This is a genomic window from Streptomyces sp. NPDC051940 (assembly GCF_040680895.1).
In the GTDB taxonomy this organism is placed as follows: domain Bacteria; phylum Actinomycetota; class Actinomycetes; order Streptomycetales; family Streptomycetaceae; genus Streptomyces.
This window is the reverse complement of the sequence record NZ_JBFAXR010000058.1, coordinates 1-51,134: the sequence shown is the minus strand read 5'-3', so window position 1 is coordinate 51,134 and position 51,134 is coordinate 1. Positions and strand designations below refer to the sequence as shown.

Genomic DNA, 51,134 nt, shown 5'->3' with positions numbered 1-51,134 from the left:
TCGAAGTCGGCGGCGTCGTGCAGGAACCCGCCCTCGCGGCCGTAGGTCCGGCCCGGGGTGCCCGGCTCCGGGTGGTACACGTCCGGGTCCCAGCCTCGGCGGTGAATTACGCAACAATGGCGTTGTGAAAACTCTGCGTGAGGGTCCCCAGGGCCACCGGGAGCAGGAGGACGCGGCCGTGGCGGCCGCTCATTCCGTGCTGCCCGCAGAGCAGCGTGCCGCCGCCCTGAGCGGCGAGCACGGCACCCGGGACAAGGTCGCGCGCTCCATCCTCGACCACGGCCCCTCCACCGCCGCCGCACTCGCCGAGCGGCTCGGCCTCACCCAGGCCGCCGTCCGCCGCCATCTCGACACCCTCGTCGCCGAGGGCGTCGTCGAGCCGCGGCAGCAGCGCGTCTACGGGGCCCGCGGCCGGGGCCGCCCCGCGAAGGTATTCGTGCTCACCGACTGCGGGCGCGACGCCTTCGACCAGGCCTACGACCAGCTCGCCGCGGACGCGATCTCCTGGATCGCGCGCGCCGCGGGCGGCGGGGAGCGGGGCGAGGCGGCCGTCGGCGACTTCGCCCGCGCCCGCGTGGCCGCGCAGGCCGAGCGGTACGCCGACGCCCTGAAGGACCTGCCGCCCCAGGACCGGGCCAAGGCCCTGGCCAGGGCGCTGACCGAGGACGGGTACGCTGCTACCGCGCGCAGTGCCCCCGGTGCCCCCGGCGAACAGCTCTGCCAGCACCACTGCCCGGTGGCCCACACCGCCGAGCGGTTCCCGCAGCTGTGCGAGGCCGAGACGGAAGTCTTCTCGCAACTGCTCGGCACCCATGTACAGCGCCTCGCAACCATCGCCCATGGTGACGGCGTCTGTACGACTTTCATCCCGCACGCGGACCGCGCCGCGGCAGGCACCGGAAACACGCCACCAACCACCAGCAAGGCCGGGAGGAACCCCGCATGACTGCGCCCACTGAGACCACCCACCCGGAGCTCGAGGGGCTTGGCAAGTACGAGTACGGCTGGGCCGACTCCGACGTGGCCGGCGCCTCGGCCAAGCGCGGCCTGTCCGAGGACGTCGTCCGGGACATCTCCGGCAAGAAGTCCGAGCCCGAGTGGATGCTCAAGCTCCGCCTGAAGGGCCTGCGCCTGTTCGGCAAGAAGCCCATGCCGAACTGGGGCTCCGACCTGTCGGGCATCGACTTCGACAACATCAAGTACTTCGTGCGGTCGACCGAGAAGCAGGCCCAGTCCTGGGAGGACCTGCCCGAGGACATCAAGAACACGTACGACAAGCTCGGCATCCCCGAGGCGGAGAAGCAGCGCCTCGTCGCCGGTGTCGCGGCCCAGTACGAGTCCGAGGTCGTCTACCACCAGATCCGCGAGGACCTGGAGGAGCAGGGCGTCATCTTCCTGGACACCGACACCGCGCTGAAGGAGCACCCGGAGCTCTTCAAGGAGTACTTCGGCACCGTCATCCCCGCCGGTGACAACAAGTTCGCCTCGCTGAACACCGCCGTGTGGTCCGGCGGCTCCTTCATCTACGTGCCGAAGGGCGTGCACGTCGAGATCCCGCTGCAGGCCTACTTCCGGATCAACACCGAGAACATGGGCCAGTTCGAGCGGACGCTGATCATCGTCGACGAGGACGCCTACGTCCACTACGTCGAGGGCTGCACCGCCCCGATCTACCAGTCGGACTCGCTGCACTCCGCGGTGGTCGAGATCATCGTGAAGAAGGGCGCCCGCTGCCGCTACACGACCATCCAGAACTGGTCGAACAACGTCTACAACCTGGTGACCAAGCGCGCCGTCGCGTACGAGGGCGCCACCATGGAGTGGATCGACGGCAACATCGGCTCCAAGGTCACGATGAAGTACCCGGCCGTCTACCTGATGGGCGAGCACGCCAAGGGCGAGACCCTCTCGATCGCCTTCGCGGGTGAGGGCCAGCACCAGGACGCCGGCTCGAAGATGGTCCACATGGCGCCGAACACCTCCTCCAACATCGTGTCGAAGTCGGTGGCCCGTGGCGGCGGCCGCACCTCGTACCGCGGTCTGGTCGAGATCGGCGAGGGTGCCGCCGGATCGAAGTCGAACGTGCTGTGCGACGCGCTGCTCGTGGACACGATCTCGCGCTCCGACACCTACCCGTACGTCGACGTCCGCGAGGACGACGTGACGATGGGCCACGAGGCGACCGTCTCCAAGGTCTCCGACGACCAGCTGTTCTACCTGATGCAGCGCGGCATGACCGAGTTCGAGGCCATGGCGATGATCGTCCGCGGCTTCGTGGAGCCGATCGCCAAGGAGCTGCCGATGGAGTACGCGCTGGAGCTCAACCGGCTGATCGAGCTGCAGATGGAGGGCGCGGTCGGTTGATCCGCCGCCCGAGCCCACCGTCGTACAGAGAAGAAAGCGAGCAACACGACAGCCATGGCTGACGTCCAGAACATCCCGGCGGGTGCCACCACCACCGGATCGATCGCAGTGGCCGCCGAGTCCACTGTCGCCACGCGGATGAGCGCACCGCCGTCCTTCGACGTGGCGGACTTCCCCGTGCCCCACGGCCGCGAGGAGGAGTGGCGCTTCACTCCGCTCGAGCGGCTGAAGGGCCTGCACGACGGCTCGGCGACCGCCGACGGCACGATGAAGGCGGAGGTGGACGCCCCCGACGGCGTCACCGTGGAGTCCGTGGGCCGCGACGACGCGCGGATCGGCAAGGCCGGCACGCCGGTGGACCGGATCGCCGCGCAGGCGTTCTCCTCCTTCGAGAAGGCCACGGTCGTCACCGTGCCGAAGGATGCCGTGCTCGCCGAGCCCGTCCGCGTCCGGCTGCACGGCGAGGGCGGCACCACCTTCGGCCACACGGTCTTCGACATCGGCGCCTTCGCCGAGGTCGCGATCGTCATCGACCACACCGGTGACGGCGTGCGCGCCGCCAACGTCGACTTCCTGCTCGGCGACGGCGCCAAGGTCACCTTCGTGTCCGTGCAGGACTGGGACGACACCGCCGTCCACACCTCCCAGCACAACGCGCTGATCGGCCGGGACGCCACGTTCAAGTCCGTCGTGGTCACCTTCGGCGGCGACGCGGTCCGGATCCACCCGCGGGTGAACTACGCGGGCCCCGGCGGCGAGGCCGAGCTGTACGGCCTGTACTTCACCGACGCCGGCCAGCACCAGGAGCACCGCCTCTTCGTCGACCACGCCGTGCCGAACTGCCGCTCGCACGTCACGTACAAGGGCGCGCTGCAGGGCGAGGGCGCGCACGCCGTGTGGATCGGCGACGTGCTGATCCAGAAGGCCGCCGAGGGCACCGACACCTACGAGCTCAACCGCAACCTGGTCCTCACGGACGGCGCCCGCGTCGACTCCGTGCCGAACCTGGAGATCGAGACCGGCGAGATCGTCGGCGCCGGCCACGCCTCGGCGACCGGCCGCTTCGACGACGAGCAGCTGTTCTACCTGATGGCCCGCGGCATCCCGGCCGACGAGGCCCGCCGGCTGGTCGTGCGCGGCTTCTTCGCCGAGCTGGTCCAGCAGATCGGCATCGACGACATCGAGGAGCGCCTCATCGCCAAGATCGAATCGGAGCTGGAGGCTTCGGTCGGATGAGCAGCGACTTCGTGAAGGTCTGCGCGCTGAGCGAGCTCGAGGACGACACCCCGAGGCGCGTCGAGCTGGACAGCACGCCGATCTCCATCGTCCGCACCGAGGGGGAGGTGTTCGCGATCTACGACATCTGCTCGCACGCGAACGTCTCGCTCTCGGAGGGCGAGGTCGAGGACTGCCAGATCGAGTGCTGGCTGCACGGCTCCAGCTTCGACCTGCGTACAGGAAAGCCGTCCGGGCTGCCGGCGACGCGGCCCGTCCCCGTATACCCCGTCAAGATCGAAGGGGACGATGTGCTCGTCTCCCTCACCCAGGAGTCCTGAAGCACATGGCAACGCTTGAAATCCGCGACCTGCACGTTTCCGTCGAGGCCGAGAACGGTCCCCGCGAGATCCTCAAGGGCGTCGACCTGACGGTGAAGCAGGGCGAGACCCACGCCATCATGGGCCCGAACGGCTCCGGCAAGTCCACCCTCGCGTACTCCGTCGCGGGTCACCCGAAGTACACGATCACCGGCGGCTCCGTCACCCTCGACGGTGAGGACGTGCTGGAGATGACCGTCGACGAGCGCGCCCGCGCCGGCCTCTTCCTCGCCATGCAGTACCCGGTCGAGGTCCCCGGCGTGACGGTCTCCAACTTCCTGCGCACCTCCGCCACCGCCGTCCGCGGCGAGGCCCCGAAGCTGCGCACCTGGGTGAAGGAGGTCAAGGAGGCCATGGAGCGCCTGCACATGGACCCCGCCTTCGCCGAGCGCAACGTCAACGAGGGCTTCTCCGGCGGCGAGAAGAAGCGCCACGAGATCCTGCAGCTCGAGCTCCTGAAGCCGAAGGTCGCGATCCTCGACGAGACCGACTCCGGCCTCGACGTCGACGCGCTGCGCATCGTCTCCGAGGGCGTCAACCGCGTCCGCGAGACCGGCGAGGTCGGCACCCTGCTGATCACCCACTACACCCGCATCCTGCGCTACATCAAGCCCGACTACGTGCACGTCTTCGCCGACGGCCGGATCGCCGAGTCCGGCGGTGCGGAGCTGGCGGACAAGCTGGAGGAAGAGGGCTACGCGGCCTATGTGAAGGGTGGCGCTTCCGAGTGACACTGCTGCTGCCGGGCCTCCTCGACACGGAGACCATCCGCAAGGACTTCCCCATCCTGGACCGCGCGGTCCACGACGGGAAGAAGGTCGTGTACCTGGACAACGCGGCGACCTCGCAGAAGCCGCGCCAGGTGCTCGACGCGCTGAACGCGTACTACGAGCGGCACAACGCCAATGTGCACCGCGGCGTTCACGTCCTCGCCGAGGAGGCCACGGCGCTGTACGAGGGCGCGCGCGACAAGGTCGCCACCTTCATCAACGCGCCCTCCCGCGACGAGGTGATCTTCACCAAGAACGCCTCGGAGTCGCTCAACCTGGTCGCCAACATGCTGGGCTGGGCCGACGAGCCCTACCGCGTGGACCGGGACACCGAGATCGTCATCACGGAGATGGAGCACCACTCCAACATCGTCCCGTGGCAGCTGCTGGCGCAGCGCACGGGCGCGAAGCTGAAGTGGTTCGGCCTCACCGACGACGGCCGGCTCGACCTGTCGAACATCGACGAGATCATCACGGAGAAGACCAAGGTCGTCTCCTTCGTGCTGGTCTCCAACATCCTCGGCACCGTCAACCCCGTCGAGGCGATCGTCCGCCGCGCCCAGGAGGTCGGCGCCCTCGTGGTCGTCGACGCCTCGCAGGCCGCCCCGCACATGCCGCTGGACGTCCAGGCGCTGGAGGCCGACTTCGTGGCCTTCACCGGCCACAAGATGTGCGCCCCGACCGGCATCGGCGTGCTCTGGGGCCGCCAGGAGCTGCTGGAGGACCTCCCGCCGTTCCTCGGCGGCGGCGAGATGATCGAGACCGTGTCGATGCACTCCTCGACGTACGCCCCCGCCCCGCACAAGTTCGAGGCGGGCACCCCGCCGATCGCCCAGGCGGTCGGGCTCGGGGCGGCCGTGGACTATCTGTCCGCGATCGGCATGGACAGGATCCTGGCGCACGAGCACGCGCTCACGGAGTACGCCGTACGGCGTCTGCAGGAGGTCCCCGACCTGCGCATCATCGGCCCGACGACGGCCGAGGACCGCGGCGCGGCGATCTCCTTCACGCTCGGCGACATCCACCCGCACGACGTGGGCCAGGTGCTGGACGAGCAGGGCATCGCGGTACGTGTCGGGCATCACTGCGCCCGGCCCGTCTGCCTGCGGTACGGAATTCCTGCGACCACGCGGGCGTCGTTCTATCTGTACTCCACCCCGGGCGAGGTCGACCGCCTCGTCGAGGGGCTGGAGTACGTGCGGAACTTCTTCGGCTGATAGGGACGTGGAACGATCGTGAAGCTCGATTCGATGTACCAGGACGTCATCCTGGACCACTACAAGCACCCGCACGGGCGGGGCTTGCGGGACGGCGACGCCGAGGTGCACCACGTCAACCCGACCTGCGGCGACGAGATCACCCTGCGGGTGAGGCTGTCCGGCGACGTGATCGAGGATGTCTCGTACGAGGGCCAGGGCTGCTCCATCAGCCAGGCCAGCGCCTCGGTGCTGAACGAACTGCTGGTCGGCAAGGACATCGCCGAGGCGCAGAAGATCCAGGGCGTGTTCCTGGAGCTGATGCAGTCGAAGGGCAGGATCCAGCCGGACGACGCCATGGAGGAGGTGCTGGAGGACGCGGTCGCGTTCGCCGGTGTCTCGAAGTACCCGGCGCGTGTGAAGTGCGCGCTGCTCAGCTGGATGGCATGGAAGGACGCCACCGCTCAGGCACTGGGTGAGGGCGGCGCTGTGAAGGAGAAGACCGCATGACCGAGACGGCGACGATCAAGCCGGCGAGCGAGGAAGAGGTCCGCGAGGCCCTCTACGACGTGGTCGACCCCGAACTGGGCATCGACGTCGTCAACCTCGGCCTGATCTACGGCATCCACATCGACGACAGCAATGTCGCCACCCTCGACATGACGCTGACGTCGGCGGCCTGTCCGCTGACGGACGTCATCGAGGACCAGGCGAAGGCCGCCACGGAGGGCATCGTCAGCGACCTGAAGATCAACTGGGTCTGGATGCCGCCGTGGGGTCCCGACAAGATCACGGACGAGGGCCGCGAGCAGCTGCGGGCGCTGGGCTTCAACGTCTGACCTGCCGCCTTGTGCGGTGTACGGGCCGGGTGCGCGGTATTCCGCGCGCCCGGCCCGTCGCGTCTACTCGTACCAGAGGGTCGGCAGCGGACCCCGGTGCGTGCTGAGGGACGTCCCGGGCGGCAGCGCGGCCGCCTCGAGGTCGCCGCGGATGTGCAGGGCCACGTCCGGCGCCGGGAGACCCGTCGTCTGGATCCAGCCCCGGCCGTGCACGTGTCCGGCCGCGGTCAGCGCGTCCGCCTGACCCGGCGGGGCGACGCGGTGCGCGTAGCTCTGGACGAGGGTCTCGTCCCGGTCGGCGAAGGCGTAGCGCGCCGCGTAGGCGTAGCCGTCGTGCAGCCAGACGTACAGCAGCACGGGCCTGCGGGCCACCGACTCCAGCCAGTCCGCCGACAGCCGGGCCAGCTCCGGCACCGGGCCGGTGGCGTCCAGGGCCCAGGCGGACGGCCGCTCGGGCAGGAAGTGGAGCTGGCTGTGCAGGCGGTCGCCGCGTACGCGGTCGCCGTAGAAGTGGACGCCGATGTCCGCCAGGCTCCGCTGATCCGCGGGATCGCTCAGCGGGAGCCAGGCCATCAGGGCGTCCTCGGCCTCGGGCCGGCTCACCTCGCCGTACAGATCGTCCGCCGCCCAGGGCGCGCAGCGCTCGCGCAGCTCGGCGACGAAGGCGCGCTCCGTCTCGCTGAAGTCCCAGAAGCCGTCCGGATCGTCGAACTCGCCCGGCTCCTCGATCTCGAACCACGGATGCTCAGCCATGGGCGGGACTCTACGGTTCCGGGGCCAGGCCGTACGAGCGGGTTTCCCGCGGGCGCCCGCGCATCTTCCGGGCGGTCTTGGCCGGTTGGCGCCGATGCGTCACGATGAACTGACCGTTGTCCGTCGCCGCGGAGGTTCGACCATGAAGCTGGGCAAGGCAGTGGCCACCGGATACGCCGAGGAGCGGGCGGAGGCCCGCGAGCAGGATGTCGAGGAGACCGTCGAGGTACGGGACGAGGCCCCCGTAGCCGTGGCCCCCGTCGCCGTGGAGCCCGAGCCCGCGACCGCCGGGTGAGGGGGCGTCTCCCCGAGGAGCACCCCGCCGAGCCGCCCGTCGGCTACAAGATCGCGCACCCGGTGCTGTCCCAGGACGGCACCGGCGCCGCGTTCCTCGGCGTCTCCCTCGGCGGGACACGGCCGTACGGCGTGCTGGCCGACGCACACTGCGCGTACGGCCGGCGGCACGCGCCGCCCGCCCGCCGCTGCGACTGCGGCTTCCACTGCCTGCACGACCGGGCGGAGGCCGAGGCGCTGCTGTGTACGGCGGCCTGCCGCGGGGCGCTGCTGCTGGAGGTCGCGGTGCTCGGCCGCTACATCCGCTTCGAGCGCGGCATCCGCTACGCCCGCCAGCGCGTCCGCGCCGTCGCGGCGGGCCCGTGCCACTGCGGCAACCCCGCCACGGTGCTGGCGGACGCGGGCTGGGGCCGCCCCGGCTGGCTGGCGGCCGAGACGGTGTGCACCGGCTGCACGGGGGCCCGCCGCCCCGTCCCGCTCCGGGAGTTCGCCCGCCGCGCGGGCGAAGGAGTGCGGGTCGAGAACCCGGCCCCCACCCCCGACGGCGCGGAGGAGCGCACGGTGGTCGAACTGGCCGCGGAGGCAGCCCTGATGCAGGCCCGCCTGGACGACTTCCAACGCCGCCTGACGGACCTCACGGGGCCGCCTCCGCAGACGCCTGGCTGACGCCGCGGACCGTCAGACGTGCCGGCCCGGGTAGCCGCCGTCGTTCGGGTACGGGTACGGGTTCGGCCCCGGTGCCCCGGCGGTCAGACCCGACGCCTCCAGCAGTACCGGGGCGAGGTGCTCCGTGCGGATGCGGCGGTCGACGTACAGCAGGCCCGTGATCATCTGGATGAAGGCGGAGATGAACACGCTCACCGCCAGCGACACCAGCATCACGATCGCCAGCAGGGCGAAGGCGCCCACGACCGCGCCCGCGCCGTCCGATTCGGCGAAGCCGATCGGCAGGGCCATCAGCGGCACGACCATGAACGACAGCACGAACTGGATGACCTGGCTGGCCGCCTGGGCGATGAACCACCCCAGCAGCGAGATACCGAGGATCCGCCACCACGATCCGCGGACCAGCTGGGCCGACCGCCGCAGCGCCTGCACCGGACCCGCGCCCTCCAGCACCACGGCGGCCGGGGCGAGCGAGAGCCGGGTCCACATCCACACCGCGTACACCAGAGCGCCGAGGCCCAGCAGGATGCCGAGGAGTACGCCCAGGCCGACGCTGCCCTCGCCGACCGCCACGCCGAGGCCGATCGCCAGCGCCACCCCCGCGACGAACGGCACGACCGCGATCAGGCCCGTCAGGAACGACGTGCCGACGACGGCCCACGCCCGTGACCGCGACCGCCGCCACGCCTCGGTGACCGTCAGCCGCTGGCCGACCACCGCCGGTTCCAGCACGACGAAGGAGAGCGCGGAGAGCACGCCGTAGATGAAGAACGAGGCCGCCAGCAGCACGAGCGCCGCCACGATCCCGAGCGCGATGACCACGCCCGCGTCGGAAGCGCCGAAGGGGTCGAGGGTGTCCTGCTCCGCCATCGCGTCGACGGTGTCCTGGAAGGCCAGATAGCCCGCCACGCCCACCACGAGCACGACCAGCACCAGTGCCCCGTACAGCGCGCTGCCTATCGCCAGCAGCGGCGCGATGCTCCGGCCGAGCGTGCCGAACGCGCCGCCGATGATCTCGCCCAGACCCAGCGGCGGACCCAGCGGGATCACGCCCGGCTTGGGCGGCAGCGGGGGCATCCAGCCCCAGCCGCCGTAGGGGGGCGGGGCGCCCGGGCCGTAGGGCGGGGCGCCGGGTCCGTACGGCGGGGGAGGGGCCTGGTCGTACGGACCGCCGTACGGCGGGGGTGTGCCGGGCCCCGGCGGCGGCTCCTGCCGCCCGCGGGCGTCCTCGGGCCCTTGCGGGTCCTGCGGTCGCTGGCTCTCCCGCCCCGTCTCGTCGTCCGCCACCATTGCTCCGTTCCCCGAGGTCATACGACGCGCGCCACCCTAGCCGGGCCGCTCCCCGGTGGCCATGGCCCGGGTACCCGGCTCCGGTCGTTCAGTCGTCGAGTACGGCGGCGACCGCCTCCAGCTCCACCAGCTGGTCGTGGTAGCCGAGGACCGTGACGCCCATCAGCGTGCTCGGCACGTCGTGCTCGCCGAAGGCGTCCCGTACCACCTCCCACGCCGTCACCAGGTCCTTCTGGCTGTGCGAGGCGACGAGCACCCGGGTGCTGATCACGTCGTCGAGGGTGGCGCCGGCGTCCTTCAGGGCGGTGCGCAGGTTCGCCACGCACTGCGCGGCCTGCCCGGCGTAGTCGCCGACCGCGACGGTCGCACCGGCCTCGTCCAGCGGGCACGCACCCGCCGCGAAGATCAGCCGCGCCGCGGCCGGTGCGGTGGAGGCGTAGGCGTACTCGGCGATGTCGGAGAGGGAGGAGGAACGGATGAGGGTGACGGCACGGGGCACGTTCGGGTTCCTTTTCGTCGTACGGCGAAGGGGCCTACGACACTGCCAGACAACAGCCCCGGCTTCGAGGCAATTTCACGGCCGCCCGCACCCCCCGTGAACCCCCCTGGCGTCATCGGGGAAGAGCGGGTGGAATGCAGCAACCGCCCGAGCCGACCCGGGGGACCCGTGACAGACGCACCGCCCGACGCCCAGCCGTACACGAGCCGAGGCGATCCCGACCGGGACGCCCTCACCATCAGGGCGTCCCTCGAACACCCCGAGGTCTTCGCCCGCCTCTACGACCGGCACGCCGCCGTCATCCACCGCTACGCGGCCCGGCGGCTCGGGGCGGAGGCGGCCGACGACGTCACCGCCGAGACCTTCCTCATCGCCTTCCGCACCCGGTCCCGCTTCGACGCGGCCCGCGGCACCGCCCGCCCCTGGCTCTTCGGCATCGCCGGGAACCTCATCGGCAAGCAACGCCGCAGCGAGGTACGGGCCCTGCGCGCCCTCGCCCGGACGGGCCGGGACCCCGTCGCCGAGTCCTGGTCGGACCGCGCCGACGAGCGGCTGTCCGCACAGGCCGTGCAGAAGGAGCTGGCCGGCGCGCTGGCCCGGCTGTCGGCGGGCGACCGCGAGGTGCTGCTCCTCATCGCCTGGGCCGAGCTCAGCTACCAGGAGACCGCCGAGGCGCTCGGCATCCCCGTCGGCACGGTCCGCTCCCGGCTCAACCGGGCCCGCCGCAAGACGCGCGCGGTGCTCGGCGCCGACCCCACCCTTGTGATCGATACCGCGGAGGCGGTGTGACATGGACGAGATGACCCTGGTGCGCGAACTGCGCGCCGACGCACCCACGCCCGGTCCGGCCAGGCTCGCCCTCGGCCGGGACCGGTTGCTGGCGGAGACCGGCGAGGCCCGCCCCGCCCGCCGCCGCGTGAACCGGCGCGCGCTGGTCGTGGCGGCCGCCGCCCTCGCCGTGACCGGCTCGCTGCTCGGCCCGAAGCTGCTCCCGGACGACGACACCGTCAGCCGCGCCGCACCCGCGTCGGCGCCTCCGCAGGCGGTCGAGGGCACGGCGAAGGAGGTCCTGGAGCGGATCGCGGCGGAGCTGGAGCAGGCGCCGCCGCAGCTCACGGTGCCGCGGGCGGAGGAGTGGCTGTACAGCCGGGTGTACGAGGAGAACATGACGAGCGACGAGCAGCCCGCCGCCTGGCGCGAGAGCTGGCACCTCTTCGGCGATCCGGCGCTGGAGGACCCGGGCAACCCGGACGACGCCAGGTCGGAGCGGGAGCGGTTCGAGTTCATCGCGGCGCTGCCGGCCGATCCGCAGGCGCTGATCGACAAGGCCGTGGCGTACTTCGAGCGGTCCGCGGAGGAGACGCGCGAGGACGCGGCCTTCCGCTCGCTCGACCTGATGATCCACACGTATCCGGCCCAGCCGGACGGCCTGGCGAAGATCTACCGCGCGATGGCCACCCTCCCCGGCATCCGCGTCGAACCCCGCACGGTGCCGGACGCGGTCGGCCGCCAGGCCATCGCGATCAGCCGGACCGTGCCCGGGGGCATGGTGAGCCGGGACGAGGTGCTGATCGATCCGGTCACCTACACCTATCTCGGGAGCCGGCTCGTGGCGCTGGTGGACGACGCGGATCCGGATCTGCCGGCCCGGAAGGGCGATGTGATCATCAACCTCGCGGTGGTCCAGCAGGGGCTGGTCGACGGGGAGGGCGAGCGTCCCTGAGGCGGGGCGGTGGCGCGGTCCGGGGCTCGGGCCGCGGCGCCGCGGTCCGGGGGTCGGCGGGAGGCGGTGGCGCGGTGGCGCGGTGGCGTGGGACGGGGGCGGGCCGCGGCGCGGCGGGGGCGGGGGCCGACCGCGGCGGGTACGGGGGCCCGGGGGTCGGGCATGACGGTGCCGCCGGTGGGTGCGGGCGTTGACCTCCGGGCCCCTGGCCTTGCCCTGTGTGCTCAGCCCCGCCCCCAGCTGCGGCGTACGCCCCCGGCTGCGACGTACGCCCCCAGCCCACGCGTACGCCCCCAGCCGCGGCCTGCGGCTCGCCCGGTGAGACCGGTTCGCCCCGCCGCCCACCGGCCGGATAGCTTTTCCGTATGACCGACGCACCAGCCACCCTCACCCCCACCACGACCGGCGCCGTCGCCGCCGGCCTCGCCACGATCGCGGAGGACGGAACCGTCCTCGACACCTGGTTCCCCGCCCCGGAGCTCGTAGCCGAGCCGGGTCCCGCGGGGACCGAGCGGCTCACCCCGGAGCAGGCCGCGGAGCTGCTCGGCGAGCAGGCGCCCAAGGCCCTCGGCGCGGACGCGCGGCGCGGCGTGGAGGTCGTCGCGGTCCGCACGGTGATCGCGAACCTGCAGGAGAAGCCCCTCGACGCGCACGACGCGTATCTGCGCCTGCACCTGCTCTCCCACCGCCTGGTCAGGCCGCACGGCCAGTCCCTGGACGGCATCTTCGGCCTGCTGGCCAACGTCGCCTGGACGAGCCTCGGCCCGGTTCCGGCCGACCGGCTGGAGCAGGTCCGCCTGAACGCCCGCGCCGAGGGCCTGCACCTCCAGGTCACCTCGGTCGACAAGTTCCCGCGCATGACGGACTACGTCGCCCCCGCGGGCGTCCGCATCGGCGACGCGGACCGCGTCCGCCTCGGCGCGCACCTCGCCGCGGGCACGACCGTGATGCACGAGGGCTTCGTCAACTTCAACGCCGGCACGCTCGGCACGTCCATGGTCGAGGGCCGCATCTCCGCGGGCGTCGTGGTCGGCGACGGCTCCGACATCGGCGGCGGCGCGTCGATCATGGGCACGCTCTCGGGCGGCGGCAAGCAGACGGTCTCGATCGGCGAACGCTGCCTCCTCGGCGCGGAGGCCGGCATCGGCATCTCCCTCGGCGACGACTGCGTCGTCGAAGCGGGCCTGTACGTCACGGCGGGCACCCGCGTCACACTCCCCGACGGCCAGATCGTCAAGGCCCTGGAGCTGAACGGCGCCCAGAACCTCCTCTTCCGCCGCAACTCCACCTCGGGCCGCGTCGAGGTCCTACCCCGCACGGGGTCGTGGGGCGGACTGAACGAGGCGCTGCACAGCCACAATTGACCCACGGACTTCGCCACCCGCGGCTCGGTAGAGGATCCAGCGCCTGATCCTCTGCCGAGCCGCGGGCGCTTGTCGTTGTCGGTCACCATGGGCCGTCGGTCCACGGCCCAGGAGCGGTCATCGTTGCTGCATGGCCCCTGCGCAGCTATTGCGCTTGATTGATTGCCGCGACCCCAAGGTTTCGCTTGGATCACTCCATGGACCGAAACGGGATCGACCTGATCCGCTTGGCGGGGACCGAGGGCAACAGCGTCGTCGTCCGCGTGCTGGGTCGGGACACGCCGGGTGTCTTGACAGGACATGACACGCTCCGCGCAGAGATTGTGTTGGGGTCCGACTTCGTGACCGGCAGCCTGGCAACTTGGCTCTTGCCAGAAGACGTCACGGAGTGGGAGGCGGCCCTTCAGGCGCTGTCAGCGGGGCGAGACGTCAGTTGGCCGGAAGGCGGACGGGGTCCGGAACTGCGTATCGACCTCGAAGATGAGTTCAGCCGTGCGAGCGTTACGGTGGCTGATCGTTCGATGTCGTTGACCTCCGTCACGGTCACGATCGGGCTGACCGACGGATGGCTGGAGGAGCATTACGCCAAACTTCAGCTGGTTCGCGCGGCGTGGCCCCGCGAGGTGATCGAATCGGCCCCCGGGGTTTACGAATGGGAGCCGACCGCAGAGCGCCATCCGCCGCGGGCGTCGGATGATTAGACGCTGTCTTGATCGGCGATGTCCCCAGTACTCCAGCTGCCGTAGATCGTGATCTTGTTGCTGGATTGTGGTGGAGAGGGGCCGCCGTCGGCGTCGATGAGATCGACCGGGCAGCAGCGGCGTCCGCTACTCGAGTTCTCCGAGACGGCGGGCATCTTTGAACTCCTGGAGCCTGGCAGCCGTCAACGGGGTCCACTCCCTCCTCTGTCCGGCGGCACGGAGCGCTTCTCCGACCTCGCTGAGCTTCGCGGCGGACAACACGCCCACTCGCTCGATCAGGTCGTCCCGGGTCAGGGTGGTCAGCCATGTGCAAGGAGTAAGGCCTGGACGCAGGAACGCGAACCGCAGCACCCCTTCGAAGGGCAGTCCTTCCCGGGCGCCTACGGCCACTTCAATGCCCAGGCCGCTGATGTCGACGCCCGCGGGAGCAACGATCTGCATCGCCTGGAACCCGGATGACTCGTCGTCCGACAGCAGCACGACCGGGCGTCGCTCGTCGAAGTCGACCCACCAGACTTCGCCGCGTTGCATGTGTCCTCCTGGCGCGAGACGGCGGGCGAACGCTGCGTGCCCTGAGCGGGACACGGGATGCGGCCCGTCTCCGTACGTCGTGACCGGGTGTGTGAAGACTAACGATCTTGGGGTGGTCGCAGGTCACAGCGTAGACCCTGCCCGCCGGCAGGAGGCGTTCGAGGTCCTGATGGGCCGAACGGCAGGCCGGTTCGCCCGAGTGGAGCCGAGGCGCCGGGTGCGGGACTTGGTGCTGGGACTGTTGTCGGACCTGCCGCGCAAGAACTGCTGGAGCATCGCCGAGTGGGCCGGGGCTGCCAGTCCGGACGGCACGCAGCACGTGGTGACGTGCGCAAGTACGTGATGGAGCATCTGCACGACGCCGGGCACCGCGTGAGCTGGGTTGCAGGGGATGAGGTCTACGGCGGCAAACCGAAACTGCGGGCCACGCTGGAAGATCGCCAGCTTGGTTACGTGCTCGCCGCCGCCTGCTCTCACGATGTCACCACCGGCGCGGGGAAGCTCCGCGCGGATGCGCTGGCCGCGATGGTGCCGAAGCGGGGTTGGTAGCAGCTGTCGGCCCCCGGCCCGGCAGCCACCAGCTGCTGATCCGCCGCAACCGCACCACCGGTGAACGCGCCTACTGCCGCTGCTTCTCGCCCGTCCCGGCGGCCCTGGCCGCGCTGGTCCGCGTTGCCGGGTCGAGATGGCGGGTGGAGGAGACCGTCCAGTCCGGAAAGGGTCTGGCCGGACTGGACCAACACCAACTCCGCTGCTACACCTCGTGGTCTCGCCGGGTCACCCTGGCCATGCTCGCCCGCGCCTTCCTCGCCCTCGTCCGCGGCGACGAACGCGCCCGCCATCCCGCCGCGGACGGGCGATCCCGCTCACCTGCAACGAGATTCAGCGACTGTGCACAACACTCGTCGTCCGACCCGTGCACCATGCGGTCCACCGGCTCCGCCGGTCCGCCTGGCGACGCCGCCATCAGGCCCGAGCCCAGACCGGCCACTACCGCCGACAAGCCGCGAATCAGACATGAAGATCACAATCTACAGCTGGAGTTCTAGGCTGTGTCCATGGAGAGCAGGCTTGAGACCGTGTGTCGGATCTGCGGGCTGGATGCCGGCGAGGTGCGGTTCGATGAGTACGGCTCACCGCTGTATGTCATCTGCGAGTGCTGCGGGTGCGAGTCTGGGGTCGAGGACGGCAACGCGGCTGCGGTCCGCCGGCAACGCGGATCCTGGATCGGCGATGGGGCTCCGTGGTGCAAGCCGAAGGCCAGGCCGGCCGACTGGGATCTGTCGCGGCAGTTGTCCAGTATTCCGCCCGGATGGCGTTGAGCTCTGTCGGGAGATGGGTGGCTACATACCGATCCGGCGGTAGCAGTTGAGGGCTGCAGCAATGCCGGCGAAGGCGAGAAAGTGCTCGGCCTTGCGTTCGTAGCGGCGGTGCAGGCGGCGGCATCCGTTCAGCCAGTGTCCATGCCACAACAACGAGCGGCACGGTACGCCAGGCTGCTGTACAACTGCGCCATGGATGCCGCGGCGCTTGAGCGCATACTGGACGAGATATTCGATCACGCGTTGGTCTACCACGGATACACCGACTACATGCGCGACTACGAAGTGATCGTGTACCTGACGGCAGACCCCCGAACAGGCATCCTGCCGGCGTATCGGCGCTACCTCTTCCGCCACTGCGTAGAAGCCACCTGCCGCTCGGCCGTGCCCCCCACAACGTGGAAGACGTCCTTGGACGAACGGCTGATCACGTACGAGACAGGGGTTGATCTCGATGGCTTCGTCTGGGGCGTGAAGTGGCAGCTGCTTTATCCGGGCGCATCGATCGTTACCGATTCAGCTGTTGCGGCGATGTGGACGGAGGCCATTGGTCTCGACTTCCATGAGGTGCGCATCGAGACCAACGCCCACGATCTCAGGCTCGTCTTCTCTGACGTCGCGGTGAGCGAGCTGACCACGGGGTATGCGCCATTCACGGTGATCGACGATTGAGGCACCCCAAGGTGCGGATAGGTCGGCGAAGCGATTCTGGACCAGGGCCCCGCCCCATGGTGGCTGTCAGGAATTCGTGGAGCCGGCCGGAGCAAGTCCGAGCCCTTCTAATCTGTTTGGCGGCTGTCATCGTGCGCGCGCGGCGAAGGCAGGAGCGCGGGTGCCGCCGAGAAGCCGGATGCGGTCTTCGGCAAGGCGAGGTCTTCGGGCTGGCGATGGAAGACATCGGCTTCCTTGGCGGAGTCCTGTGGGTAGTACGACAGGTCAACTGATTAGGGGGAGTCCCGCCATCTTCGGTCCGCCGAAGGGCGGCAAGCAGCGTGACGTCCCGCGTGAGTGGTGTCAGCCTGCCCCCTCGTCCGCCTGGCCGACGAGACCGGTTCCGCCGTGCGGGGGAGGCGGATGCTTCCCGTGGTGGACGTGTACGCGCGCTGTGCTGGTCGAGTCTGGGGTTCCCGTTGAGAGAGGGAGCATCCGGTGGAGCGCTGGGACCGAGTCGGTCGGTGTGCGGGGTACGGGGCGGCGGTGGCCCTGGGGCCCTATTTGTTGATCAAGGTGTCGTGGGTGGTCGGTTCGCTGCTCGGCGTGGTGCCGATCGGTGAGGGCTTCAGCCTGGTCGGCTGGCTGGTCCTCAACACGGTGACCATCGGCATGGCGGCGATCGGGATCGCCGTGGCGCTTGCGTTCGTGCGGCCCTGGGGGATGCGGATACCGGGGCGGCTGGTGGTGTTCTGCGCCTGGGTGGGGTCGGGGTTCCTCGTGTCGGTCCTTCCTTACGCCGTGTTCAGCGCGCTGCAGGGCTCCGCGGCCGGTGACGCCGCGGACAGCGGTGACGACCCCGCGATGCCGGGGTGGGAGGGCGCCCTGATCCAGTTCGGCTTCCTGGCGATGGGGCTGGGACTCGCCCTCGCTCTGCCCGTGTACCTGCGGCGTCGCTGGCCCGAGGCGTTCACCAGGAGAGCCGGGGATCATCCCCGTGCCGGTGCACTGGGGGCGTCCGGCGTCGCCGCCCTTGTCGGACTCGTCTGGCTGTACTGGGCCACGGGCGGCACCTGGGGAGTCGCGCACACGGCCGAACGGAACCTCGACGGATACCTGTTGACCGGCCTGGGCGCCTTCTGGGCGCTCGCGGGCTCCGCCGCCGTCTGGGCGCTCACCCGCCCGCGTCCCGCCCGAGTGCCCCACCGGCTCCTGCTCGGGCTCGGCTGGCTCGGGTCCGGCTCACTGTTCGCGTGGAGCGGCTGGAAACTCCCTTTCACGCTGTTCGTCGCACTGGCCCACCCGGACGACGTCACCCTGCCGGAGAACCTCGCCGTCGCCGCGGTCCTGCACCTCGCCGCGGTCGCGGCGGGGATCGGCATGCTGAGAACCCTCGTCAGACCGACCGCGGATGCCGGTCCGCACCGGACCTCGCCGCGGGTGCTGGGCGCCGGCCCTCGTTGACCACCGCTGTGACCTGCGGAGAACCCGTGGCATAGTGACGGGCCGCCGTGGGCGTCTCCAGGGGCAGGACGTGCCGGTGGGGTTGATGAGGGGGAGGTGACGGGCCGTGGATCCGGGCAGTGAGGAGCGGTTCCGGGAGTTCGTGGAGAGCCGGTCGCATGTGCTGCTCAAGGCGGCGCTGCTGCTCAGCGGAGGGGACCTGGCCGCGGCCGAGGACCTGTTGCAGAGCGCGCTGATCAAGGCGGCCGACCGGTGGCAGCGGATCGAGGAGCCCGAGGCGTACGTGCGGCAGGTGCTGTACCGGCAGCAGATCGGGCGCTGGCGCCTGAAGTGGCCCGGCCACGAACGCACCGTCGCCGAGCCGCCGGACAGCCACGCCCCGGAGGCCGGCGACGAGTCGCACGCGGTGGAGACGCGCCTCGTGCTGGGGCGCGCGCTGCGGCGGCTCACCCCGCGCCAGCGCACCATGCTCGTGCTGCGCTACTACGAGGACCTGCCGGAGGCCCAGGTCGCCGGACTCCTCGGTTGTTCGGTCGGCACGGTGCGCAGCACCACCCGCCGGGCGCTCGACAAGCTCCGGGACATGTCCCCGGAGCTCGCCGACATCGCGCCGGGCAGGCACCGCCGCCCGCAGAGCCTGACGGAGGTCCCCCGATGAAGGTCGAAGACCTGCTCCGCGACTCGCTGCACGACCTCGCGGACAAGGGCGCGGCCCCGCGCCCCGGCTTCGCGGACCGCGTGCTCGCCGCCCGCCGCCGGCGGCGGACGCGCCGCCACGCCACGGTGATCGCCGCGGTGGCGGCGGTCGTCGCCGTCGCTGTCACCGGACCGCTCCTCGGGCGCGGCGACGGCCCCGAACCGGCCGACAAGGACAAGAAGGCCGTCGACGTCATCGCCCGGACCGACCAGTCCCCGCCGCGCGAGCTGATCGCCGCGGCGGACGTGGCCGTGTCCGCGTACACAGTGCCGCGGACCGTCATGCTGAAGAACAAGGACAAGCTCCGCACCCGCGTCTGGTACCTCTACGACCCCCGCACCGGCCGCTACCAGAAGACCGGCTGGGGCTGGGTCGCCGTGGCCCCCGGCATGCGGCGGGCCGCGGTGCTGGAGGGTGAGCTGCCCGCCGGCCGGATCGGGCTCCTCGACCTGGCCACGGGGAAGGTCGACCGCTGGATCCGCATGGCCCGCCCCGTCGGTGGCCTGGCGTTCTCCCCGGACGGCACCCGGCTCGTCGCCACGTCGTACAGCTGCGACCCCGATCTGCTGCGGCTGCACGAGGACTTCTACCACGGCTACGGCGACGACCCGGACCAGGACGCCTGGCTGCCGCAGCGCTGCCGGACCGGCTTCACCGTGCTGGACGCCCGCAGCGGCCAGGGTGAGTTCGCCGCCGTGCCCGAGTCCGATCGGGACGGCGATCCGGAGGCAGGGGGACGGAACGACTTCGCCTTCAGCGCGGACGGGCGGCTGCTCTCGGAGCATCTGCCCACAGCCAAGCCGTACCGCCGTTACTACGACGCGCAGGGGACGGCGCAGCCGGTCCCGGACACGGCACGGCACCTGGACGTGCTGACCGCGGGCGTGTCCCCCGACGGCCGGCGGATCGCCCAGGCGAAAGAGGTGCTGGACGCGCGGACCGGCCGTAAGCTGCACGGCTTCCGCCAGCCGGTCCTGGAGTTCCTCGCCTGGGCCGACGACGACCACCTCATCGCCTGGGGCTGCGAGCCGGACCACTGCGGCGGCAAGGGCGAGTTCACCTCCCGGCTGGTGCTGGTCTCCCCGGACGACGACGAGATCGTCCCGCTCTCCGGCTATCGCGGGGAGACCCGGGAGGACGGCGACGCCTGGACCCCCGTGTTCACCCGCCGGCGTTGAGCGACTTCAGCGCGCCGACGAGCTGATCCACCAGCTCCCCGTCCGCCCCCAGCAGCGGCGCCCGCACCGGTCCCGACGGCAGGCCCTGCTCCCGCAGCAGGGCCTTCGCCGTGACCGCACCCGGCACGCCCGAGCCCATCACCGCGGCGATCAGCGGGGTGAGCGCCTGCTGGCGGGCGGTGGCCGAGGCGGTGGAGCCCGCCGCGTACGCGTCGAGGACCGCGCGCACTTCGCGCGGGGCCACGTTGGCGACCGTGCTGATGAAGCCGACCCCGCCGATGGCGCGCAGGGAGAGGTTCTGCTCGTCGCAGCCCGCGTAGTAGGCGAGGTCCGTGGCGGCCAGGACGCGGGCGGTCTTCATCGGGTCGTACGAGCAGTCCTTCACGCCCGTGATCCGCGGGTGTCCGGCCAGCTCCGCCAGGACGTCGTACGGCATCTCGCTGCCCGTACGGCCGGGGATGTCGTACAGCAGCACCGGCAGGCCGGTGGCGTCCGCGACCGTGCGGAAGTGGTGCACCAGGGCCTGCGGGCCCGGGCGTGAGTAGTACGGGGCGACCACGAGGAGGGCGTCCGCGCCCGCCGACTCCGCCTCCCGGGCCAGGGAGACCGTGTGCCGGGTGTCGTTGGTGCCGACGCCGGCGATGACCGAGGCCCGGTCGCCGACCGCCTCGGCCACCGCCCGGACGAGCGCCGACTTCTCCGCGTCCGTGGTGGTGGGGGACTCGCCGGTGGTGCCGCTGAGCACCAGCGCGTCGAGCCCGCCCTCGTCGATCAGGTGGACCGCGAGTCGCTGCGCCCCGTCCAGGTCGAGCGAGCCGTCAGGGGTGAAGGGGGTGACCATGGCGGCGGCGTGACGGCCGGGGGCTGCGTCGATCATGACGTACAGTGTGGAACCCCCGGCCATACAGGTCTACTTAGACCTTCTACCGCCTTCCGTTAAGTTCTTCTACGGTGAACCCCCGGCCGCTCACGGCCGGAACCGCGTCACCGACGGGTCGTGGTCGCTGATCTGGTCCGAGTACTCGGCGTTGATGTGCACCACGTCGTACGCCGCGTACCCCAGCGCGTCGCTGACCAGGATGTGGTCCAGCACCTGCGAGTTGCCGTTGAAGACGTAGCCGTAACGCTCGTTCCGGGGCAGCTTGTTGACCAGGTCCGTCAGCGCGTCGCACGCGGTGAGCGCCTCCAGCGCGGGGGAGAACGGGAAGTCGTTGATGTCGCCCGCGACCACCACCCGCGCCTCGGGGTCCACCGCGAGGACGTCCTTCACGAAGCCGTTGACCAGCGTCGCCTGCTGCACCCGCTGCACCTCCGAGGTGCGCGCCGGCGGCTGGAAGCGGCTGTCCAGACCCTGGTCGCCGCCCTTGGAGTTGAAGTGGTTCGCCACCACGAACACCCGCTTGCCGCGGAAGGTGAACTGCCCGGCCAGCGGCTTGCGGCTGTCCGTCCAGGCGGCGTCGCCCGGCGCGATCCGGCCCGGGGAGGCCGTCAGCGCCGGCTGCCCGGAGCCGTCGGCCACCACGCCGACGGGGGTCGTCGAGTCGCCGCCCGCGATGTCGTCGAAGCCGACCCGCTCCGGGTTGTAGAGGAACGCCACCCGGATGTTGCCGCCGGGCTGGCCGCCGTCCTGGTCGTCGACCGGGTCGATCTGCCGCCAGGCGTACGACGGGCCGCCCGCCGCCCGGACGGCGTCGGTGAGCTTCTGGAGCGTGGCGTTCGCGGTGACCAGCGAGTCGTTGGTGGCGCCGTTGTCGTCCTGGACCTCCTCCAGGGCGACGATGTCGGGGGCGGCGAGGTTGTGCACCAGCGCCGCGGCCAGGGCGTCGAACTTCGACTGGGCGTTGCGGACGGTGAGGTTCTCCACGTTGTACGTCGCGACCGACAGCTCGTCGTCCGCCTGGGCCTGCGTGCTCTCCCGCGCGGGCCCGTTGTCGACCAGCTCGCCCATCTGCGTGGCCTGCAGCTCGTACCCGCCGAACTGGTCGTAGTCCAGCGGGCCGGCCGTGGTGCCGCGCAGCTCGTCGCCGACGTCGGCCTGCGGGAAGGGGTTCGTGGCGAAGGGCAGCAGCGAGGCGACCTTCACCCGGCCGCCGTTGGGGTCGCGGTACGAGCCGTAGAGCACGCCGCCGCGCGCGGTGCGGTTGTGAGCGGGCTCGGCGGTGAGCCACAGCTCGTTGAAGGAGGTGCTCGGGCCCACGACCGGCGCGTCGTCGAGGGCGACCCGCATGCCCTCCAGGGACTCGTAGCGGTCCAGGGCGTACGTCGTGGGCTTCAGCGGCAGCGACTCCATGCTGCCGCCGCCGGCGTCGGGAGCGAAACGGTCCGGCACGGTGGCGTCGTCGAGGGTGAAGGAGGCGGGCACCGCGTTGCCGGAGGACGCCACCGTCCAGGTGGCGCCGGTGAGTTCGGTGACCGACTGCAGGCCGAGGGCCGCGCCGCCCGGGTAGAACTCCGTGACCCGTCCGGCCACCGTGACCGCGTCGCCGACGGCGACGGCCGGGGTGGTCGAGCCGGTGAAGACGAACAGGCCCTCGCTGGTCGCGGCGTTCCCGTCGCCCTGCGGGTCCTGGAACCAGAAGCCGCGCGCGGAGCCGAACGCCCGCACCGCGGTGACGACACCGGAGACGCCCGACACGCTCTGCCCGGCGAACGGGGACAGCCGGGTGTCGCCCTGGACGTCGCTGATACGCAGGTCCGCCGCGGAGGCCGCGGACGGGACGCTGAGCAGCCCGGCGCCGAGCGCGGTGGCTATCGCGGAAGTGAGCAGCAGGTGGCGGCGACGGCCGGTCATGGGTCCTCCGGGTGAGGGCGTGGTGGCGGAGAGGGGTCTACGCGCGTCAATCTCGCGGCGGAGCGCCGCACTTGTCAACCAACTTGGTGTGAACACACAATCCGGATCCCCGGGGAGGCATAGCCGCGGCCCGCCGCCCGCGTCTAGGGGGTGTCGAGGAGAGGGGATCCATGGACGCCAAGGAACAGGAGGAGTTCCGCGAGTTCGTCTCGATGCGCTCCACCGCGCTGCTGAGACTCGCGGTCCTGCTCACCGGCGGGGACCGGCACGCGGCGGAGGACCTGCTGCAGACCGCGCTGATGAAGTCGTACGGCCGCTGGCGCCGGATCGAGCAGCCGGAGGCCTACGTCCGCCAGGTGATGTACCGCCACCAGGTCAGCCGCTGGCGGCTGCGGCTGCCGCACGCCGAGACGGTCGTGGCGGCCCCGCCGGAGCCGGACGGCGGCCACCGCCCGGACACGGCACGGGAGGCCGACGAGCGGCTTCTCGTACGGCAGGCACTCACGAAGCTCACGCCGCGGCAGCGGGCGGTGCTGGTGCTGCGCTACTGCGAGGACATGCCCGAGCGGGATGTCGCCGGGGTGCTCGGCTGCTCGGTCGGCACGGTGCGCAGTACCGCGTTCAAGGCGCTGGAGAAGCTGCGCCGCCTCGCGCCCGAACTCTCGCCGTTCGCAGGCTCCGAGAGCCTCCGCCGGTCCGTGACCGGCCACTCACCCGAGGGGGCACGCCCGTGAACGCCCATCAGCTCGAGCGCGAGGTCGGCGAGACGCTGCGCACCTGGCCGCTGGACGACGTCCGCGCACCGGCCGATCTCGCGGACCGGGTGGCCGCCCGCCACCGGCGCCGCAACCGCGTCCTGGCGGGCGGCGTGAGCGCCGCCACGGTCGTCGCGCTGGCCGTCGGAACGCTGCTGGCGGTGGCGCCGGGCGACGGCGGGAGGTTCGACCGCCCGGCGGGCGAGACACCCGCGGGGTGGAGGGCCTGGAGCACCGAGGTGCGCGTCGAGGGCGGCGTCGCCGGCTGCCTGTTGGACGGGGGCGCGCTGTACTGCGAAGGGCGCCTCAGCGGTCCGTTCAAGCTGGACGCCGACACCGGCAAGCTGCTGTGGAAGCTGCCGGTGAACAAGGACGGGAACGGTGCCTCCGTCTTCCGCCCGATCGGGGTGTCGGACGGCGCTCTGCTGACCGTCCGGGATGCGCCGGAGGAGAACACCGACCGGTCCCAGTGGACACCGACGGAACTGGTGGCGGTGGACACGGATACGGGCGAGACCCTGTGGACCCGGCGGCCCACCGGGGGGCAGATCCTCCGGGACGACGCGACGCTGGTCGCCGGCAGGTTCGTAGTGATCGACGGCAGGTACGCCGAGACAGGTCCCGACGGGGAGAAGCCCCAGGTGACGATCTCCGCACTGGATCCCCGCACCGGTGACGCCGTGTGGCAGCGCCCGTGGAACCCGGGAGACCTGTGCGACGCGGGTGAGGCGCTGAACGATGCCCTCTACTTCACGTGCAGGGCCTATGAGGCGCCGCGTGACACGACCATCGCCCGCCTCGACCCGGAGACCGGTGCGGTGGCGACCGTCGCCACCCTGCGGGGCCCGTACCTGTACAACGGCACGACGGGCGATGCGCTCGTGCTGGAGCGGGAGGTGGACGACTCGACCACGGAACGCCAGGAATCCGGGCTGGCCGTCGTCGGCTTCTCCGGGGAAGTCCGCACGGTGGAGCTGGCGGATCGGATCACCCCCGAAGCAGGCGACATAGCGGGTGAAACGCTCTTCACGGTGGGGGCCAGGAGCCGGGCGACCGGGGTCTCGGTCACGACCGGTGAGACCGAGTGGACGGCGGACCTGGGCCTGAAGAAGTCGCAGGCGCCGGATTTCCTGCCCTTCAGCGGGGACCCCACGACGGAGTTCGACACGGAGCGGCGCATCGCGTACGTCATGGGCCCCGAGGGGGACCTGGTCGCCGTCGACACCCACGACGGCCGAGAGCTGTGGCGCGGCGAGGTCGATCCGCCGGAGTACAAGGAGAGGTTCGGATATGAGCCGGTGCTGGTGCGGTACGGCAACGTACTGATCACCTGCGTGGAAGGCCGGTTCGAATCCTTCCTCCCCGAGATCGGCCGCTGACCGGAACCCACCCCTCAGGGGGGACCGCCCTCGTCGCGGTCCCCCTTCCGGCGTGCATGGCCTAGGCTTGGGCACCGCCCGATTCGCCCAGCCTTGCCGGAGTCGACGATGACCGCCACTGACCGTCCCATGATGCCGCCGGTGCGGCTGCCCGACGAGGCGGAGCTCGCCCGGGCCGCGCTGGCCGCGCCGCTCTTCGCGCGCGCCGCGTCGCTCGCGCGCTGGGTGGAGCCGGGCACGCCGGTCGGCGCGGGCGGTGAGCTGTTCGGCGAGACCCTCGCCGGTGCCGTCGAACGGCTGGGGCTGACCGGGGACGAGGGCGCCGGGGACGCCGGCGAGGCGTGGGGGATCGCGCTGGACGCCGGGCTGGCCGAGGTCGAGGAGACCGCTGCCGGCGCGGACGACGACGGGGACGAGCTCCCCGGGGTCGTCACCGCCGGCGGCGAGGTGGCGCTGCTCACCCAGGGCTCGCCCGCCGACGTACTCGAACTGTGGTCCGCCGCCTGCGAGTCCGTGCTGGCCGACGCCGCGCTGCCCGACATGAGCGAGCTGGTCGACCAGGTCGCCGAGGGCGGCGAGCTGGACCTCGACGAGTTCGACTGGGACCTGGAGGGCGAGGCCGACTTCCTCGACGGCGCCCTCGCCAACCTCTACCTCCTCACCGCCCTGGAGAGCGGCGGCGACCCGGTGCCGCTGCCCGCGCTGGCCGCCTCGCTCGTCGTACCGGAGGACATGGACGAGCCGACCGACGACGTGCTCGCCGAGGTGTCCGAGGCGATGATGCGGCTCGACGAGCAGTTCCGGCTGCTGGAGCCGATCGGGCTGGTCGAGTACCAGCCGGTGGACGAGTCCCTGACCGACGAGGAGGACGGGGACGTCGAGCCGGGGGAGGAGGACATCTCCCGGTACGGGCTGGTCCGGCTCACCCCGCTCGGCGTGTACGCCCTGCGCGAGCGGATGCTGGACGACGGCGTCGAGGCGCCGCTGGTGGGCGAGCTCGCCGGCAAGGGCGCCGACGTACTCCTGGACACCCTCCCGCACTACACGGACGCCGCCGCGCAGGCGGAGGCCCAGGCGTGGCTGACGCGGCACGAACCGGTCGTCGCGGCCGCGGAGTTGCTGGCCGCCTCGCGCGGCGACGACCCCGAGGCGCCGGTGCGCCGGCTCACCTGCCAGCAGATCCTGTCGCTGGCCGGCCCGGAGGCGGAGCCCGCGCTGCGGGCCGTGCTGGACGACCGGGAGCTCGGCGGGCTGGCGCGGGTGTGGCTGACGGAGCACGGCGTACCGGACGTGCCGGCGCCCGACGAGGCGATGGTGCTGTGGCTGACGGTGGACACGCTCGCCGCGCAGCTCGGCCGCGAGGAGCAGGCGGAGCTGGCCGATCTGGTGGAGGGACTGGTCGCGCAGCACGCGGAGTTCTTCGACCGGGTGTGGCGGGTCGACCACCCGGCCGCGGGCGACGTGCTGGAGACGATGGGCCGTCTGCACCCGGACCGCGCACTGGCCAAGCAGGCCCGCAAGGCGGCGTTCAAGGCGCGCTCGCGGGTGTGAGCCCCGGCGTACGGGCGCGAGCCTCAGCGCACGCCCGTGAGCCCCGGCGCGCCGCAGGCCGTACGGGGCGCGCACGGCCCAGCCGCCCCCGAGGGCACTCAGGGGCGGCCGGGCCTGTCCGCCGGACTCACCGCCCCCGGTGGACCCTGGGGGCGGCCGGTCCGGTCAGCACTCGTAGCGCGTGGTGTGCTTGAACGACGACGTGGCACCGTCGAAGCCGTAGGTGCCGCGGTACGCCGGCGGGTTCTGGTACTCGCCGACGATCGTGATCGTCGACGCGCACGAGCCCGTGCCCGCGCGCTGGGCGTCCAGCCGGAGCTGTTCGCCGATGAAGCCGCCGGTGACGTTCCACGGGGCACCGCAGATGCCCGAGGTGATCTGGCCGCCGGTGACGACGTGCGGGTAGGTGTTCGGGTTGTACTTCAGCTCGATGCCGAAGGTGACCGACCCGTTGTGCAGCTCCAGCTTGCAGCTGGTGGCCAGCGCCTCCGGGGAGGCGCCCGCCTGCTGTGCGGCGAAGGCCTCGTCGCGGGTCTTGACCTCGGCACCCTGCGGGTTGAAGAACCGGTGCTCGGCCCCGCGGGCCTGGCCCTTCTTGCGCTGTGCGGCCTGCGTCATGGTGGTCCCCCTTACGGTCAGGCCAGCTGCTCGGCGATTTCGACGCGCAGCAGGGCGCGCACGTTCTCGATGTGGTTGACCACGGTGACCGTGGAGGACCCGGCGAAGAGCAGACCCACCGCGACGTTGTCGTAGGAGGTGACGAGGGAGCCCGAGTCACCGCCCGCGGAGATGTTCGTGGTGAGGATCTGGTCCCGGAACCGGGCGGTTCCGGCGGTGCCGTAGTTGACGTCGATCACCGCGTCGACCGAGACGATCCGGCCGAAGCTGATGTTCGTCGTCCGGCCGGACTTCTTCACCAGGTCGCCGACGGCCACGTTGGCCTTGCGCCGCCAGGCTCGCGGTGCGCCGCTGAAGTACTGCTCGCGGGTGGCGTCCTGGAAGGAGATCTGCCCCAGCGCCGCGTCGACGACGTTGTTGTGCCGGTCGAGCGGGATCTGCGGGGCGAACTGGATGGAGACGAACCGGTCCAGCGTCGCGATCCGGTCCTGCGGGTCCACACCGCCGTCGAACACGCCGGGCTGGACGATGGGGCTGCCCAGCTGGGCCCGGTTGGAGTCGGCCAGCACGTGGTTGTTGCTGAGGGCGTAGAACTTCGCCGGCGTGCCGAGGCCCGGCCCCGGCGGGTCGGTCGTGGCGCCGGGCAGGAAGTCGTACACCACGCTGCCCAGCGTGCCCGCGGTGACGCGGGTGTTGCCGATCGAGTAGCCGGACGGGCAGGGACGCAGCCGGCGCGTCAGCAGCTGCGGCTCCAGCATCCCCCTGATCTCCAGCTCCTCCAGGAGCGGCGGGGCGAGCTGTTCGGCGATGCCGCCGTCGGCGCGGATGCGCTGCGCCGCCTCCTCGGCCCGCTGGCCGGGGATGCGCGTCTGGCGTCCGGTGGCGCGCTGCGCGGCGACATGGCCGACCGCGAGTACGTCGGTGGGGGTGCCGTCGTCCATCTGGCGCGGGACGACGTCGCGCTCGGGAAGCATCGACTCCGGGACCTTCTGGGTCACGAAGACGAGCACGGCTTCCTCACCCGTGGGCTCGCCGTTCGTCCACTTCACGCCGTGGCCGAAGCCGACGACGTTGGACAGCGGGCGCTGCGGGTTCAGGAAGTCGGAGAGAGCCTGCTGGCGGGAGGAGTCGCTCACCTGCCCGCCGGTGGGTCCGCGCATCATCTCGGGCTGGCTCACGCCAGACCACCTCGTTCCTTGATCGTCGGCCCCACGGCGCGGGGTCTGGGCACGACGGCATGCCGCAGGACCACGTTCGCGATTCGCTCGATGAGCTTGGGCCGGCATCGTCCCGACGGACGCCGGCGCGGGGGAGCGGGCGGCCCGGGCCGCCGGCTCCCGCATGCGTGATGCGGGTACAGGGACCGGTCTATTGCGGGGTCACGGTTCGGTCAACCCGTTCTGCGGGAAATCCTGGGATCGCATATGCCGTGGGGCACTTGACCGTTTTTGTACACGATTCGATGTGGTGTCACCGGCCCCGGCCGTCTACACCGTTCGGCGGGGAACGGGTCCACCGATGTCGGGCGCAGTTCAACTGGCGTTTGCCGTAGCGCGGAAGTCTGGGCCCGGCTCATCCGGAGCCGGGCACCACCCCGCAGACCGTCCCCCGAGAAGACGCAGCACTCCAGGAGAGAAGATGCCGCTCACTCGCAGAGACTTCGTCCAGCGCTCCGCCACCGCGGGCGCGGGGCTGGCCATCGCCGGCAGTGCCGGCGTGCTGGCGACCGCGCCGGGCGCCCTGGCCGTCGAAGGGGGGCACGCCGCGGGCGCGGCCTTCGGCTACGGTCCGCTGCTGCCGGACCCGGACGGGATCGTCGCGCTGCCCGCCGGGTTCGCCTACCGGGTGCTCACCCACGCGGGTGTGACCCGGCTGGAGTCGGGCGAGTTCACGCCCGCCGACCACGACGGCACGGCGGCCTTCGAGGGGCCGCGCGGTTCGGTGCTGCTGGTGAACAACCACGAGATCGGCGACCCGGTCTCCGACGTCGAGCACCCGGTCCCGCACGCCGAGGGCCTGGTCTACGACCCGGCGGCGGCCGGCGGCTGCACGGTCGTCCAGGTCTCCAAGCACGGCGACCACGTCGCGGAGTGGGTCGGCATCGCGGGTACGGCGGACAACTGCGCCGGCGGCAGCACCCCCTGGGGCACCTGGCTGACCTGCGAGGAGACCGAGGTCCGGGCCGGCGAGGACGGGATGACCAAGGACCACGGCTACGTCTTCGAGGTCGACCCGTACGACGTACGCGCAGGCCGCGACCCGCGGCCGGTCAAGGCGCTCGGCCGGTTCGAGCACGAGGCGGTGGTGGTGGATCCCCGGCGCGGCCACCTGTATCTGACGGAGGACGCCGACGAGCCCAACGGGATGTTCTACCGCTGGACCCCGCCGCGCGGCTTCGAGCACGGCCGCGGCAGGCTGCGCACCCTCGCCGACGACGCCGGGAAGCTGCAGGCGCCGCGCTGCTTCGACTCCGGCGGCCGGTTCGTCGACGACCTCTCCCGGGCCACCCGGATCGGCACGGTGTACGGCGTGGACTGGGCCGACGTACCGGACCGGGACGCCCGCGAGGTGTCCGTGCGCAGGCAGTTCGCGGACGGCGAGGTCACCCGGGCACGCAAGCTGGAGGGCATGTGGTGGGGCGACGGCGGGGCGTACCTCGTCTCGTCGTACGCGCGCGACGAGAGCCCGGGCGCCCCGCACGACGGCTCGGTCTGGTTCTACGACCCGTCCCGCCGCACGCTGACCCTGAAGGTGCTGCTCGGCGTGAACCCCGACCCCCTGTCCGACGGCCCCCTGGACGGTCCGGACAACATCACCGTCTCGCCGTACGGCGGCCTGATCCTGGCCGAGGACGGCGAGGGCGTGCAGCACCTGTTCGGCGCCGCGCTCGACGGGCGGACGTACGCCCTCGCGCGCAACGAGGTCAACATCGGGAGCGCGGAGGAGCCGGAGTACAGCGAGTTCACCGGCGTGTGCTTCTCGCCGGACGGCAGCACCCTGTACGCCAACATCCAGGAGCCGGGGATCATGCTGGCGATCACCGGGCCGTGGCGGCGGCAGGGACGGTGACCGCCCCCGCCGGCTGACCGGCGTCCTCGGGCGGGAGGGGCAGCGCCCCTCCCGCCCGGGTTTCTCTCACAACCGCGCCGCGATGATCCCCGCGTACGCCTCCTCGCCCCGGCGGTTGGGGTGCAGCGGTGAGGCGGCGTTCACCGGCACATAGCCCTCGACCCACTTGGCGGTCGCGGACTGGCAGGAGTCGTGGCCCGCGCTCGGCGTGCGCACGTCCACGTACTCCGCGCCGTGGGCTGCGGCCGTCTCGGCGATCTTCGCGTTCATCCGGTCGACGCTGCCCTGCAGGAAGTTGGCGTCCGTGGGCAGCACCGGCTGCAGCGGGAAGCAGCCGTTCTGCTTGATGTACAGGCCGTAGCCCGTGACCAGCACCCGGGCCTGCGGGGCGCGGGCGTGGATGCCGTCCAGCACCGCCGCCAGCTTGGGCCCGAGCGCCTCGGTCTTCGCGGCCACGACCGGCTCGAACTCGTACTTGCAGGGCGTCTCGAAGGGGTTGAGGGTCATACAGTCCTCGGCCACCCCGACCAGGCCGACGTCGTTGCCGCCGATGGTCAGCGTCACCAGCGTGGTGTCCGCGCTCAGCGCGTCGAACTGCGGCGGGGCGTACCCCGCGTCCTGGCCCAGCAGCGACAGCTTCTGCGGGTTGGTCATGTCGGTGGTGTCGGCGCCGCTGCACGTGACGTCGCGGAACGCCGTGAAGCCGTACCGCGCCTGCAGCGTGTGCGCGTAGTTGTGGGTGGAACGGCCGCAGGCCAGCGGGCCGGTGGGGTCGGGGATCAGCGGGCCGGAGGCCATCGAGTCGCCGAGGGCGACGTAGACCCCGGGGGTCGCGGCCTGCGCGGGCGCCCCGCCCAGGCACAGGGCCGCGGTGACGGCGGCGGCGGTCAGCAGGGCTCCGGTCAGGCGGCGTACGGGGCGTGCGGCTCTCAACGCGGCTCTCATCGTGCCTCCCGAACATGGGATCAGCATTGTCGGGGACATGATGCAAAGGCGCCGGGACTTGGTTAACTGGTCGGTAACGCAGACTTCCCCGGGAGCCGTTGTGACGCATGACAAGGAGCCGCTGCGCGTGGCCGGCCGGACCGTGGCCCCGCATCTGCGCGCACGGGTGCCCGCGCTCAGCCGCCGCGTCGTGGAGCGGCTGCGCCGCGACCTGCCGGCGTACGCGATGCTGCCCGGCGAGGAGATCGAGGGCGACATCGCCGATATCGTCCAGCACTCGCTGCGCCTCTTCGCCGACGTGATCGAACGCCGCGCCACCGCGCCCGACGAGGCGTTCGCCCGGCAGCGCGAGTCGGCGGCCAGGCGAGCCGAGGAGGGCGTGCCGCTGGACGCCATCCTCACGGCGTACCACGTGGGCACGGCGATGTGCTGGGAGGAGATCGCCGCGGGCGCGGGGCCGGACGACCTCGGCCATCTGCGGGAGATGTTCTCCCTCACCCTGGGCCTGCAGCGGCAGCTGACCTCCTCGGTCAGCGGCGCCTACCTCGCCGCCAAGCGGATCCTGGACAGCGAGGAGAACAGCGGCCGGCACGCGCTGATGACCGCCCTGCTGGCGGGCGCCCCGCCGCAGGGCGCGCGGACGGCGCCGCTGTACGCGGTGGCGGCGCTGATGCTGGCCGAGCATCCCGACGAGGCAGGCCCGGCGACCCGCGCGGCGGTCGCGGCACGGCGCAAGATCCGGCGGGTCCGGGCGGTGCTCGACGAGTACGCCGGGGAGCCGGTGCTGGCGGCGCTGGAGGCGGGCGGCGGGACGGTGCTGCTGCCGGCGCACCAGGCGCCGCCGTGGGCGGAGCTGTGCGACCTGGTGGACCGCGCGGCGAAGGCCGCGGGGGTGCCGGTGACGGCCGCCGCGGAGATCGCCGAGCCCGCCGCGGTCGCCGGGGTGGTGGCGCGCAACGCGGAACTGGTCGCCCTGGTGCGGCGCACGGGGCGGCCCCCGGGCCTGTACCGGCTGGCGGACGTGCTGCTCGACTACCAGCTCACCCGCCCCAGCGAGGCCCTGCCCGAACTCGCCCGCCTCCTCGCCCCGCTGGAGGGCCGGCCCGAGCTGCTGCACACCCTGCGCACGTACCTCGCCGAGGACCTCGACCGCCGGGCCACGGCGGCGGCCCTGCACGTCCACCCCAACACGGTGGACTACCGCGTCCGCCGCATCACGTCACTCACCGGCCTCGCCCCGTCCCGCCCCCGCGACCTGCAGCTGATCAACGCGGCGCTGGTGGCGCGGCAGGTACCCCCCGGCTGACTCAGGCCGCCCAGCGGTGCGGGCCCTCGCCGCGCCACTCCACGAGATGCGGATCGTCCAGGATCATGTCGGCGTCCTCCAGCCCGGCCCGGCGCAGGAACTCGATCAGGTCCCGGTCGTCGTGCGCGAGCCCCAGGATCTCCCCGCGCACGGTCACCCGCCGGCCCCCGCTGGGCGAGGGCGGGTGCACCACGATGGGGGCGTGCCATGCCATGACACCAGGGTGACCCGAACCGGGCCGTCGCGCGCGCCGAGCGGGAAAACCGGGTGCGGGCGGGCCCCGCGCCGTCCTACGGTGGAGCCGTCCAGGTGCGCAGGCAGCGGATACTTCCACTCATAATGGGGCGGTTGCGGGTTCGAGTCCCGCCCGGCGTACGCGCCGGTAGCTCAACTGGCAGAGCACCTTGGCTCCGCCGCCGACCTCGATCTCTGGACACCCCCGGCGCTCCGGGGAGCCGCGTACGCCGTCCGCCACGGGGGTCGTGGGCGGGCGGCTCTACGCTGTCCCGTATGGCGACCCTGCTGGCCTTCCACGCCCATCCCGACGACGAAGCCCTGCTGACCGGCGGCACCCTCGCCCGCGCGGCGGCCGAGGGGCACCGCGTGGTGATCGTCGTCGCCACCGACGGCCTGATGGGCGAGGTCCCCGAGGGCGGAGCCCCGCGGCTGGCCGAACTGCGCGACGCGGCCGAGGCGTTGGGCGCGCACCGGGTGGCGCACCTCGGCTACGCCGACAGCGGGCACGGGCGCGAGCTGTACCCCGACCCCACCGACCGTACGCGCTTCGTCCGCGCGGACACCGAGGACGCCGCGCGCAGGCTCGCGGTGATCCTGCGCCAGGAGCGGGTGGACGTGCTGATCGGATACGACGAGAACGGCGGCTACGGGCATCGCGATCACGTCAAGGTGCACGAGGTGGCCGCGCGCGCGGCGAAGCTGGCGTCCGTACCCCGGGTGCTGCACGCCACGCGGCCGCGGGAGGGGCTGACGGCGCTGCTGCGCCTCGGGCGCCTGCTCCGGCTGGTGCGGGGGTACGACGCGGGGCTCCCGCGCTACACGCGGCGCCGGGCGATCACGCACCGGATCGACGTCCGCCGGTACGCGCGCCAGAAGCAGGCCGCGCTGGCGGCCCACGCCTCGCAGACGTCCGGCACGGGCCGCGCCGCCCCGCTGCTGCGCCTCGTCCTGCGCCTCCCGGCGCCCGTGTTCGGGCTGCTGGCGGGCCGCGAGTGGTTCGCGGAGGCGGATGCCGTGCGCGGCCGCGGACTGCGCCGGGACCTCCTCGAGCCGGCCGGATCCGGGAACAACTCGCAGCGGTAATACGGATTATCGACGCACGGCGGTTGACCCCGACCGGACGCGGCGGGTTTGATCGACCCGCTCTCCCGGCCGAGGTTCTGGAGGAGACCGGCCATGACGTCCGAGTTCGGCAGACGCACGCTCATCAAGGCCTCCGGCGCCCTCCTGGGAGCGGCCGCCGCGGGCGCGTACGCGATCCCGTCCGCGTCGGCCCTGACCGCCGGCAAACCGCCCGTGCCCGGTGGCGACCTCGCCTTTCTGGGCGTCTACTGCACACCGGAGACCGCCGGCTCGGGCCTCTCCGGCCCCGAGCCGCTCGAAGCCCTGCTGGGGCGGCAGTTCGCCGTCAACCACAGCTTTCGGTCGCCCTACGGCGCCGCGTGGGCGCCGGTCCGCGACCGCATGCTCGCGGACAAGGCGGCCGGCCGCATCCCCATGCTGTCGTACGCCGCGGGCGGGGTCGACGACCTCCAGGCGCTCGCCGACGGTCAGCGCGACGCGCTGATCGACGGGCAGGCCACCGCGCTGGTGGCCCTCGACACCCCGGTCTTCATGCGCTTCACCTGGGAGTTCGACAGCCAGACCCGGTACGCGGGCCACGCCGGTCTCTTCGTGGAGGCGTGGCGCTACGCCTGGGAGCGTTTCCAGCTCAAGGGCGCCACGAACGTGGCGTGGGTCTGGTGTCCGACCAGGCTGGCGTTCGGCAACGGCGCGGCGTCCGACTTCTACCCCGGCAACGGCTACGTCGACTGGATCGCCGCCGACGGGTACTCCCGTCCCACGGAGGGCCCGCCGCTGGGCCCGTACCCCTCGTTCCTCGAACTCTTCACCGAGGCGAACATCTTCGCCATCAACCACGGCAAGCCGTTCATGGTCGGCGAGACGGGCGTGCACCGGGCCAGTGACCTCGCGACGGCCACCGAGCAGAGCAGCTGGCTGGACGGCATCCGCGACAGCCTCGACCAGGGCCGCTGGGCCAACCTCAAGGCGCTCGTCTACTACCACCTCGACGGCGAGGGCACGAGCCTGCCCGCCCACTGGCAGGTCACGGTGCCGCCGGACGGCAACGCCTTCCAGTCGTTCAAGTCGCTGGCCTGGCACCCCCGGATGAAGGCGGTCCTGCCCGGCTGACCCCTCCGCGGGTCAGCCGACGGCGTGCCCCCACGACGTGTGGCGGGCGCGCAGGGACGCGGTCGTGAGGTCCGTGCGGCCGAGGTCCGTGTAGTTCGGGAGCCAGCTCTCCACCGAGCGGTGGGAGCGCGCCACGGCGTAGCGGTCCCACCGGGCGAGGTCCTCGACGGGGCGGCCCGCCGCGTCCTCGTACGCGGCGAGGAACGCGTCCGCCGCCCGCGCGCCGTGCAGCAGGGCCAGGTCCAGCCGGCACCAGCCGACGTCGAAGCCGCGCGGGGCGAGGCAGCCGCCGGACCAGTCGATGACACCGGTGAGTTCGGCGCCCTGCCACAGCACGTTGCCGGACCAGAAGTCGTAGTGCGTGAGGACCTGCGGCTGGGCGGCGAGGCGCAGCCGGTCCGGTTCGGGGAAGTTCGTACGGGGGGAGTGCGCCGCCGTCATACCGTCGCGGAAGCCCTCCAGCGCCGCCGTGGGCACCGCGTGCAGGCGGGCCAGCGCGCGGCCGAGGCGGGCCGCGGCGGCCCCGGCATCCGCCGGGCGGATGTCGGCCCGGCCCGGGAGGCGGGTGATGAGCACCGACGGGGCGCCCGTCCGTTCGCCCAGCGGGTCCGCCGCCACCAGCCGCGGGGCGAAGCCGTCCAGGCCGTCGAGCACCGGCAGCACCCGGGCCTCGCGGTCCGCGGCGCTGTCCCCGGCGGGGAAGCGGCGCAGGACGTACGCGCCGGAGCCGTCCGCCGTCGTGAGCAGGTGGGTGGCCGCGTGCGTGCCGCCCGCCAGCCGCCGGGCGTGCAGCGGGGCGCCGCCCGTTGCCTCTGCGGCCCAGCGCAGCGCCTCGGGTGCGGGCTGAGCGCTGCCGGTCGCCGTCATGTGCCGTCCGCCGTTCCTTCGCCGATCATGGGGGATCTTCCTATCAGGGGGCCGCGGCTTGCGTCCTCCGCGTTTTCGGGTCTCCGCTGGGGGCGGGTGCGCACCTCCCTCCCCCGTACGGCGGAGGCGGATCGTCTCGCCGTAGGACGATCAGCAGGTCGCGCCGCGAGAGCGTGGACGCATGGACACCGACACCACCTCCCCGCTCCGCCGGGCCCTGCGGGCCGTCGCCATCGCCGCCTGCGTTCCGTACCTCTCCCTGAAGACCGCCTGGATCGCCGGGAGCGACCTCGGCATCCCCGAGGGCAGCGAACTCCTCGAGCACCGCGCCACCATGGCCGCCGTCAACACCCTCACGGTGCTGATGGACGCCGCCGTCATCGTCATCGCCTTCGCGCTGACCCGGCCGTGGGGGCGGCGTGCGCCCGCCTGGCTGCTCCTGCTGCCCCTGTGGGTGGCGACCGGTCTGCTCGCCCCGATCGTCACCGGGTATCCGCTCCAGCTCGTCGGCCAGCTCCTCGGCGGGTCCAAGCCGGTCGCCGACAACGGGGATCCGTTCCTGCACGAGTGGGTCTTCGGCGTCGTCTACACCGGCTTCGGGGTGCAGGCCCTCGCCCTCGGCGGGCTGTTCGCCCTCTACGCCCGCGACCGGTGGGGCGTGTTGCTCACCGGACGGCTGCGGGACCTGCCGGGGACCGTGCAGGGCCTCGCCGTCCGCCGGACCTTCGGCGTCGTCGCCGCCGTCCTCGCGCTGCTCGTCGGCGGCGTGCACGCGATGTGGGCGGTGGGCGCGGACGCCGGGCTCTCGCCGTACCTGGCGGGCCACCGCACCACCACCTTCTACCTCAACGAGGGCCTGGACACGCTCTGGTGCCTGGCCGCCGCGGCGGCAGCGGTGGTCGTCGCGTTCCCCGCGCTGCGCCCCGCCGCCCGGGTCCGTACCGTCGTCGCCCTGGGCTGGACCGGGGGTGCCACGGTGGCGGCCTGGGGCGGCTGGCTGCTGCTCGCCTCGCTCCTCCAGGACAGCGTGCCGGGGGACGGGAAGCAGCTCTCGCAGCTGATGAACGTGGCCTACGCTGGGCAGATGATCACCGGCGTGCTGCTCCTGCTGCTCGGCGCCCAGCTGCTCGCGGAGCGCGCGGCGGCTGCGCTGCCGGCGTCCGTCGCGTCTGAGGCCGCCTCTGAGGCCGCGTCTGAGTCCGCCGCCTCGCGGCAGCCCGCGTGATCCGCGCCGCCCGGCTGCGCTGGGTGCATCTGCTGCTGGGCGGCGCCCTGTCGATGCCGTACTTCATGCTCGTGTCGGTCTTCGTGTCGATGGCCTTTCCCGGCGCCGACACGTTCACCCACCTCGGCTGGCAGTTCGCGGCGTACGCCATGGAGCTCCCCCTGGTCGCCGTGACGGGGCTGCTCTTCCCGCTCGTGCGCCAACTGGAGGGCGCCGCCGCCCGGTCGCTGTGCGCGCTGCCGGCGGACGTGCTGCCGGCGGCGGGTCCGGGCCGCAGCCGGCCGGAGCGTGTGCGCACCGCGGCCTGGTTCACCGCGCACGTCGGGCTGGGGGCGCTGGTGAGCGGGCTGACCCTCGCCGTACCGCCGATGTGCGTGGTCCTGCTCGGGCTGCCGTTCGTCGGGACGTGGCGCGAACCGGTCGGCGAGATCCTGCCGTTCGGCATTCCGCCGTGGACCGCCCCGCTCGCCGGCCTTGCGCTGTTCGCCGCGCTGGCGGCCGTCGCCGCCGGCACCGGCGCCCTGCTGGCCCGCTGGGCGCCGCCCCTGCTCGGACCCACCCCCGCCGATCTGCTGGCCGCCGCCCGGGCCCGCGCCGAGGAGCTGGCCCGGCGCAACGAACTGGCCCGCGAACTCCACGACTCGGTCGGCCACGCGCTGAGCGCCGTCACCCTGCAGGCGAGCGCCGCCCGCAAAGTCCTCGACCGGGACCCGGAGTTCGCCCGCGAGGCGCTGAAGGCCATCGAGGAGACGACCCGCGACGCGGTCGCCGAACTCGACGCCGTACTCGGCGTGCTGCGCCACGACGACGAACCCCCGGCCCGCGCCCCCGCCCCGACGCTCGCCGCGGACCTCGGCGCGCTGCTCGCCCGTACACGCGCGGCGGGGGCGGCCGTCGACGCCGAGGTGGGCGCCGACCTCGGCGCCTTGCCCGGACCGGTGGCCCGCGAGGCGTACCGCATGGTCCAGGAGGGGCTCGGCAACGCGCTGAGGCACGCCGGGCCCGCCGACGTAACGCTGCGGATCGCAGCAGAGGAGGACGTGTTGAGGATCACCGTCACGAACCCGCTCCCGAACCGCCCGAGCCCCCGCGCCTCCGGCGGCCGCGGCCTGCGCGGCATCGGCGAGCGTGCCCGGCTGCTGGGCGGCACCGCCGAGTCCGGTCCGTACGAGGGCCGGTGGCGGCTGGCCGTGGAGCTTCCGCTGTGAGCCCGCTGCGGATCGTCGTGGCCGACGACGAGCGGATGGTACGCGGCGCGCTGCGGGCGATCCTGGGCGCCGAGCCGGACCTGGAGGTCGTCGGCGAGGCCGCCACGGGCGCGGAGGCGGTGTCCGTCGTACGGGAGACGGCGCCGGACGTCGTGCTGATGGACGTGCGGATGCCGGAGGTCGACGGGATCCGCGCCACCGAGCGGATCCTGAAGTCCATGGACCCGCCGCCGCGCGTCCTCGTCGTCACCACCTTCGAGAACGACAGCTATGTGTACGAGGCGCTGCGCGCCGGCGCGAGCGGGTTCCTGCTGAAGCGGGCGGGCGCCGACGAACTCGTCGACGCCGTCCGCCTGGTCGCCCGCAGCGAGTCGCTGCTCTTCCCCGCCGCTGTACGCTCGCTGGCCGCCCGGCACGCCCGCCCCGCGGACCCCGCGCCGTGGGTGAAGCGGCTGACGGGGCGGGAGGCGGACGTGCTGCGGCTGATGGCGCGGGGGCTGGCCAACACGGAGATCGCGGAGCTGCTGGGCGTCGGCCCCGCCACCGTGAAGACCCATGTGGCGGCCGTGCTCGGCAAGCAGGGTGTACGGGACCGGACGCAGGCGGTGATCGCGGCCTACGAGGCGGGGTTCGTCAAGCCGGGGTGAGCGGCTGCCGGGCTCGGGCAAGGGCGAGCGGTCACCCGCGCGTGAGCGCCGCGTGCACCGCCCGCAGCAGGCGGTCGTTCTCCGGCGCCGCCCCGCCCGGGTACCCGTACCGCTGCCGCACATAGCCGTACGCCAGCCCGCTGCCGGGATCCGCCAGCCCCAGCGCGCCCGCCGCGCCCTGGTGGCCGATCGAACCGGCGCCGAGGAACGGGTAGACGTCCGCCGTCGACTCGAAGCCCAGGGCGAAGCTGTGCGTGGAGCGCACCACCACGTCGTAGCCGGGGGAGTGGATCTGCCCGAACTCCGCCAGCGTCTCCGGCTTCAGCAGCGCGGGCCGGCCGCCCGTACCGCTGACGGCCGCCGCGTACAGTCCGGCGACCCCGCGGGCCGAGCCGACGCCACCGAGCGAGGCGGGACCCTTCGCGCGCATGGCGCGGTCGTTCATCACCGTGTCGAGGTCGAGGGGCCGCTCGGGGTGGCCGGCCCCGAACGCGATGCCCATCAGGCTCCTGGGCCCGGGGGCGTGCTTCGCCAGCAGCCGGCGCTGGCGCTCGGTGGGCGCCATGGGCAGCGTCTCGCGGACGCGCGGCTCCTGGCTCTCCGGCAGGCCCAGCCACAGATCGAGGCCGTACGGGGCGCGGATCCGCTCCTCGTACACCTGCTGCAGCGACCGCCCGGTCGTCCGCCGTACGACCTCGCCGGTCAGTGCGCCGATGGTGGTGGCGTGGTAGCCGTGCGCGGAGCCCGGGCGCCAGTACGGGCGGTGCGCGGCCAGCCGCTCGGCGAGCCGGCGGTCGTCGGCGTACTCCTCGGGCGTGAAGCCGCCGTCGACGCCGATCGACCCGGCGCGGTGCGCCAGCAGGTCGCGCAGGCTGAGGGCGCCCTTGCCCTCGGCGGCGAACTCGGGCCAGTAGTGCGCGACGCGCTCGTCCAGGTCCAGCACGCCCTCCTGCACGAGCAGGGCGGTGACGAGATGGGCGGCGCCCTTGGTCACGGAGTAGACCGGGAGGAGGGAGTCGCCGGCCATGCCGTCGCCGGACCACAGGTCGACGACCTGTCTGTCCCCCGCGTACGCCGTGAGCTGCACGGGACTCGCGGCGCCGGTCGCGGCGTGCTCCTCCTCGAGCGCGGCGGCCAGCTCCTCCCGTACGGCCTCGAAACCCGGTGCGACGGTGCCGTGGACGGCGGTCATGCCTTCCCCCCTGATCGATGATCGAGCGGACACATGATCCAGCACTTCGGACGGTGACCGCATTCCCGCCCCCGTCGCGAGGGCTGTCACAGGGAGCGGCTAGCGTGAGCGCGTTCGAACCGGACGGAGGGCAGGGCCATGGACGAGCTGCACGCGGGCGACGCCGAGCTGTGTGCCGGGGACGGCGAGGAGCGGCTGGAGGCGGAGGGCGAGACCGCCCTGGCCCGGCTGATAGCGGACGGCGGCGATCTGACGCACGCCGCCGACCACCTCGGCAACGCCATGGCCACCGACCCGCAGCTGCCCGAGGTCCACGAGGCGCTCGCCGAACTCGCCACCCGCGCCGGCGGGGCACGGGCCGCGCTGGAGCTGTTCCCCATGGACGAGCCGTACATCGGCGCCGTGGTCTGTCGGGTGCACCTGCTCGCCGCGTGCGGGGAGTGGGAGGAGGCCGTGGGCCTGCTCGGTGCGGTGATCAAGGCGCAGTGCGACCAGCCGTGGACGCCGGCGGCCTGGGCGGCGGACCCCGCGATCGTGGGGCGGATCGGCCCGGACGCCATGATGCGGTCCGTCGCCGCGGCGGTGAGCAGCCTGCCGGAGCCGGTGCCGGACGAGCTGCGGCCCGCGCTGCGGCCGTTCTACGAGCTGACCGCCGCGGTCGTCGCCCGGCACCCCGGGGACGGCGACCTGTGCGCCATGGCCTCCGGGCTGGCCCGCCGGATGGGCGATCCGGACCTCGCGGTGGCGTGGGCGGAGCAGAGCATGCGGGCCCGGCCCAGCCACTGGGCGAGCGTGATGCTCGGCTACGCGCTGCGCGCCGCCGACCGGCACGAGGAGGCGGTGCGGGTCTGGGAGGAGGAGCTGCGGCGCGACCCTTCCGATCTCTCGCTGTACGTCGATGTGGCCGAGCTGTACGCGCGGATGGGCCGCGCCGCTGAGGGGCTGCCCTGGCTGGAGCGGGCGCTGGCCGCCGAGCCCGACCACCCCCTCGCGGCGCCCGCCCTGTTCGGGCAGCGGTACGCCGCCGACGGGGACGCGGCGCATCTGGTGGCGCTGGTGGACCACTGGCGGGAGCACCCCGAGCACGACTACGCGGGCAAGGTGCTCGCCCACTGCAGCGACGGGCAGCCGTGGCTGGACCGGGTCGACTCCGCGACCGAGGCGCTGGTGAACGGCATGCGCCAGTTCCTGGCCTCCGGCGACTACGAGGGTGCCAGCGACCACGAGATCCAGTTCACCGTCTCGGCCCTCGAACCGCCGAGCGCGGTCGCCGCGATGCGGCTGAACTTCCCCCGCGCCGCCGTGGACTTCCAGACCGCGGGCGAACCCGATCCGCGCGTCGCCACGGACCCCCGCGTCCGCCACCACGTCTGGCGGTACGAGGGGCTGACCGCCGTACCGGCCGTCGCGCCGCCCTCGGCGCAGGCGGTGGAGCTGTTCCGGTCGGAGGTGTGGCCCAGGTGGCCGCATCTGCCGGCCGCCTACGACCACGCCGTGCGGCTCAGCGGGCTGCCACTGGCGGACCTGCTCGGCGTCCTGGCCCACCCGCCGGCCCTGCCCGCCGACGAGAGCGGGCGCTCCCCGCTCTTCGAGGTCCCGGACCTGTGGGTGCGGGCGGTCCAGACGTACGCCTGCCTCGCGCTGGCCCACCACCGCGCCGACGAGCCCTGGCCGGGGTCCGTCCGCCGCGCGGTGCTGCTCGACCTGCTGAACGGGGCCGAGGACTGGGTCAACGAGACCGCGGCGGTGGCCCTGGTGGCCACCGCCTGGACGCACCCGGAGACCCGGGAGGACGTCGGCCACCAGGTCGCCCGGCGGATGCTGGACGCGGCCAAGGCCCACCAGACCCGGCCGGTCCTGATCATGGGCTCCCTGTGCAGGCTGACGCTGCTGTGCCCGTGGCTGGACGACTCGGTCCTGTCGCTGGCCCGGACCATCCTGACGTCGCTCGAGGAGGACGACGAGTCCGAGCCCGAGGACGCGGAGGAGCGCGCGGGCGAGATGCTGGCCGCCGCGAAGGCGTCCGCGGCCGCCCGCACCGCGGGCGCGTCAGCGTCCGCGCCCGGCGGGGAACCGAAGGCCCGCCGGGGTCTCTTCCGCCGCCGCAGGGGCTGAGGCAACGGCCCGCCGGGGTGCCGCGAGGCTGCCCCCGCCGACCGCCGACCGCCGACCGCCGACCGCCGACCGCCGACCGCCGACCGCCGACCCGCCGCAAGTGCTGAGCCTCCCGGCGGGCGTTACGCCCAGGCCGCCCGCATGCTCGTCGTGGCGTCCAGCGGGGACGCGCCCGCCTGGGCGGCGAGGACGCCCGCGCCCTCCGGGCTGCGGGTGAACAGCGGGTCAGCCACACTGACCCACCGCGCCCAGGCCCGCGCGAAGGCGACGACGCGCTTGCGGTTCTCGCCGAGGACTGACGGGATCGCGTGGTACACGACCGCGTTGGCGGGCGGCGCCGGGTCGTACAGCGCCAGTCCCGCCTCCCGTCCCGACGCCGTGACGACGTACCGGGGTATGAGGTAACGCGGCACGGCGAGCGGGGAGATCAGCTCGTCGAATGCCGTGGCGAAGCGCGCCGAGACCACGGGCGGGACGCCGCGCAGATGGATCCGGTACGCGCCCGTCCCGTCCGGCTCCACCTCGACCGCCTCGGCACCGCACGGACTGAGCCCCGCGTCCCGCAGCCCGTCGGCCAGCGCACAGGCCAGCGCCGGCAGATCCGCGTCGCGGGCCGCCTCGGCGAGCAGCCCGGCACCGGTCGCCGCCCGCATCCGGCGCCACCGCCAGGCGTCGAGACGGCGGCGGACGGCCTCGTACGGCCCGGCGCAGCACACCAGCGCGACGAGGAACGCGGCCGGCCCGTCCCCCGCGAGCGCCGTGAAGCCCGCACCGCCCACGAGGGCCCCCAGCACGCCCACCGGTATCGCCAGCCCCCGCGCCCACCACCGGGCCGCACGCCGGTCCGGCTCCCGCAGCGGAGTCACCCCGCGCCGCCGCGGCAGCACCGCCGGCGGCCGGTGCTCCGCCGCCGGGGGAGCGGTACGGGACTGCCAGCGCCGACCGGGCGTCACCCGCACCGTGTGCACCAGCCGGTCCTCGTACGGCTCGCCCACCCGCCACAGCCCGCGCACCCGGTCCCGCTCGCCCGCCCGCTGCAGCATCAGCGCGTTGAGCCCGTCGAACTCCTCCTCCCCGGGCGGCGCGTAAGGCGAGAGACCCGGATGCACATGCGCCACCCCGGCCATGACCAGACCGGCGTCGGTGACCCCGAAGTACCCCTCGTGCTTGCGCACGAAGCGCTCCCAGTCGGCGGACCCCTTCGGATGCCCCGGCGCCACGCACACCACCGACCAGTTGTCGGCGACCTTCTCGGGCCAGCCCGGATCCGTGCGCAGCGCCCGCCCGCGCGTCTGCACCACGGCCGTGGCCGTCGTCGCCTCGGTGAGGTCGACGAGGGCGTTCACCCCACGCGCGTCCCACCCCTCGCCCAGCATCCCGCGCGTGCCGACCAGCACCCGGCACCCGCCGCTCTCGAAGAACCGCGTGACCAGCGGCACCCATCGCCTGCTGTGCCAGCCGGAGTCGCCCGCGACCTCCACCAGGCCGCCGCCCGCCTCCACCAGCCGCACCTCGCGCCCCTCCCCGGCGCAGAACTCGGCGAACAGCCGCGCGGTCTCCGGCCCGGCCGCCACTGTGCGCCCGGTGACCAGCATCGGCGCCAGCGGAGCCGTCCGCCCGTCGGCCGCCAGCTCACCCAGCACGAGCCGCGCGGAGCCCGCCTCCTCGTCGAGGACACCGGTCAGCCGGGCGGGCAGCGTCGCCGTCGCCCGCTCGTGGTCGCACAGCACCACGGCGCGCAGCCGCTCTCCGAGCGCGTCGCTCTCCGCCGCGAGGATCTCCCGCACCGCCCGCGTCTTGGCGGCGCTGCGCGCCAGCACCCGGTCCACCGGCGACCGCCCGCCACGGATGCCGCGCGCGGTGAGGGTATGGCCGACGGCGGGCAGCGCCGTACGGACGGCCTCCACGGCCGCCGTCTGCCCGGCGGGCCGCAGACAGCGGCGTATGTAGTCGTCCAGCAGGCACACCCAGTCCTCCGCCGACGGGCGGTGCCGGTGCTCCTCGCGCAGCCGGGCGCCCTCGGGCAGGGCCAGCAGACCCGCGTGGTGGAACCGCAGGGCCGCGCCCGCGAGGCCCGGGTGCTCGCGCTCGAAGCGGTGCCAGGGCACGGCCGCCGCGTCCGGGTCGCCCGCGCGGCGCCGGGCCACGATGCGCTCGTCCAGCCAGCCCAGGAACGGCGTCTCGGCGAAGCCCGGATCGAGCAGGTCCGTCGTCAGCTCGGCGAACCGCTCCGCCTCGGCCGCCAGCCACTGCGACTCGTGGGCCGTCGGCTCCGTCAGCCACACCAGCTCCGCGAACGGCGCCAGCTGCCCCTCGCGCACCACGGCCGGGATCGACGGACCGTGCACCGCGGGCCCGAACAGCTCGGCCACCAGCTCCGCCTCTGCGGCGGTGAGCCGGTCCGGCGGCGTCGCCGTCAGCCCTATCACCGTCGCGTCCGGCAGCTCCCGCAGCAGCTCGGCCACCAACTCCCCCCAGGTGTCCAGCAGATGGTGGCACTCGTCCAGCAGCAGCGTGAACGGACCCAGCCCGCGCAGGGCCGCCACCAGCTCCCTGCCCCCGGTCCGCAGCCGCGCCAGATGGGTGCCCGCCTCGGCGCCGTCCTCGTCCACCTCCGCGTCCGGGTCGAAGCTGGCCAGCGCCTGGTACGTCAGCACCGTCACCCGGTGGCCGAGCGCCCGGTCCGTACCGGCCGGCGTGTCCGACAGCCGCGCCCACTCCCGTATCCACTGGCCCTGGATCGCCGTGTTGGGCCCGAAGACGACCACGGGCCGCCCGAGCCGCCGGGCCGCCTCCAGTCCGGTCAGCGTCTTGCCCGTGCCCGGGGGCAGCACCACCCAGGCGCGCCGCCGCCCGGCGGCCCAGCACTCCTCGAGCCGCAGCAGCGCCTCGCGCTGATGCCGCCGCAGTTCGAGAGTGGTCACGTCCGTGGTCATGCCGCAGAGCGTAGGCGCAGCGACCGACACGCCGCGTCCCCCTGTGGATAACTCCGGTGAGCCGCCGCATCACTGGCCACCGACCCGCCCAAGGCACCAGCGCCGCCAGGCCACCAGCCCGCCCCTGGACACCGGCCCGCTACCGAAAGGAGCCGGTGCCCAGTGCGCGAAAGCGCTCAGCCCACGCCGAGCAGCTGCTCCAGCGGATCGATCGCGAAGTACACGGCGAACAGCGCCGCCGCCCCCCACACCAGCCAGTGCACCTCACGCACCCGCCCCAGCGCGGCCTTCAGCACCACGAACGCGATGAAGCCCGCCCCGATGCCGTTGGTGATCGAGTACGTGAACGGCATCACCGCGATGGTCAGGAACGCCGGCACCGCGATGGTGTAGTCCGTCCAGTCGATGTGCCGGACCTGCGTCATCAGCAGGAAGCCCACCGCGATCAGCGCGGGCGCCGCCGCCTGCGCCGGCACGACCAGCGCCAGCGGCGCCAGGAACAGCGCCCCCGCGAACAACGCGCCCGTGACCACGCTCGCGAGCCCCGTCCGGGCACCCTCGCCCACGCCGGCCGCGGACTCGATGTAGCTGGTGTTGGAGGACGCCGACGCCGCGCCGCCGGCCACCGCCGCCACGCCGTCGATCATCAGCACCCGGCCGATGTTCGGCACGCGGCCCTCCTCGTCCAGCAGCCCGGCCTCGTTGCTCACGCCGACGACCGTGCCCATGGTGTCGAAGAAGTCGGAGAGGATCAGCGTGAAGACGATCAGGACCAGCGTCACCGCGCCGATCTCGTCGAAGGCCCCGAACAGGCTGAAGTCGCCGACCAGTCCGAAGTCCGGGCTGGAGACCAGGTCGTCGGGCCAGGCCGGGACGGTCAGCCCCCAGGCCGCGTCCTTGATGTCGGCGATCTCGTTGATGAGGATCGCCAGCAGCGTCATGGCGGCGATGCTGATGAGGATCGCGCCCTTGACCTTCCGCGCCAGCAGCACCAGCGTGAGCAGCACGCCGAGGCAGAAGACCAGCACCGGCCAGCCGCTGAGCCGCCCCGACGCACCCAGCTGCACCGGCACGGACCCGGTCGCGCCGGGGATCCGGGTGACGAAGCCCGCGTCGACGAAGCCGATGAGCGCGATGAACATGCCGATGCCGACGCTGATGGCCTGCTTCAGGGAGTTGGGGATCGCGTGCATCACCGCCTCGCGCAGCCCCGTTGCCACCAGCAGGCAGATCAGCAGCCCCTCCAGCACCACCAGCCCCATCGCGTCGGGCCAGCTCATCTGTGGGGCTATCTGGTACGCCACCACGGCGTTGAGCCCGAGCCCCGCCGCGATCGCGAGCGGCAGATTGCCGCCGAGGCCCATCAGCGCGGTCATCACGGCGGCGACCAGGGCCGTCACCGTGACGATCTGGGCGAAGTCCAGATGATGGCCGTACTTGTCCTCGGCGCCGGCCAGGATGATCGGGTTCAGCACCAGGATGTAGGCCATGGTGAAGAACGTCGCGAAGCCGCCGCGCACTTCGCGTCCGACGGTGGAACCGCGTTCGCGGATCCGGAAGTAGCGGTCGATCGGCGAGGCAGGCCCGGGGCCGCTCTCCGCCTTGTCGACGACATCTCTCGCCATGCGTGGCTCCTGAGACAGATGTGGGGACAGGGGTGCACGGCGGATTGTGCCCGCTGGGAGGCCGTTTCAGGTTTTCGTCGTGTTACGAATCGAGCGCACGGAAGGTCACGCGCGGCGCCCGCGCACCCGGGGTGACCACGCAGGGCGTACGGCAAGCAGGGGCAGCCGCGGCCGAGGCGGCCGTATACCGCGGGAACGCGCGCCGCTCAGCCGGGAAGAAGCCCTCAATCCGGGAAGAGAAGCCCTCAATCCGAGAAGAGAAGCCCTCAATCCGGGAAGACAAGCCCTCAGTACGGCCAGCTGTCCGTGAACTCCGGCCCATCCGACGTCTCCCGGCACCCCTGGAAGCTGTCGGCCCGCCCGTGCGTCAGCACCAGCGCGAACGCCTGGCCGCGTTCGCAGCCCCGGTCCACCCAGCCCTGCGCGAACCCGTTCATCACGAAGCCGCCGATCACCGCGACAGCACCCACGATCGCCAAGACGCGCATGGCACTCCCTACGTCGTGCTTGGCGCACAACGTACACGCAGCGCCGCCCGGCGGCCCCGCCGCCCCGCGGTCGCGGCGCCCGCTATCCCGTCAGCGCCCGCCGTACCAGCGCCAGATCGGCGTCCGACGCCAGCCCCGCGTGGTACAGCCGCACCTCGGTCGCCCCCAGCGACGCCGCGTGTGCCATGTCCGCGGCCAGCGTGGCCGGCCGCCCGCCCATCCCGGACACGACGGCGAAGTTGGCGGCGAGCACCGAGTCGGGCCGGCGGTGCGCCGCGCACGGGGCGAGCACCGCCTCGCGCGCCGGGTCGTCGCCCGTGCAGGGCAGGACGAGGCCGTCGGCCTCCCCGAGGATGTGCGCCGGATCCACCCCGGCGTTCGCCCCGCAGCGGTGCGCGGCGGGATCGGCGTGCAGCAGCACCTGGAAGCCGGGGTCCGCCGCGACCCGCACCGCGTCGATGCACGCCTCCTGCAGCTCGCGGGCGACACGGGTACGGAAGCGCAGCGTGGCGGCGGCCCGTTCGGCGCCGAGCAGCCGCTCCACGCCCGCCCACTCGTCCCCGGGCGGCACGGGCCGCCCCGCGAACACCGGGTCCAGCGCCCCGCGTACGGCCTCCCCGAGCGCCGCCGGATCGAGCCCCTCGTCCGCGTAACCCGCACGGCACGCCTCGCAGAAGCACAGCGACATCAGGTACTGGGCCGCGCCGCCCAGCCCCACCCCCGCGATCTTGTCGTGGGCGTGCAGATGCGCCAGCCCGTACCAGCCGAGCGACTCCAGCTCCGTGCCCCGGGTGCCGGGCCGGACGGCCGCCTCCGCCGCCAGGTCGGAGAGGTACTCCCGGATCTCCGGGCGGGCGACGCACGGCGCCCACGGATAGCGGTCGCCGTAGGCGTTCACCACGGAGGTCGCCGGATGCTCGTCCCCCAGCCGGGAGTTGTGGGCCAGTACGACCCACGAGTGGACCTCCAGCCCCGCGTCTACCAGCGCCCCGGCCGCCTCGCCGAAGGGATCGTCACCCGCCACCCAGTCCTGGCGGTACGGGGCGAGGGCGCGGTCCTTCCACCGCGGGCCGGGCGGGTAGAGCACCGCCGCGTGCCGGGCGGTGACGATCCGGTGCCGGGGGTGGCGGGGGGTGAGGGCGCGGGTCGAGTGGTACGCCGACGCCAGCGTCACCTGCCGCACGCCCAGCGACGCGACCCGCTCGGCGGCGCGCGGGTCGCCGACGACGTCCCAGGGGTAGAGGAAGGCGGAGGCTTTCACAGCGTTCACCAGGGCTCCCCGGTAGGTCAGTTGCCGGCCAGTAGGACACGTCCGCGTTCGATCAGCTCCGCCAGCATCTTCACATGCTGCTCCTCCGGCTCGCTGAACGGAGGCCGTACCGGCCCCACGTCCAGGCCGCCGAGCCGTACGCCGGCCTTGACGAGCGACACCGCGTACCCGCGGCCCAGGCCGCGCAGTTCGACCAGCGGGCGGTAGAAGCCGTCGAGGAGCCGGTTGACGGTGTCGTCGTCCCCGCCGAGGAGCGCGGAGTGGAACGCGAGGGCGATGTCGGGGGCGAAGGCGAAGACGGCGGAGGAGTAGAGGGTGACGCCGATGCCGCGGTACGCCAGACCCGTGAGCTCCGCGGTGGGCAGCCCGTTGAAGTAGAGGAAGCCCTCGCCCGCCGGCGTGCCGCGGACCTTGCTGATGATGCGCTGCATCAGGTCCAGGTCGCCGAGGCCGTCCTTCAGCCCGATGATCCTCGGGTGGGCGGCCAGTTCGGCGACGGTGGCCGGCGTGAACACCGCGTTGTCGCGCTGGTAGACGATGACGTCGAGGTCGGTGGCGGCGGCCAGTTCCGTGTAGTGGCGGATCAGCCCGGCCTGGTCGGGGACGACGAGGTACGGCGGCATCGCCAGCAGCCCGTCCGCCCCGGCGTCCCGCGCCCGCCGCGCGAACTCCCGGGCCAGCGCGGTGCCGTAGCCGGCGCCCGCCACGACGGGGACGCGGCCCGCGGCCTCCTCGACGGCGGCCTCGACGCAGCGGCTGAACTCCTCGGGGGTCAGCGCGTGGAACTCGCCCGTCCCGCAGCAGGCGAAGACCGCTCCGGCCCCCGCGTCGACGCCGCCCCGCACATGGCGCCGGTAGGCGTCCAGGTTCAGGGAGCCGTCCGGTCCGTAGGCCGTGACGGGGAAGAAGAGCAGGCCGTGCAGGCGCTGCGCGAGCCGGGCTGACGTCATGGGGTCCCCTACCTGTACACGAGCCTGACTACCGTCTACATTTCTGAACGGTCACGCTAGGCCAGCGCGATCGGGACGGTCAAGGGGGACGCGGGTGGCGCGGGCGACGACCCACGGCTCATCTGCGGCCCTCCTGGGGCGCCTTGTTGACTGAGGGTGGGAGCGCTGCCTAGCTTTCCCATGCTTATGAACGAGGTTCAGGATGGGAGACAGGACATGGCGGAAGTCCCGGCCGGGCCCCGGCGGACGATCCTCCTCACCGGAGCGGCCGGCGGCGTCGGCACCCTGATGCGCGGGCTGCTTCCGGCGTACGGCTACGACCTGAGGCTCATGGACCTCGTCGCGGTCGAGGGCGAGCCGGACGCGGTCGTCGCCGACCTGAACGACGCCGCGGCGCTGCGCGCGGCCATGCGGGGCGTGGACGCGGTGGTCCACCTCGCGGGGATCTCGCTGGAGGCGTCCTTCGAGCAGATCCTGCACGCCAACATCGCCGGTACGCACGCCCTGTACGAGGCCGCGCGCGCCGAGGGCGTGCGCCGGGTCGTCTTCGCGTCCAGCAACCACGCGGTGGGGGCGACGCCGGTGCCGTCGGCGGGGGCGCTGCTCGCGGCTTCGGCGCCGCACCGGCCGGACACGTACTACGGGCTGTCGAAGTGCTTCGGCGAGGACCTGGCGCAGCTGTACTGGGACAAGCACGGCATCGAGACGGTGTCCGTGCGGATCGGGTCGTGCTTCCCGGAGCCGACGACGGTGCGGATGCTGTCGATCTGGCTGAGCCCCGAGGACTGCGCACGGCTGTTCGACGCGGCGCTCACGGCCCCCGGCGTCGGCCACACGGTGGTGTACGGCAGCTCCGCCAACACCCGGCTGTGGTGGGACCTGGCGCCCGCCCGGGCGTTGGGGTACGAGCCCCGGGACGATTCGGAGCGGTTCGCGGAGAAGCTCCTGGCCGAGCACGGTCCGCTGGATCCGGCCAACCCGGACCACGCCCTGATGGGCGGTCCATGGCTCGGCAGCCCGCCGCTCTGGCCCCACTGACGGCCCGCCCCCGGACCTCCGGCCCCGTGCCTACGCCGAATGCGCCGGCAAAGGAACCGCAAAGCGAGGTCGTTCGTTAGCGGGGGCATGACTGTGATGACCCCTGGCTCGAATCTTCCGCTGAGTGCCCCGCGGGTGGCCGTCGACGTGACGGCGCCGTCCCGGCTCGACGTATCGGGGCTGCTGCTCAGTGAGGCGGGCAAGGTGCGCTCGGACGACGACTTCATCTTCTACAACCAGCCGTCCGGTCCGGGCGTGACCCACAGCTCCTCGGGGGCCGCCGACACGATCACCGTGGACACCGGCGCCGTCCCCGCGGGCATCGAGCGGATCGTGGTCACGGCGAGCCTGGACTCGGGCACGTTCTCCGGCGTGGAGCCGACGGCGACCGTCCGGGACGCCGCCTCGGGCGCGGTCCTCGCGACGTTCACGCCGCCGCGGCTGACGACGGAGACGGCGCTGGTCGTCGTGGAGATCTACCGGCGCGCCGGGGCGTGGAAGGTGCGCGCCGTCGGCCAGGGGTACGCCAACGGGCTGGCGGGCATCGCCACCGACTTCGGGGTGTCGGTCGAGGAGCCGGCCGCCGCGCCCGCCCCGCAGGCACCCCCCGCCCCCATGGCACCCCCCGCCCCCGCTCCGCAGGCACCCCCGGCGCCCGCTCCCGCCGGCGGCTTCGGCCCGCCGCCCACCGCCCCCACCCAGCCCTGGGGCACCCCCGCCGCCCCGCCCGCCCCCGCCTGGGCGGAACCCGGAACTCGAACTGGGCGACGCTCTCGCCCGACCGGATGTAGCCGACCCACGCCGGACCCTTGTTCTGCCAGCCCAGGTCGAC

Annotated in this window: 49 protein-coding genes and 3 pseudogenes; 34 read left to right on the top strand and 18 right to left on the bottom strand. The window is 72.9% G+C overall.

Features of this window, described 5'->3' with window-relative positions:
• Window positions 1-178 precede the first annotated feature (178 nt).
• The 8 genes from AB0M28_RS22570 to AB0M28_RS22535 are packed head-to-tail and all read left to right on the top strand — an operon-like array spanning window position 179 to window position 6,764.
• Window positions 179-946 (top strand): helix-turn-helix domain-containing protein, encoded by a 768-nt coding sequence (locus tag AB0M28_RS22570; protein ID WP_365407685.1) that lies wholly within the window; start codon window positions 179-181, stop codon window positions 944-946.
• Window positions 943-2,364, top strand: a complete 1,422-nt coding sequence (sufB, locus tag AB0M28_RS22565; protein WP_365407671.1) for a Fe-S cluster assembly protein SufB — start codon at window positions 943-945, stop codon at window positions 2,362-2,364. The genes AB0M28_RS22570 and sufB overlap by 4 nt, the downstream gene beginning before the upstream one ends.
• Window positions 2,365-2,418: 54 nt before the next feature.
• The gene (gene sufD / locus AB0M28_RS22560; protein ID WP_365407669.1) at window positions 2,419-3,600 is read left to right on the top strand and encodes a Fe-S cluster assembly protein SufD; all 1,182 of its coding nucleotides are present in this window, start codon (window positions 2,419-2,421) and stop codon (window positions 3,598-3,600) included.
• Window positions 3,597-3,920 (top strand): non-heme iron oxygenase ferredoxin subunit, encoded by a 324-nt coding sequence (locus tag AB0M28_RS22555; protein ID WP_365407666.1) that lies wholly within the window; start codon window positions 3,597-3,599, stop codon window positions 3,918-3,920. Before sufD ends, AB0M28_RS22555 begins: the two co-directional genes overlap by 4 nt.
• A 5-nt stretch (window positions 3,921-3,925) precedes the next feature.
• Window positions 3,926-4,690, top strand: coding sequence for a Fe-S cluster assembly ATPase SufC (gene sufC / locus AB0M28_RS22550; protein WP_365407663.1), 765 nt, complete (start codon window positions 3,926-3,928; stop codon window positions 4,688-4,690).
• Window positions 4,691-4,692: 2 nt separating this feature from the next.
• The gene (locus tag AB0M28_RS22545; RefSeq protein ID WP_365407682.1) at window positions 4,693-5,946 is read left to right on the top strand and encodes a cysteine desulfurase; all 1,254 of its coding nucleotides are present in this window, start codon (window positions 4,693-4,695) and stop codon (window positions 5,944-5,946) included.
• Window positions 5,947-5,964: 18 nt separating this feature from the next.
• On the top strand, window positions 5,965-6,435 hold the full coding sequence (gene sufU / locus AB0M28_RS22540) for a Fe-S cluster assembly sulfur transfer protein SufU (protein ID WP_365407660.1): 471 nt from the start codon (window positions 5,965-5,967) through the stop codon (window positions 6,433-6,435).
• Complete coding sequence (locus AB0M28_RS22535; protein WP_365407657.1) at window positions 6,432-6,764, top strand: metal-sulfur cluster assembly factor; 333 nt, start codon at window positions 6,432-6,434, stop codon at window positions 6,762-6,764. Before sufU ends, AB0M28_RS22535 begins: the two co-directional genes overlap by 4 nt.
• A gap of 63 nt (window positions 6,765-6,827) precedes the next feature.
• Here AB0M28_RS22535 and AB0M28_RS22530 read toward each other — a convergent pair whose 3' ends face one another.
• Entirely contained in the window at window positions 6,828-7,517 is a 690-nt protein-coding gene (locus AB0M28_RS22530; RefSeq protein ID WP_365407654.1) for a hypothetical protein, read from the bottom strand.
• Between the two features lie 142 nt (window positions 7,518-7,659).
• Here AB0M28_RS22530 and AB0M28_RS22525 point away from each other — a divergent pair, with 142 nt between their 5' ends.
• Entirely contained in the window at window positions 7,660-7,812 is a 153-nt protein-coding gene (locus AB0M28_RS22525; RefSeq protein ID WP_365407652.1) for a hypothetical protein, read from the top strand.
• Entirely contained in the window at window positions 7,809-8,477 is a 669-nt protein-coding gene (locus tag AB0M28_RS22520) for a hypothetical protein (protein WP_365407649.1), read from the top strand. The genes AB0M28_RS22525 and AB0M28_RS22520 overlap by 4 nt, the downstream gene beginning before the upstream one ends.
• Before the next feature lie 12 nt (window positions 8,478-8,489).
• Here the strand turns inward: AB0M28_RS22520 and AB0M28_RS22515 are convergent, their stop codons facing one another.
• Entirely contained in the window at window positions 8,490-9,788 is a 1,299-nt protein-coding gene (locus tag AB0M28_RS22515; RefSeq protein WP_365407647.1) for a hypothetical protein, read from the bottom strand.
• A 67-nt stretch (window positions 9,789-9,855) separates the two neighbouring features.
• On the bottom strand, window positions 9,856-10,266 hold the full coding sequence (locus tag AB0M28_RS22510; protein ID WP_365407644.1) for a RidA family protein: 411 nt from the start codon (window positions 10,264-10,266) through the stop codon (window positions 9,856-9,858).
• Between the two features lie 237 nt (window positions 10,267-10,503).
• On the opposite strand from AB0M28_RS22510, the gene AB0M28_RS22505 reads away from it, so the two are divergent.
• The 4 genes from AB0M28_RS22505 to AB0M28_RS22490 all read left to right on the top strand — a co-directional run bounded on the left by AB0M28_RS22505 (window position 10,504) and on the right by AB0M28_RS22490 (window position 14,054).
• Complete coding sequence (locus tag AB0M28_RS22505) at window positions 10,504-11,055, top strand: sigma-70 family RNA polymerase sigma factor (RefSeq protein WP_365407680.1); 552 nt, start codon at window positions 10,504-10,506, stop codon at window positions 11,053-11,055.
• A 1-nt stretch (window position 11,056) separates the two neighbouring features.
• Window positions 11,057-11,989 (top strand): CU044_5270 family protein, encoded by a 933-nt coding sequence (locus AB0M28_RS22500; protein WP_365407641.1) that lies wholly within the window; start codon window positions 11,057-11,059, stop codon window positions 11,987-11,989.
• 365 nt (window positions 11,990-12,354) lie between these two features.
• A complete protein-coding gene (dapD, locus tag AB0M28_RS22495) occupies window positions 12,355-13,353 on the top strand; it encodes a 2,3,4,5-tetrahydropyridine-2,6-dicarboxylate N-succinyltransferase (protein WP_365407638.1) in 999 nt (332 codons plus the stop codon).
• Between the two features lie 197 nt (window positions 13,354-13,550).
• Window positions 13,551-14,054: a DUF5959 family protein gene (locus tag AB0M28_RS22490; RefSeq protein ID WP_365407635.1), complete on the top strand. Its 504-nt coding sequence runs from the start codon at window positions 13,551-13,553 to the stop codon at window positions 14,052-14,054.
• Window positions 14,055-14,180: 126 nt separating this feature from the next.
• Here AB0M28_RS22490 and AB0M28_RS22485 read toward each other — a convergent pair whose 3' ends face one another.
• Window positions 14,181-14,585, bottom strand: coding sequence for a type II toxin-antitoxin system PemK/MazF family toxin (locus AB0M28_RS22485; protein ID WP_365407632.1), 405 nt, complete (start codon window positions 14,583-14,585; stop codon window positions 14,181-14,183).
• A 169-nt stretch (window positions 14,586-14,754) separates the two neighbouring features.
• Between AB0M28_RS22485 and AB0M28_RS22480 the strand changes: the two are divergent.
• Window positions 14,755-15,606: pseudogene (locus AB0M28_RS22480) on the top strand (hypothetical protein).
• 37 nt (window positions 15,607-15,643) lie between these two features.
• The gene (locus tag AB0M28_RS22475; RefSeq protein ID WP_365407629.1) at window positions 15,644-15,907 is read left to right on the top strand and encodes a hypothetical protein; all 264 of its coding nucleotides are present in this window, start codon (window positions 15,644-15,646) and stop codon (window positions 15,905-15,907) included.
• A gap of 21 nt (window positions 15,908-15,928) precedes the next feature.
• Here AB0M28_RS22475 and AB0M28_RS22470 read toward each other — a convergent pair.
• Window positions 15,929-16,042: pseudogene (locus AB0M28_RS22470) on the bottom strand (IS5/IS1182 family transposase); the annotation flags it as partial.
• Between the two features lie 135 nt (window positions 16,043-16,177).
• Here AB0M28_RS22470 and AB0M28_RS22465 point away from each other — a divergent pair.
• The 5 genes and pseudogenes from AB0M28_RS22465 (at window position 16,178) to AB0M28_RS22445 (ending at window position 19,897) form a co-directional block, all read left to right on the top strand.
• Window positions 16,178-16,579, top strand: a complete 402-nt coding sequence (locus AB0M28_RS22465; protein WP_365407626.1) for a hypothetical protein — start codon at window positions 16,178-16,180, stop codon at window positions 16,577-16,579.
• A gap of 173 nt (window positions 16,580-16,752) precedes the next feature.
• A pseudogene (locus AB0M28_RS22460) lies at window positions 16,753-16,910 on the top strand (site-specific integrase); the annotation flags it as partial.
• Between the two features lie 146 nt (window positions 16,911-17,056).
• A complete protein-coding gene (locus AB0M28_RS22455; protein ID WP_365407623.1) occupies window positions 17,057-18,022 on the top strand; it encodes a hypothetical protein in 966 nt (321 codons plus the stop codon).
• 106 nt (window positions 18,023-18,128) lie between these two features.
• Window positions 18,129-18,680 carry a SigE family RNA polymerase sigma factor gene (locus AB0M28_RS22450; RefSeq protein WP_365407620.1) on the top strand — a complete coding sequence of 184 codons (552 nt, stop codon included), beginning with the start codon at window positions 18,129-18,131 and terminating at the stop codon, window positions 18,678-18,680.
• Window positions 18,677-19,897, top strand: a complete 1,221-nt coding sequence (locus AB0M28_RS22445) for a hypothetical protein (RefSeq protein ID WP_365407617.1) — start codon at window positions 18,677-18,679, stop codon at window positions 19,895-19,897. Before AB0M28_RS22450 ends, AB0M28_RS22445 begins: the two co-directional genes overlap by 4 nt.
• Here the strand turns inward: AB0M28_RS22445 and dapA are convergent.
• The gene (gene dapA, locus AB0M28_RS22440) at window positions 19,881-20,774 is read right to left on the bottom strand and encodes a 4-hydroxy-tetrahydrodipicolinate synthase (RefSeq protein WP_365407615.1); all 894 of its coding nucleotides are present in this window, start codon (window positions 20,772-20,774) and stop codon (window positions 19,881-19,883) included. The genes AB0M28_RS22445 and dapA overlap by 17 nt on opposite strands.
• A 90-nt stretch (window positions 20,775-20,864) precedes the next feature.
• Entirely contained in the window at window positions 20,865-22,688 is a 1,824-nt protein-coding gene (locus AB0M28_RS22435; RefSeq protein ID WP_365407612.1) for an endonuclease/exonuclease/phosphatase family protein, read from the bottom strand.
• Between the two features lie 170 nt (window positions 22,689-22,858).
• Here AB0M28_RS22435 and AB0M28_RS22430 point away from each other — a divergent pair, with 170 nt between their 5' ends.
• From AB0M28_RS22430 to AB0M28_RS22420, 3 genes are all read left to right on the top strand, one after another.
• Entirely contained in the window at window positions 22,859-23,422 is a 564-nt protein-coding gene (locus tag AB0M28_RS22430; RefSeq protein WP_365407609.1) for a SigE family RNA polymerase sigma factor, read from the top strand.
• Entirely contained in the window at window positions 23,419-24,822 is a 1,404-nt protein-coding gene (locus AB0M28_RS22425; RefSeq protein WP_365407606.1) for a PQQ-binding-like beta-propeller repeat protein, read from the top strand. The genes AB0M28_RS22430 and AB0M28_RS22425 overlap by 4 nt, the downstream gene beginning before the upstream one ends.
• A gap of 108 nt (window positions 24,823-24,930) precedes the next feature.
• On the top strand, window positions 24,931-26,373 hold the full coding sequence (locus AB0M28_RS22420; RefSeq protein ID WP_365407603.1) for a hypothetical protein: 1,443 nt from the start codon (window positions 24,931-24,933) through the stop codon (window positions 26,371-26,373).
• Between the two features lie 165 nt (window positions 26,374-26,538).
• Here the strand turns inward: AB0M28_RS22420 and AB0M28_RS22415 are convergent, their stop codons facing one another.
• Complete coding sequence (locus tag AB0M28_RS22415; RefSeq protein WP_365407600.1) at window positions 26,539-26,991, bottom strand: hypothetical protein; 453 nt, start codon at window positions 26,989-26,991, stop codon at window positions 26,539-26,541.
• 17 nt (window positions 26,992-27,008) lie between these two features.
• The gene (locus AB0M28_RS22410) at window positions 27,009-28,169 is read right to left on the bottom strand and encodes a hypothetical protein (RefSeq protein WP_365407597.1); all 1,161 of its coding nucleotides are present in this window, start codon (window positions 28,167-28,169) and stop codon (window positions 27,009-27,011) included.
• A gap of 460 nt (window positions 28,170-28,629) precedes the next feature.
• On the opposite strand from AB0M28_RS22410, the gene AB0M28_RS22405 reads away from it, so the two are divergent.
• The gene (locus AB0M28_RS22405; protein WP_365407594.1) at window positions 28,630-30,060 is read left to right on the top strand and encodes an alkaline phosphatase PhoX; all 1,431 of its coding nucleotides are present in this window, start codon (window positions 28,630-28,632) and stop codon (window positions 30,058-30,060) included.
• Between the two features lie 66 nt (window positions 30,061-30,126).
• On the opposite strand, the gene AB0M28_RS22400 is transcribed toward AB0M28_RS22405, so the two are convergent.
• The gene (locus tag AB0M28_RS22400) at window positions 30,127-30,993 is read right to left on the bottom strand and encodes an SGNH/GDSL hydrolase family protein (protein WP_365407591.1); all 867 of its coding nucleotides are present in this window, start codon (window positions 30,991-30,993) and stop codon (window positions 30,127-30,129) included.
• 112 nt (window positions 30,994-31,105) lie between these two features.
• On the opposite strand from AB0M28_RS22400, the gene AB0M28_RS22395 reads away from it, so the two are divergent.
• Window positions 31,106-32,311, top strand: coding sequence for a helix-turn-helix domain-containing protein (locus AB0M28_RS22395; protein WP_365407588.1), 1,206 nt, complete (start codon window positions 31,106-31,108; stop codon window positions 32,309-32,311).
• Window position 32,312: 1 nt separating this feature from the next.
• Here the strand turns inward: AB0M28_RS22395 and AB0M28_RS22390 are convergent, their stop codons facing one another.
• Entirely contained in the window at window positions 32,313-32,525 is a 213-nt protein-coding gene (locus tag AB0M28_RS22390) for a hypothetical protein (RefSeq protein WP_365407585.1), read from the bottom strand.
• Between the two features lie 296 nt (window positions 32,526-32,821).
• Between AB0M28_RS22390 and AB0M28_RS22385 the strand changes: the two genes are divergently transcribed.
• Complete coding sequence (locus AB0M28_RS22385) at window positions 32,822-33,631, top strand: PIG-L family deacetylase (protein ID WP_365407582.1); 810 nt, start codon at window positions 32,822-32,824, stop codon at window positions 33,629-33,631.
• Window positions 33,632-33,724: 93 nt separating this feature from the next.
• A complete protein-coding gene (locus tag AB0M28_RS22380) occupies window positions 33,725-34,741 on the top strand; it encodes a glycosyl hydrolase (protein WP_365407579.1) in 1,017 nt (338 codons plus the stop codon).
• A 12-nt stretch (window positions 34,742-34,753) separates the two neighbouring features.
• On the opposite strand, the gene AB0M28_RS22375 is transcribed toward AB0M28_RS22380, so the two are convergent.
• Window positions 34,754-35,608 carry an aminoglycoside phosphotransferase family protein gene (locus tag AB0M28_RS22375; RefSeq protein ID WP_365407576.1) on the bottom strand — a complete coding sequence of 285 codons (855 nt, stop codon included), beginning with the start codon at window positions 35,606-35,608 and terminating at the stop codon, window positions 34,754-34,756.
• A 181-nt stretch (window positions 35,609-35,789) separates the two neighbouring features.
• On the opposite strand from AB0M28_RS22375, the gene AB0M28_RS22370 reads away from it, so the two are divergent.
• Genes AB0M28_RS22370 through AB0M28_RS22360 form a run of 3 tightly spaced genes read left to right on the top strand, consistent with a single transcriptional unit; the run spans window position 35,790 to window position 38,688 of the window.
• A complete protein-coding gene (locus tag AB0M28_RS22370; protein ID WP_365407573.1) occupies window positions 35,790-36,833 on the top strand; it encodes a hypothetical protein in 1,044 nt (347 codons plus the stop codon).
• Entirely contained in the window at window positions 36,830-38,041 is a 1,212-nt protein-coding gene (locus AB0M28_RS22365) for a histidine kinase (protein ID WP_365407570.1), read from the top strand. Before AB0M28_RS22370 ends, AB0M28_RS22365 begins: the two co-directional genes overlap by 4 nt.
• A complete protein-coding gene (locus AB0M28_RS22360) occupies window positions 38,038-38,688 on the top strand; it encodes a response regulator transcription factor (protein WP_365407567.1) in 651 nt (216 codons plus the stop codon). The genes AB0M28_RS22365 and AB0M28_RS22360 overlap by 4 nt, the downstream gene beginning before the upstream one ends.
• Window positions 38,689-38,719: 31 nt before the next feature.
• Here the strand turns inward: AB0M28_RS22360 and AB0M28_RS22355 are convergent, their stop codons facing one another.
• Window positions 38,720-39,880, bottom strand: a complete 1,161-nt coding sequence (locus AB0M28_RS22355) for a serine hydrolase domain-containing protein (protein WP_365407564.1) — start codon at window positions 39,878-39,880, stop codon at window positions 38,720-38,722.
• A 138-nt stretch (window positions 39,881-40,018) separates the two neighbouring features.
• Here AB0M28_RS22355 and AB0M28_RS22350 point away from each other — a divergent pair, with 138 nt between their 5' ends.
• Window positions 40,019-41,995 (top strand): hypothetical protein, encoded by a 1,977-nt coding sequence (locus AB0M28_RS22350; RefSeq protein ID WP_365407561.1) that lies wholly within the window; start codon window positions 40,019-40,021, stop codon window positions 41,993-41,995.
• A gap of 122 nt (window positions 41,996-42,117) precedes the next feature.
• On the opposite strand, the gene AB0M28_RS22345 is transcribed toward AB0M28_RS22350, so the two are convergent.
• The 5 genes from AB0M28_RS22345 to AB0M28_RS22325 form a co-directional block, all read right to left on the bottom strand.
• Complete coding sequence (locus tag AB0M28_RS22345; protein WP_365407558.1) at window positions 42,118-44,931, bottom strand: DEAD/DEAH box helicase family protein; 2,814 nt, start codon at window positions 44,929-44,931, stop codon at window positions 42,118-42,120.
• A gap of 176 nt (window positions 44,932-45,107) precedes the next feature.
• Window positions 45,108-46,556 (bottom strand): NCS2 family permease, encoded by a 1,449-nt coding sequence (locus tag AB0M28_RS22340; protein ID WP_365407555.1) that lies wholly within the window; start codon window positions 46,554-46,556, stop codon window positions 45,108-45,110.
• 287 nt (window positions 46,557-46,843) lie between these two features.
• Window positions 46,844-47,044, bottom strand: a complete 201-nt coding sequence (locus tag AB0M28_RS22335) for a hypothetical protein (protein WP_365407552.1) — start codon at window positions 47,042-47,044, stop codon at window positions 46,844-46,846.
• An 82-nt stretch (window positions 47,045-47,126) separates the two neighbouring features.
• Window positions 47,127-48,305: a hypothetical protein gene (locus AB0M28_RS22330; protein ID WP_365407677.1), complete on the bottom strand. Its 1,179-nt coding sequence runs from the start codon at window positions 48,303-48,305 to the stop codon at window positions 47,127-47,129.
• A 26-nt stretch (window positions 48,306-48,331) separates the two neighbouring features.
• Window positions 48,332-49,264 (bottom strand): 5-dehydro-4-deoxyglucarate dehydratase, encoded by a 933-nt coding sequence (locus AB0M28_RS22325; RefSeq protein WP_365407549.1) that lies wholly within the window; start codon window positions 49,262-49,264, stop codon window positions 48,332-48,334.
• A gap of 216 nt (window positions 49,265-49,480) precedes the next feature.
• Here AB0M28_RS22325 and AB0M28_RS22320 point away from each other — a divergent pair, with 216 nt between their 5' ends.
• Entirely contained in the window at window positions 49,481-50,302 is an 822-nt protein-coding gene (locus tag AB0M28_RS22320) for an NAD(P)-dependent oxidoreductase (protein ID WP_365407546.1), read from the top strand.
• A gap of 96 nt (window positions 50,303-50,398) precedes the next feature.
• A partial coding sequence (locus AB0M28_RS22315) for a TerD family protein (protein WP_365407674.1) occupies window positions 50,399-51,134 on the top strand: 736 nt, incomplete at its 3' end.

Bases quoted from the DNA above. Each gene is read 5' to 3' on its own strand.
- AB0M28_RS22325 (WP_365407549.1), bottom strand. From the start codon at position 49,264: ATGACGTCAGCCCGGCTCGCGCAGCGCCTGCACGGCCTGCTCTTCTTC.
- AB0M28_RS22500 (WP_365407641.1), top strand. From the start codon at position 11,057: ATGGACGAGATGACCCTGGTGCGCGAACTGCGCGCCGACGCACCCACG.
- AB0M28_RS22475 (WP_365407629.1), top strand. From the start codon at position 15,644: ATGGAGAGCAGGCTTGAGACCGTGTGTCGGATCTGCGGGCTGGATGCC.
- AB0M28_RS22515 (WP_365407647.1), bottom strand. From the start codon at position 9,788: ATGACCTCGGGGAACGGAGCAATGGTGGCGGACGACGAGACGGGGCGG.
- sufB (WP_365407671.1), top strand. From the start codon at position 943: ATGACTGCGCCCACTGAGACCACCCACCCGGAGCTCGAGGGGCTTGGC.
- AB0M28_RS22415 (WP_365407600.1), bottom strand. From the start codon at position 26,991: ATGACGCAGGCCGCACAGCGCAAGAAGGGCCAGGCCCGCGGGGCCGAG.
- AB0M28_RS22320 (WP_365407546.1), top strand. From the start codon at position 49,481: ATGGCGGAAGTCCCGGCCGGGCCCCGGCGGACGATCCTCCTCACCGGA.
- AB0M28_RS22430 (WP_365407609.1), top strand. From the start codon at position 22,859: ATGGACGCCAAGGAACAGGAGGAGTTCCGCGAGTTCGTCTCGATGCGC.
- AB0M28_RS22485 (WP_365407632.1), bottom strand. From the start codon at position 14,585: ATGCAACGCGGCGAAGTCTGGTGGGTCGACTTCGACGAGCGACGCCCG.
- AB0M28_RS22345 (WP_365407558.1), bottom strand. From the start codon at position 44,931: ATGACCACGGACGTGACCACTCTCGAACTGCGGCGGCATCAGCGCGAG.
- AB0M28_RS22335 (WP_365407552.1), bottom strand. From the start codon at position 47,044: ATGCGCGTCTTGGCGATCGTGGGTGCTGTCGCGGTGATCGGCGGCTTC.
- AB0M28_RS22490 (WP_365407635.1), top strand. From the start codon at position 13,551: ATGGACCGAAACGGGATCGACCTGATCCGCTTGGCGGGGACCGAGGGC.
- AB0M28_RS22385 (WP_365407582.1), top strand. From the start codon at position 32,822: ATGGCGACCCTGCTGGCCTTCCACGCCCATCCCGACGACGAAGCCCTG.
- AB0M28_RS22435 (WP_365407612.1), bottom strand. From the start codon at position 22,688: ATGACCGGCCGTCGCCGCCACCTGCTGCTCACTTCCGCGATAGCCACC.
- AB0M28_RS22405 (WP_365407594.1), top strand. From the start codon at position 28,630: ATGCCGCTCACTCGCAGAGACTTCGTCCAGCGCTCCGCCACCGCGGGC.
- AB0M28_RS22525 (WP_365407652.1), top strand. From the start codon at position 7,660: ATGAAGCTGGGCAAGGCAGTGGCCACCGGATACGCCGAGGAGCGGGCG.
- AB0M28_RS22370 (WP_365407573.1), top strand. From the start codon at position 35,790: ATGGACACCGACACCACCTCCCCGCTCCGCCGGGCCCTGCGGGCCGTC.
- AB0M28_RS22530 (WP_365407654.1), bottom strand. From the start codon at position 7,517: ATGGCTGAGCATCCGTGGTTCGAGATCGAGGAGCCGGGCGAGTTCGAC.
- AB0M28_RS22355 (WP_365407564.1), bottom strand. From the start codon at position 39,880: ATGACCGCCGTCCACGGCACCGTCGCACCGGGTTTCGAGGCCGTACGG.
- AB0M28_RS22535 (WP_365407657.1), top strand. From the start codon at position 6,432: ATGACCGAGACGGCGACGATCAAGCCGGCGAGCGAGGAAGAGGTCCGC.
- AB0M28_RS22380 (WP_365407579.1), top strand. From the start codon at position 33,725: ATGACGTCCGAGTTCGGCAGACGCACGCTCATCAAGGCCTCCGGCGCC.
- AB0M28_RS22445 (WP_365407617.1), top strand. From the start codon at position 18,677: ATGAAGGTCGAAGACCTGCTCCGCGACTCGCTGCACGACCTCGCGGAC.
- sufC (WP_365407663.1), top strand. From the start codon at position 3,926: ATGGCAACGCTTGAAATCCGCGACCTGCACGTTTCCGTCGAGGCCGAG.
- AB0M28_RS22390 (WP_365407585.1), bottom strand. From the start codon at position 32,525: ATGGCATGGCACGCCCCCATCGTGGTGCACCCGCCCTCGCCCAGCGGG.
- dapD (WP_365407638.1), top strand. From the start codon at position 12,355: ATGACCGACGCACCAGCCACCCTCACCCCCACCACGACCGGCGCCGTC.
- AB0M28_RS22555 (WP_365407666.1), top strand. From the start codon at position 3,597: ATGAGCAGCGACTTCGTGAAGGTCTGCGCGCTGAGCGAGCTCGAGGAC.
- AB0M28_RS22340 (WP_365407555.1), bottom strand. From the start codon at position 46,556: ATGGCGAGAGATGTCGTCGACAAGGCGGAGAGCGGCCCCGGGCCTGCC.
- AB0M28_RS22420 (WP_365407603.1), top strand. From the start codon at position 24,931: ATGACCGCCACTGACCGTCCCATGATGCCGCCGGTGCGGCTGCCCGAC.
- AB0M28_RS22350 (WP_365407561.1), top strand. From the start codon at position 40,019: ATGGACGAGCTGCACGCGGGCGACGCCGAGCTGTGTGCCGGGGACGGC.
- dapA (WP_365407615.1), bottom strand. From the start codon at position 20,774: ATGATCGACGCAGCCCCCGGCCGTCACGCCGCCGCCATGGTCACCCCC.
- AB0M28_RS22465 (WP_365407626.1), top strand. From the start codon at position 16,178: ATGCGCGACTACGAAGTGATCGTGTACCTGACGGCAGACCCCCGAACA.
- AB0M28_RS22375 (WP_365407576.1), bottom strand. From the start codon at position 35,608: ATGACGGCGACCGGCAGCGCTCAGCCCGCACCCGAGGCGCTGCGCTGG.
- sufD (WP_365407669.1), top strand. From the start codon at position 2,419: ATGGCTGACGTCCAGAACATCCCGGCGGGTGCCACCACCACCGGATCG.